Raw genomic sequence first — 57,671 nt, forward strand, 5'->3', positions numbered from 1 at the left:
CCGTCCATATCAATCCCGCTCTCCCCAACAAACCCCGTTCGTCAGTGCTGGTCATTTATACCGGGGGCACGCTGGGAATGGTCTATGACCGGCTGAACGACCAGCTGGTTCCCTTCGATTTTGAGCAGATTCTGGACCGGGTTCCGGAAATCCGGCGGCTGGATTTCGAGCTTACCGTGGTGACGCTCAATGAACTGATCGATTCCTCCAACATGAAACCTGACCACTGGATCGATCTGGGGCGGATTATTCGGAAAAATTATGTGGATTTCGACAGCTTCGTCATCCTCCACGGAACGGACACCATGGCCTACACGGCCTCCGCGCTGAGTTTCCTGCTGGAAGGGCTGAATAAACCTGTCATTCTGACGGGAGCCCAGTTGCCGATCGGGGTAGCCCGGACCGACGCCCGGGAAAACTTCATCACCGCCCTGGAAATTGCGGCCGCGCAGGAAAACGGCCGGCCGATGGTGCCGGAGGTCTGCATCTACTTTAATTCCCTGCTGTTAAGAGGAAACCGGGCCAAGAAGAAGGAAAGTGTTCATTTCAACGCGTTCCATTCGGAAAATTACCCCCACCTGGCGATGGCGGGCGTCAGCATCGAATACAATACGCCCTTCATCCGCTCTTACGATCCGGAGGCCCATCTGGTGCTGCATGAGGAGATGGAAACGCAGGTAATGGTGCTTCCGCTGTTTCCGGGCATCAACCGGCAGGTCATCGGAGCCATTCTGGGCATTCCGGGACTTCGGGGGTTGATTCTGGAAACGTACGGCGCCGGCAACGCTCCTACGGACACCTGGTTTTTGAATGCCCTGAAAAGCGCCGTCGATCGGGGGCTGATCATCGCCAACGTCTCCCAATGCGACGGGGGACGCGTCACCCAGGGCCGCTACCAGACCAGCAAGCTTTTACAGCAGATTGGGGTAGTCAGTGGCGGGGACCTGACCGTAGAGGCCGCCGTTACCAAGCTCATGTTTTTACTCGCCGGGGAACCGGACCCCGATCGGCTGAAAAAGCGACTGGCCGAACCGATCTGCGGAGAAATGAGCGTTTGAAAAAGCCAAAGGGTTGGAATATTTACAAACAAACCTCATATTTGCACTCCGTTAAACAGAGAGGTGTCCGAGTGGTTGAAGGAGCACGCCTGGAAAGTGTGTATACGTCTCAAGCGTATCGAGGGTTCGAATCCCTTCCTCTCTGCAAAAAGCCGTTCCTGGCACTAGGAACGGCTTTTTTTATGGCCGGGACAATCTCCGGGACAAAGCGCTCCATCATGATAAAAGGTTGATTCAGCAAGGGCCGCCGGTCTCAATTTCCAGACAAAAAATCGGGGCCATTGGCTCATAAAATGATTTTTTAGCCGACAGGATGTTGGCTCCTTCAAGTTTTTAAAAAATCGTCTGAGACGGAATCAGGATCGATTTTAACCAAACCTGCCCTTCTTTTTCCTCCGGAAGTGAAACTTTAACTGCAAAAGGACATTACCTACAATTTGGTTAGTTGCCGAGAATTGACAATTTTTGTGAATCCACGACAGTCGATGGAATAGCTATTTTAACTGGACTGAGTTAACTTTTTCCCGTTAACATTTTGTCATTCAACGCTATAAAGAAAAACAGTCCTCTTCCATAGGAAAAGGACTGTAACAATTACTAGTCATTTGTTTAAAAATTCATTAAATGTACAATTATTTCTTCCCATTGTCAACTATTGACGGTGAGTGATCCAAAAACCAGCCGCTGCGGCTGGTTTTTCTTTTTCGGGGAGAAGCTTACAATCAGCCGCAAAGTCCAAATGGGACAAACACAAAACCCGACGCCAGGGGGTCGGGCCTGTTATATCTTATCTATCGTACAAGTTAGGTGGGAGGTCATGACTCGATCGGTTCGAGAGCTAACCCGCCCGAAGATAAAGTTAGAAAGGCAGACGGAAAGTTTTTAACAGACAGGGGCGCCTGTCTGAAAAGTGAAAGGAATTGTCCCGAAATGAACAGGTCTTAAAAAGAGCCGAACCACCGAACGGCGGGTTACCGGCCGGATCAGGGCCAGTGATCGGCGGTTTTCGTTCGGGTTTCGGCCGAGAGCACCGATAAGTTATTTTCGATGACCTGCCCACGGAAATTACTTTTTTGGAAGTTCATCTGCAGGTCGTCTTCCTGTGCGATCTGCAGCTGCTCGACGATCTGTCGTTCCATTTCGCGGATGCGGACCGCCAGTTGATTGAGTTTTTTATCCTTCATCGATTTACTTTAAGGCTCTGACGAGTTTTTTCATCTTCTTTCTGCGCTCCGTTTCCACGATGCGTAATCCGTTCATAATGGCCTCCAGCGTCTTCACCCGGATGTTTCCGCCGGCTTTGGCCTTCTGAATGACCCGAACCGTAAGGCCTGCCGCTTCGGCCACCCGCTTTTCTCCGCCAAAATCTGCCACCGCGACCAGGCGTTGATGTAATTTTTCACGCTGTTCTTGCGATAGTACCATTATTTTAGTAGAGTTGCGTTCGTTCTGCATTCATCTTACGTTCGCAGATTTGTATATGCAAATGTATATATTTTTGACTATCAATGTCAACCATTTCCAACCGAATTTTTTGAAAAAAGATTGTAAATACCATGCAGGAATCTGAGTCAGAGCGTGTTGAAAAGAAGAGTTCAATAGGACAAAGAATCAAAGCCATCCGGGAAGATAAAGGACTCAGTCAGGTTGAATTTGCCAGAGCCATCGGAACGCAGCAACCGAACGTCTCCGATTATGAAACCAAGGGGGTCGTCCCCCGCCGGGGAACCATCCGGAATATCGTCGAACGGTATTCGGTCAATGAAAAGTGGCTGCTGACCGGCGAAGGGGACCGGTATCTCCCGACCGCTGAAAACGGACCCGAATACCGGAATCCGGCGACCGAAGCCGGTGCTACCGCCAGCGAACCGACCGCGCCCTACTCCTTCCATACGCTCATTACCCGGCTGCCTGAAGACCAGAAGCGGTTTTACATCCCCTATTATGACATCGACGTGGCAGGCCGCATCGAAGCCATCACCGCCGGAGACGCCAGCGCCAAAGGCTACATCTATGCTCCGGGCTTTGCCAACTGCTTCGCCTGCCGGGTCGACGGCGACAGTATGTATGATATGATCTATCCCGGCGCCACCGTGTTCATTCAGGAGATCAGCCCCGTCACGAGTTTCGACCCCGACCGGATCTACCTCATTATCCTCGACTATCACAAAGTTCTGAAAAGCGTCCACGTCGTCCCCGAAGATCAAACCAGGGTGGTTTTGAGATCCGTAAACCGGAAATACGAGGACTGGACCATACCGCTGGGAGAAATCCGCAAACTCTTTCTGGTGAAAGGCTACTGGAATCAGATCGTCAACTGAGGGTCTCAACCGTTCAATAAAGGTTTTAGCCGGCCTTCCTGCAATTTTCACCCGGATGCCTTATCTTTCCCGGCCGTTTCAAAGGCTTTTGAATTACCTCATTCAACTTTATCTCATTCAACCTGTTAGCACGCATGAAAATCAAACGCTCCGCCGATGCCCGCTGGACCGGCTCCGGCAAGGAAGGCAAAGGCACCCTGACCACCCAGAGTACGGTGCTTAACCAGACCCAATATTCCTTCAATACCCGCTTCGAGGACGGCATCGGGACCAACCCGGAAGAACTGGTTGCCGCCGCCCACGCAGGCTGTTTTTCCATGAAACTGGCCTTTAACCTGCAGGGCGCCGGCTTCACCGCCGACTCGATCGAAACCCGCAGCGTGGTCACCCTCGACCCGGAACAGGGCGTCACGGGTTCCCACCTGATCGTCAAAGCCAGCATTCCCAATATTTCAAAGGAGAAATTCGACGAACTTGTGGCCGACGCGGAGAAAAACTGCCCGATTTCCAAATTGCTGAATGCAGAAATTACCGTAGAGGCCACCCTGGCCTGATTCCGGCTCCGGCCGGTATTGAAGCGGTTTTCAACGGGATCGTAACCCGTTGGAAACCGCTTCTTTTTTTGGAAAAAGAGGATTGCTTTGGCCCCGGATTTGCTTCTGAAATACGATAGACCGGGTGCTGTTCGTTTGAAAGAAAACTGAACCCGGTGAATCCTGACCAATCCCATAACCCCATTTCCCGATGAGACGAATCGTCCCGTTTTTCCTCCTGTTGCTGCTGATCGTCACTTCCTGCAAGAAAGGCGGCAGCGACATCGAGAATGTTGACCCGCGAGACCAGTACCTCGGTGTGTACGACGTCGATTACTCTTCCAGAACCGTCGTCGGTACCATCAATACCAACGGCGACAGTGGAAAAGGTACCATCACCATCAGCAAGGGCAACGCTGCCGACGAACTCCAGCTGGCCGTCGTTTTTCCCGATTACAACGGAACTGAACTGGCCAAACTGAACGGTTCGAAATTTACGATGGGACGGACCCGTCAGCAGATCAAAATTTACAACGCCACCTACGACGGCGAGTACAACGGCACCGGTTCCTTCGACGGAAAGAACCTGACCATCACGGCCGTGGTAAAATCCAACCAGAACGGCACGCCCATCGAGTGGATCCAGAACTGGAAAGGGTTAAGACGATAACCGAAGACCAATACACGGATAAAGCCCGCCCGGATCCGACCGACTCCGGGCGGGCGCTTTGTTTACGGACGTTTTCGAGGTAATTTTACTACCAAACCACCGGCGACACCACCCGGTTTCTTAACCATCCCTTGTAGTGGCAGTACATTCCGACCATATTAGGCTGCTATTCGGCCTGAAACTCAAGCAGCTTCGATTAGATAAAGGACTTTCCCTCAGTGAACTCGGACAGCGTTCCGGGCTGTCGCTGTCTTACCTTACCGAAATCGAAAAAGGCCGGAAATACCCCAAAACGGATAAGATCGCGGCCCTGGCCCAGGCCATGGACGTGGACTATGATACGCTGGTTTCCCTGAAACTGAGCAAAAAACTCGAGCCGATCTCCGACCTGCTCCGGTCCAAGTTCCTGACCGAAATTCCCCTGGAGCTCTTCGGCATCGACCCCTCCGACCTCCTTGAACTGCTCGCCGAAGCCCCTGCCAAGGTAAGCGCCATGATTTCGACCGTCATGGACATCGGGCGGAGTTATCATGTCAGTGTGGAGCGCCTGTACATGGCCGTCCTGCGTTCCTATCAGGAGATGCACGACAACTACTTCGGGGAAATCGAGGAGGAAGCCGATCGGTTTCTGACCGAATATGCCTCCGGAAGCATGCCCGTCGATGAAAATCTGCTCACGAGCCTTCTGAGAACCCGGTTTAGTTATCAGATTCAGCCCTTCGACCGCCAGTCCCATCCCGAACTGGCGGCTCTCCGTTCGGTGTTCCGGCCCGAATCCGGGACGCTGTACGTCAATCGCCACCTTTCCGTTGAACAGAAAACCTTCCTGCTGGCCCGGGAAGTCGGTTTTCAGTACCTGAACCTGAAAAACCGGCCCTTTACCTACTCCTATGTAGAAGCCGATTCGTTCGAACAGATTCTGAATAACTACAAGGCTTCCTATTTTGCCGGGGCCATTCTGATCCGCCGAAAGGAGCTGATCGAAAAACTCCAGCCCCTCCTCGACCGGGAGACCTGGAGCAATGAGGATTTTCTGGGTTTGATCCAGTCGTTTCATGCTACGCCCGAACGGTTTTTTTACCGGCTCAGTAACCTCCTCCCCCGGTATTTCGGCATCGACCAGCTGTTCTTTTACCGGTTTAACAATACCGCCGGCCAGAACATCTTCCATCTTACGAAGGAGATGCACCTGACCCGCCAGCAGGGACCCCGCGGCATGGCCGACGAGCATTACTGCCGGCGGTGGATTGCCATGACGAGCCTGCTCGAACTGTCGTTTCTCCAGCAGCACAAAAATTTCGACGGCGCGCTATGCCGGGCGCAGCTGTCCACCTACGCCGATTCGGGCGATACCTTCTTCATCGTAACGGTCGCCCAGCCCTACCAGCCCCACCAGCAGCAGAACGTCAGCGTTTCGATGTGCTTCAAAATGAACGATGCACTGAAAAGCAAAATGCGGTTTCTGGACCCGCCCTCTCCCGAAATCTCGCAGCGGATCGTCAACGAAGCCTGTGAACGCTGCGGCATTTTCGACTGCCGGGAGCGGGTGGCGGCTCCGACCATTCTTCAGCGCAAACGGCAGGTGGAGGCAATGAAAAAAGCCCTCGAAGGGCTTCGCTGATTACCGCCGGTTTTCCGTCAGTTGTTCACCCGACGGGGCCTGCCGTCGATTCGGACTCGCTCCCGAATCCCGGAAGTTTCATATTTGTGTCGCCGATACGGTAACCTCAAACAACACAAATACGGATGAAACCTTTCCTGAAAACCCCGGCAGTCCTGCTGGCGCTGGGCATGGCCCTGGCCCTGGCTTCCTGCGAAGACCCGGCGGGTCTGGCACCGGCCGACCCGAATACGCTGACGGCGCAAAGCGGCAGCCGGCCGACGGCCCAGAGCACCAGTGCTCTTTCCACCTACGGCAATTTCACCCTCGACTATTACCCGTCCGGGAAGTTACGCAGGGTCACCAACAACGCTTCGGAATATACGGAATACACCTATCCGACCGGCCGGGAGGTGGTGGCCTCCACGTTTGAAAACAAACACCTGAAAACGAAAACCACCTATACGCTCGACCCCAATGGCCGTTGCTCTCTGGCCCATGTCCGGCATTTCGAAAACGGCGTATTGAAAACCGAACGTGACCACGAACTGGTCTACAACAGTGACGGGCAACTGGTCAAAATTTATGACCGGGAATTTCCGAATGACCGTGACGATCTGACGTATAACGGCGACGGTGACCTTGTCCGAATCGTTTCCTACTGGACCAACGGGGCGCCCTGGCGAACCGTGGAGTTCGGATATCCTGCCGGGCCTTCGCTGATCGAGGATAAGCATCCCCTGAATTTTGAATTTTTGAAGGCCGTCGACCCGTATCTGACTATTTTCGGGAAACCTTCGAAGCACCTGTACGAAACGCTGCTCTGGAAAACCATGCCCGGCAACACGACGGCTTTCGACCTGCGGTTCGGCTACAAACTCAATGCCGGTGGCTATGTAACCGAACGTCAGACTACCGGCACCTACACCCAGACCACCCAGTACGGCTATTAACGATTTTACAGACTGACGATAACCGAAAAGCCGCCCCGGGTCCGGAGCGGCTTTTTTCTGTAACTGATTTGAAGCTTATTTAAAGGCCGGTATTCCGGTAATGTCGCTCCCCAGGATCAGCAGGTGAATGTCGTGCGTTCCTTCATAGGTGATGACCGACTCCAGGTTCATCAGGTGGCGCATGATCGGATAATCGCCCGTGATGCCCATGGCCCCGTGAATCTGCCGGGCTTCCCGGGCGATGTTCAGCGCCATCTCGACGTTGTTGCGCTTCGCCAGTGAAATCTGGGCCGTGGTGGCACGTCCTTCGTTTTTCAGGACGCCCAGCCGCCAGCAAAGCAGCTGCGCTTTGGTGATTTCCGTGGCCATTTCGGCCAGTTTCTTCTGAACCAGCTGAAAAGAGGCAATCGGCCTCCCGAATTGACGGCGTTCCAGCGCATACCGCAGGGCCGAGGCATAGCAGTCCATTGCGGCCCCGACCGCCCCCCAGGCGATCCCATACCGGGCCTGGTCCAGGCAGGCCAGCGGGCTTCTCAGCCCATCGGAGCCGGGCAGGAGATTTTCTTTCGGAACCCGGACCTCCTGAAACACCAGTTCACCGGTGGAACTGGCCCTCAGCGACCATTTATGGTGAATTTCAGGCGTAGAGAAGCCTTCCATGCCCCGTTCCACCAGCAACCCGCGGATACGGCCCTGCTCGTTTTTGGCCCAAACCACCGCCAGATCGGCGATGGGACCGTTGGTGATCCATAATTTTGAACCGTTCAGAACAAAATGATCACGTTTCTCCACAAACCGCGTCTGCATCCCGGCCGGATCGGACCCCTGATTCGGTTCCGTCAGTCCAAAACAACCCATCATTTCTCCTTTGGCCAGCTTTGGGAGGTAGTGCCGCTTCTGTTCCTCGGACCCATACGTAAAAATGGGCCACATGACCAGCGAGCTCTGGACCGAAACGCAGGACCGCATGCCCGAATCGCCCCGCTCGATTTCCTGCATCATCAGGCCGTATGAAATGGCATCCAGCTCACCCCCGCCATAGTCGGCCGGCAGGGTCGGGCCGAAGGCACCGATCTCCCCGAACTTCCGGGGCATGAAGGTGGGAAATTCAGCCCGCTGGGCATAATCCTCGATGACGGGAATAATTTCCCGGTTGACGAAGTCCCGCATCGATGCCCGAACCACCTTGTGTTCCGGGCTGAGCAGGTCGTCGATTCCGTAGAGGTCCGGGGATTCGAAGGAAGTGTTATTTGCCATAGACTGCGGTGGGTCAAAGCCCGAAACGTTTCTCGGCCGGATTTCCGTATTTTTTTATGAATAGCCGTTCCGCCGGTTAACCCGGCATCCCGAAGCGAACCCAAGCCGGAACCAAGTTGTTCACCTTGCAGGACTTTTCATATATATTTGATAAAATTCCTCACTCTGTTTAAGGATAACCACCTTACCAGCGGCTACGGCCGGAAACGAATGATTCAATCACTTTCATTAACTCTTGAGCCGGAAGTCGCTTTCGATGAAGCGGCTTTCGAACGGGCCGTTCTGCAACGGCTTCAATACGCTTGCGACGACCCGAATGACCCGGATCGGCCGGTGGTCCGGAAAATCCGGCAATCCATCGACGCCCGCCGGGCCAACGGCCGATCCGGTCAGGTCAAAGTACACGTCGATGCGGAGGTCTACATCGGAGAGCAGCCGGGCTCCCGGATCACCTACCGACGCGAATATCCGGACGTCGGGCCGGCTCCGCAGGCCGTGGTGGTCGGGGCCGGCCCGGCCGGCCTGTTCGCGGCCCTTCGGTTGATTGAACTCAACATAAAACCGGTTGTTCTGGAGCGCGGCAGCGACGTCCGGACCCGTCGACGCGATCTGGCAGCCATCAACAAGGACCACATCGTCAATCCGGAGTCGAACTACTGCTTCGGGGAAGGCGGAGCCGGCACCTATTCCGACGGTAAGCTCTACACCCGCTCCAAAAAGCGGGGGGACGTCCGGCGGATTCTGGAAATTCTGGTTGCCCACGGCTCTACCGAACAGATTCTGGTGGACGCGCACCCGCACATCGGGACCAATAAACTGCCCGGCGTGGTGGCCGAACTCCGCAAAAGCATTCTGGATGCCGGCGGGGAAATCCGGTTCGATACGCGTGTGGATGACCTGATCCTGGAAGGAAGCGAAGTGAAAGGCGTCATTACGGCCGGAGGAGATGAAATCTCAGGGATCGGCGTCATTCTGGCAACCGGTCATTCGGCCCGCGACATCTTCGAACTGCTCCATCGCAAGGGTATAACCATCGAGAGCAAGCCTTTTGCCATGGGCGTCCGGATCGAACACCAGCAGGCGCTGATCGACCGGCTTCAATACCACCTGCCGGGGAACCGGAATTCCGGCCGGGGTGACTATCTGCCGGCGGCCTCCTACAGTCTGGTGACCCAGACCCGGCATCAGGGCATCGAACGCGGGGTGTTTTCCTTCTGTATGTGTCCGGGCGGTTTTATCGTTCCGGCCGCAACGGCCCCCGGCGAGCTGGTGGTCAACGGCATGTCGCCGTCCCGGCGGGATTCGCGGTTTGCCAACTCGGGGCTGGTGGTAGCCGTTCACGACAACGACCTTAAACCTTACGGTAAGTCGGGTCCACTGGCGGGGCTGCACTTCCAGAAGGAGCTTGAACAGCGGGCCTGCCGGCTGGCTTCCCGGGCCTCCGGAAGCCCGACGCAGTTGGCCCCGGCCCAGCGGGTGGCGGATTTTGTCGGCGGTCGGGTTTCTCCCGAACTGCTGCCGACTTCCTATCAGCCGGGCCTGCATTCGGTAGACATGATGGAAGTGCTGCCGGAAACCATCGCCATCCCATTGAAGTTAGGGTTACAGCAATTTGGCCGGATGATGCGCGGCTACGTGACCAATGAGGCCCAGATCGTGGGCGTGGAAAGCCGTACGTCCTCGCCGGTCCGGATACCGCGTCGGCCAGACACGCTGGAACACATCGGGACCGGGCGGCTGTTTCCGTGCGGAGAAGGTGCCGGCTACGCAGGCGGGATCGTGTCGGCGGCCATGGACGGGGAGAAATGCGCCGAACAACTTGTTAAGTTATATCGCTGAGCCTTCTGGAAAGCTCGGGTTATTGCCTTTACCCAATGACGGATACTTCGTTTCATACCTTCACGAACGCGCTGCGAAACCGGCTGAGCGAACCGCTGCCCGGGCCGGAAGCCCATCTGAAAATGGCTTCCCGTTCCCGGCTCCGGATGTCGATGCTTCCGAACGAGCGAACCCGGCGCAGTGCCGTACTCATCGTATTTTATCCGTACCAGGATTCGATTTTCCTGCCCCTGATCCTGAGACCCCAATATGACGGGGTTCATGCCGGACAGATGGCGTTCCCGGGCGGGCGGATGGAACGGACCGATGAGAACCTGGTCCGGACGGCCCTTCGGGAAGCCCAGGAAGAAATCGGCATCCGGGTGTCGGACGTGAAGGTACTCGGCAAACTGACGGAAATCTACATCCCGCCCAGCAATTTCCATGTGCTGCCGGTGGTCGGCTTTCTTCCTTACAAACCGGATTTTTATCCCGACCCGAGAGAGGTGGATCGGGTGGTGGAAGTGCCGCTGGATGAACTCATGGACGAAACCATTATCGGGGAAAGTTCGGTAGAGGTGCGCGGGGCCGTGATCGATGCCCCTTTTTACCGGATTCAGGAATTTAAGGTTTGGGGGGCCACCGCTATGATGATCAGCGAACTGCTGACGGTCATCGGCTCGGCCACCCGGTAGGGCCGGTAGTGCGTACCGGCGGATGGTGGAGGCAGGAAAGGTGTTTCCAAAATAGATGATAAAATACCGTTTCCTGTGCGAATATTATTATATTTGTGATACAAGTATAACACATACTATCATAAAATATGCATACTTTTCCAAGGTAAATCCGGCATAATTTCTGCACTTACCTGGCCGGAGCGTATTAAAGCCGGGTGGGCCGTGCGAAAAAACTGGCAAATAAAGATGCTCATCGAACCGTCAAAATCCCGCTATTTGCTGTGATTTGGCGGATTTTTATGAAAACTTATCGTATCTTTATGAAGCTATCGACGGGTATTTCCCTCCCGCCGACCCATTCAACCCGATAGCAATTTTTCCAAGCGTTTATCCATTTACGCATCCAATGAGCGAAATACTGGATCCCACTGAATTACCTGAAGATAAGCATGAAGAAATCCTTCACGACCAGACCGTCGTGTCGGGTTTATACGAAAACTGGTTTTTAGATTACGCGTCCTACGTTATCCTGGAGCGGGCGGTGCCTGCGGTTGAAGATGGCCTGAAACCGGTACAGCGCCGGATTCTGCATGCTCTCAAAGAGATGGATGACGGTCGTTTCAATAAGGTGGCCAACGTGATCGGGCAGACCATGCAGTACCACCCGCACGGCGATGCCTCCATCGGGGAAGCCATGACCACCATCGGCCAGAAGAACCTGCTGTTCGACACCCAGGGCAACTGGGGGGATATTCGAACGGGCGACGGCGCTGCGGCTCCCCGCTACATCGAGGTCCGGTTGTCGAAGTTCGGCAACGAGGTCGTTTTTAACCCCCAGACCACCGAATGGCAGCTTTCGTACGACGGCCGGAAAAAAGAACCCGTCACGCTGCCGGTGAAATTTCCGCTGCTGCTGGCACTTGGGGTCGAGGGTATTGCCGTCGGGCTCTCCACCAAAATCCTTCCCCATAATTTCATCGAACTCGTCGATGCCTCGATCAGTATCCTGAAAGACAAGCCGGTGACGCTGTATCCCGACTTCCCGACCGGCGGTCTGATCGACGTCAGCAACTACAACGACGGCCACCGGGGCGGCAAGGTCCGGATCCGGGCCAAAATTGAAGAGTTCGACAAGAAAACCCTGATTATCCGGGAAATTCCGTTCGGAACCACTACGACCTCCGTCAAGGATTCGATTATCAAGGCCAACGACGACGGGAAAATCAAGATCAAGAAGGTAGAAGACCTGACCTCAAGGGAGGTGGAAATCCACGTGCATCTGGCCCCGGGCGTTTCGCCCGATATCACCATCGATGCCCTGTACGCCTTCACCGAATGCGAGGTATCGGTGTCTCCGAACGCCTGCGTGATCATCAAGGACAAACCGCATTTCGTTTCGGTAACGGATATCCTGAAGGTCAACACCCATCAGACGGTCCGGCTGCTCGAACGGGAACTGGAGATCCGGCGGAATGAGCTGATGGAAAAGCTGCTGTACAGTTCGCTGGAGAAGATCTTCATCGAGAACCGGATCTACCGAAAAATCGAGGAATGCGAAACCTTCGAAGCGGTTCTGGAAACCATCGATAAGGGCCTGAAACCTTTCAAAAAGCAGTTTTACCGCGAAATCACGCAGGACGACCTGATCCGGCTGACCGAAATCCGGATCAAACGAATTTCCAAATACGACGGCTTCAAGGCGGAGGAACTCATGAAGCGGCTCCAGGAAGAGCTGGCGGAAACGGAAGACAACCTCGCCAACCTGACCCGGTACGCCATCAACTACTACAGGGACCTGCAGAAGAAATATGGCAAAGGCCGGGAACGCCGGACCGAGATCCGGGCCTTCAACACCATTGCAGCCAGCGTGGTGGCGGCCGCCAACGCCAAACTGTATGTCGACCGGGAAGGCGGTTTTATCGGTTCCGGGCTGAAAAAAGACGAGTTCGTTTCCGACTGCTCCGACATCGACGACATCATCGTGTTCCGCAGCGACGGGAAATGTCTGGTGACCAAAATCCAGGAAAAGGTCTTCGTCGGCAAGGATATTATCTACTGTTCCGTCTTTAAGAAAAATGACGAGCGGAAGGTCTACAACATGATCTATCTCGACGGCAAGTCGGGAATTTCGATGGTCAAGCGGTTCAACGTGACGGCCGTCACCCGCGACCGGGAATATGATCTGACCATGGGAAACCCGAAATCGAAGGTACTCTGGTTCACGGCCAACGACAACGGCGAAGCCGAAGTGGTCACCATCAACCTGACCGCCCAGAGTACGGCCAAAGTGAAACAGCAGGATTTCAGTTTTGTCACCGTGGCGATCAAAAACCGGGGAGCGCAGGGGAACATTCTGACCCGGTATCCGATCCGGAAGATCACACTGAAGTCCGGCGGGGTCTCGACCCTGGGCGGCATGGACATCTGGTACGACGAGCATCTCGGCCGGCTGAACCGCGACGAACGGGGCAAATTTTTAGGCAACTTCGACAACGGTGCCAGCATTCTGGTCGTCTATAAGGATGGCCAGTATGAACTGACCAACTACAGCCTGACCAACCGGTACGAACCGGCGGAAATCGCGGTGCTGGAAAAATTCGACCCGGAGCGTGTGCTTTCGGCAATTTATTTCGAAGCCAATCAGAAATTTCATTACATTAAACGCTTCCGGATCGAGACCACCACGCAGGATAAGAAATTCAGCTTTATCGGCGACGCCAAAGGCTCGAAACTGCTGGCCGTCAGTTCCGATCGGTATCCCCGGTTTGAGATCAACCATCAGATGAAAGACCGGGGGCCGCTGGAAAAGATGGTTCTTGAACCGGAAGGCTTCATCGATGTGAGAGGCTGGAAGGCGCTGGGCGCCAAACTGCCGTTTGCGAAAGTGAAGGACGTAAAACTTCTGCCGCCCCGCGAAAAACCGGGGCCTGACAAAATTGCCCCTCCGGTGCTGGTAATGGAGCAGGAACCGGACCCGGAGGAGCCGCTGGAAGAAGTATCCGAAACGGAACAGCCGGATTCGGCCGCTTCTTCGACGACGAAACAATTAGGATTGTTCTCGTGATATGAATCCGATGCCGTACACGACTGGCGATTATAATGCAGCCAAAACCCGCAATCCGGTGTCGCTCCTGAAACAGACCATAAAGGGCAGTATCGCCCTGGGGTTTCTGGGCGTCACGGTGGTTCTGCTTTGTAATTTCTGGATCGTGTACAGCACCCGGAGCCAGGTGTATTTCGAACTCGAGAAACTGCCCTCCAATGACGTCGGCCTGGTGCTCGGTACCAGTAAGTTCGTAAAAAGCGGGAAGGAGAACCTGTTCTTCCGCTACCGAATGGAAGCCACCGCCCGGCTCTGGAAATCCGGTAAGATCAAATACATCATCCTGAGCGGAAACAACGATTCCGAGTACTACAACGAACCGTCGGATATGCAGAAGGCCCTACGGAGGCTGGGCGTCCCGGAATCGGTGATGACGCTGGATTACGCCGGTTACCGAACCTTCGATTCCGTCGTTCGGTGTAAGGAGGTGTTCAATCAGGAAAAGATTACGATCATCTCCCAGAATTTTCACAACGCCCGCGCGCTCTACATCGGCAACCACGAAGGCATCGCAGCCGTCGCCTTTGCGGCCCAGGACGTCCCGGACGGCTACTCCCTGCGAACGCTGATCCGGGAATACCTGGCCCGGCCGCTGGCCGTTCTGGACGTATACATCGTCCATCCGAAGCCGGATATGGATAACCGCGAGATCAAGTAGCCGGTCGGACGTTCACGCCGGTTCTTCGCCGGTTCGCCCCCGTCTGGCGCCGATTCATAAGGATTCTCTTCAGGGCTTCATCCGAAGGAATTAATTTCGTGTAGGTATTGTCAATGTGAGTAAAACCATCCTCCGCACTATGACATTCGTCTACCATCGAAGGGAAAAAGAGGAGATCAGCCCCTATTTCAATGCCACGTTTGCTCAGGAGAACCTGAAAAGGGAAAAGCAGCGGGCGGGCCTCCTGGCCGCGATTTTTGCCGTGGGTATCCTCTTTTCCCTCCTGTTTTATTCGTTCTTCCCCATGCCGGCCATCCAGACGGAGGAGAAAAATGAAGTGATCCGGGTGGTGTTCATATTTCTGGCGTTCATGACGCTCTATGAATGGAACATCTGGAACTTCATCCGCATCTGGATCAAAAAGGGGGTCAATATGCCCCAGGCGGCCAAATTCATGAACGCCACCTTTGAAATTACGGCCCTGACGGTGCTTCTTTACCTGATTTCGGATAAGTTTCAGACGCCGATTCTTGTAATGCTGTCGCCGTTTTCGTCGGTATATTTCTTTTTCATCACCCTTTCCACCCTCCGGCTGAATTTCCGGCTTCCGGCCTACACCGGAATCATCGCCGGCCTGGAATACCTCTGGCTCAGCCTTTTCCTGCTGGGAGAACCGTCTACCGATGCCACCTCCCTGGACGCCTACCAGATGCTGCCGTTTACGTATGCCGTCAAAGCCTCCGTGCTGGCCCTGTGCGGGCTGTGTGCCGGATACGTCTCCCGCCAGATTCAGCGGAGCATCCGGAGTTCCATCGAACGGAGCGAAACCCAGAACCAGCTTATCACCTTCTTCGGCCAGCAGGTTTCTCCGGCCATCGCCGACCTGATCATCAAGGAAAAGGGGATGCTGAAAAGCCAGCACATGAAGGTCAGCGTGCTGTTTCTGGACATCCGGAATTTTACGAAGTACGCCGATAAACACACCGCCGACGAGGTTGTAACTTACCAGAACGCCTTTTTCAGTATCATCGTCGATGTGGTGAACCGGTACGGCGGCATCGTCAACCAGTTTCTGGGCGACGGCTGCATGATCTCCTTCGGTGCGCCGATTCCTCTCGAAAACCCGGCCGAAAATGCCGTGCAGGCCGGCCTGGCCATTCTCTCCGAAATTGAAAATGCTGTGGCCTCGGGTCAGATCATTCCCACCAGCGTCGGCATCGGAATTCATGTGGGGGATGCAGTCATCGGAAATATCGGCACCGAAACCCGCCAGCAGTTTTCCATCACCGGCACGGTGGTGATCCTGGCCCACCGGATCGAACAGTTGAATAAGGAATTCGGGACTAAAATGCTGGTGTCGCAGGATGTGCTGAATGAACTGTCCGATGCGCCGGCCCTGTCGGAATCGCTGGGCGTGGTGGACGTAAAAGGTATGGAATTTGGCGTAGAACTTTACAAAATTTCCTGACCGGGCTCAGAACAGAAAGCCGACCCGAAGCATCGGAATACGGTCTTCCTCCGAAACCGCATACAGCAGCGAAACCACCGCCTGGCTGTACGGGGCCAGCCAGATACCGCCCCCGAAGCCCTGATGCCAGCGCCGGGAGCCGTCCCCGTCGACCCAGACCCTCCCGACATCGTTGAAGCCAAGTAAACCGAGGTAGGCAGGAAACAGGTAGGTTCGGATGGTTGCTACCTTCAGGCGGAGTTCGGTATTGTTATACAAGGCGCTTTTACCGGCAAACCGCGTCCGGCGGAAACCCCGCAGATTGGATAACCCGCCCAGCGTGTTGGCCTGGAAAAACTCAAAATTCGTAAAATTAGCTCCACCGCCAAACCGGGTAGCGAAGGTGAGCAAGGCGGGAAGCCGGAAACTGACGTAAAAGGAGAGGTCCGATTGCAGGCGGGTCAGGTTTCTCGAAAGGGCCGTGATCCCGTCGTAGGCCACCAGTTCGGTATCCCAGTGAAGGCCCTTCGTCGGCAGAACCTGGCTGTCGCGGGAATCCACCTCGAACCCTGCCCGTAGCCCGGCATACCACCGACGCCGGAACAGGTCCGGGCCCTCCGGCAAACCGGTGACATATTCCCCGATAAAACGGCGCGGGTTTTCCTCCACCTCGATGCTTTCCAGGGCGGGTCCGGCAAAAAATCGGGCGGGTCCGAGCTGATGCTGAAGCAGGGCACTCAGGGCGAAATTCTCAAACCGGGTGCGGTAATAATTGATTCCCCTGCGTTTATCAAAGACCGTTTCGTTCCCCAGCCCGAAAAAGTTGTAGACGAAGTTCGGCGCCTTCAGGTCGGCATTCAGCCGAAGGTCGGTTTTGCCGAGAACATCCGTAAAAATCCCGTCATACCGGAAATTATAAGCGCTGGTAGCGAAAGCGTGGTTGACGATGAACCGGTGCTGCTGGGCGTACGGCTCCTTCCGGAATCCCTGCTTCCGGTAGAGAACCCCTCCGCCGAGGAACAGCCCATCGTCCGGGTTATACTGAACCGATACCTGAGGGAACACGACATCATACCGGAATGCCTTTCTGTTGTAGGAATTTACGTCGGGCCGGTCGGAAAGGCGCAGCCGGGTTTCAGGGCCGGGCGTTACCCGGGTATTCCGCGTATCGTAAATGATCGTTCTCCGGCCTCCGTCCACCCGGGAACTGTCCGTAATCCGGTCTTCTCCTATCCCTCCGATGATCCGGATCAGACTGCCCCGCTCCGAACGCCCGCCGATCAGAAACTCGTCGTTTCCGCTCAGTCCGTACAGCCGCACCTCCCGGGTTTCTGCCGGATCGAAAACCCGGCGGTACATCCGTTTCCCCGGATCACCATCCTTTTTTAGTTTAAAAACCGAGACTTCCGTCAAACCACCGGGTTTACGGTCCACTAAAAACCGCTCTGCCTTGTCGCTTCCGGTTACATCGACGTTTCGCGCCAGAAAGCGGTACAGTTCATCCGCATACCGGCCCAGATCGGTACGACGCCGTTGCAGCCGGGATTTGATGGTGGCTGCCGTTTGCTCATAGGCCGGTGAGGGCAACTGGCGCAGGGCCTCGTCGATGCTGGCGTCGGTCAGTGAAGCCTTGAGCGAATCGGCGGTTTTCAACCAGTCGTTGCGGTCGGGTTCGGTCAGGAAGGAGCGGTCGAAATACCGGGCGTTGAAGCTTAATCCGGGCACATCCCGGATGGTGTAGTCGAAGCCCTGAATTTTCGGCATAGCCCATTTTCGGCTGGCAATCCGGGGGATCAGGCCCTCGTTAACGAAAAAGGCCTGGTCGCGGTCGCGCGGAACCGGGCGAAACACCTGGCCGCTGCCGGCTTTATAACCGGCCCAGCGCCACTGGTCGTCATGTCGGTCCCAGTCTCCCAGAAAAAGATCGAACAGACGGGCTTTCAGAACGGCCTGCTGATCGACCCGGTTATCGTTGTCATCCGCCAGTTTCTCCAGTAATTTGGAGGTGCTGTAAATTTTTCGGGTGCCGCCGAAGGAGGTGCTGGTCCGGTAATCCCCGTCGACTCTTTCCTCAAAAAGGGCGAGCGTGTTGGCAAACACCCGCCGGTACGGCCCCAGCAGCGAATCGTCGGGAACAATGACGAGCATCGGGTTGGTGTGGTAGATGCCGGCGGCTTCGGCCAGCTTCGGCACCGCCAACGCGGCAAACGGGTGAGAGGCCGAAATCTGGTCCTGAACGATGTCGCCGACAAACCGGCTTCTCAGGACCATCGGGATAGCATTTTCCGCGTATTTCTCGACCGACCGAAGCACGTATTCGTGTCCGTCCTTTCCTTCCAGCCGGAGAGAGAGCGTCTGCATCCCTCCTCCCCGCTGCAGGGGTTTCAGACCGCCGGCCTGCTGTCTCAGGTTCAGCACCGGCACCTCGACCGGGCTTTCCCACACCTCCCGGTAATTGTCGCCGAGGAGAAACCGATGAAACGATCCGGCCGTATATTTCCGGCTCGGGACAACAGTCCGGGTCGGGCCCGTGCCGCCAACCCGACCGTCGGTAGGGGGATTGGCCGGCAGCCGGATCGTTAAACTGTCCAGAATCCTGCCTTCCTCCCTGCTTTCATCCGCCGTTATAAATGAAATCTTTACCGTGCCGTTCTCACAAACATCCAGCCGGGCAAATCCTTTCTCCCGGGAGGCAAACAGGCTGTTCCGGCCTTTCTTCACCGGGGTGGATTTCGATCCGCTTCCACTGGTCAGGTAATAGGTAGAGTCCTGTAAAATCAGTTGTTCATTATGATCATGCCCATTCACATACAGCACGTTGCGGTTTTTTTTCAACAGGGCGACGATGCCGTTCCGCAGGAGTTTATACTTCGGATTGGGAATGTCCTGAATGCTTCCGATCCAGGAGCGATACAGCGGGTAAATGGACCCGACGACGGGGAGAGGAAAGTAGAGCCAGTCTATTTTGTTGATTAGCGGAAACAGGTGATCCCTGAAAACGAAATGCCCGCCGTGTGACCCGTGGCTGAACATCGGGTGATGCCCGGCCAGAATGACCCGCCTGCCCCGGTTCCGTTCCAGGGCGTCATCCAGCAGGAGTAAAAAGGAAGAAAGGTCTTTGGCCTCGCAATCGGATTCCTCGCCCGGTTTGTCCCAGGGGTGGAGCCACCACTGGGTATCGATCAGGATCAGGGTCAGACCGGGATTCAGGGAAACTTCCACCGGTCCCGGACACCCGCCTTTTGGAAAAAACACGTCGTCCCGGCGCAGCACGGTGCTGACGAAACGTTCCTGATTTTTGATTCGCTGCCAGCCCAGACGGCCCCCTTTGTGCCAGTCATGGTTTCCGGGTATCATAAACGCCCGACCGGGAAATCTTTCCAGCAGCGAAAGCTGTTCCCGAAGCCGTCCCTCAGCTTCATCCCGACCGATTTCGGCGGAATCGGGCAATCCACTTTCATAGACGTTATCGCCGAGGAAAATCAGGCTGCTGTTCCGGCCGGCACGGCTTAGCTGGGTCTGAAGTGTTTTGAGAATCGGGTCATCCTTCGGACGAGGTTCACCGGCATCGCCCAGCAGGAAGACGGTATAGCCGCCGGTCTGGGCAACCCCCCAGGCAGGGAGGAGGATCAGCAGGAATAGAAAGCTGTAGAGGTGTTTCATCGCAGGAAGAAAGCCAACAGCCGTTTGAGAAAAAAGCGTCAGGGTTGTTTCGCGAACGAGAGGATGTAGCCCGCCTGACCATCTCCTTCGCTGGCGATATACAGTGTACCGTCCGGGGCGAAACAGATGCCTTCCGGTTGCCGGAATAGCTTCGAATCGAGCGTCGCCTTCGCGGTGATGGCGCCTTTCCTGTTCATCACAAGCAGCAAACGTTCATTGGCACTGAGAAAGTAAAAGTCGCCGGTTTTCGGGTGAACCGCAATCCCGGAGGGCCGGAACTTTGCTGCGTCCACGCCGGCCTGCTTCAACACATCCCCCTTGATGGTCAAGCCGTTCCAGAACACCTTCGTAGCCAGGTCATACATATAGACCACTTTCTGGTCTTTGCGGATGCCTTCCTTGACGGCCAGCAGCAGGCGTTTCGTCTGCGGGTCATAGCCAAGTCCTTCCACCTCGATTTTGCCGGGCACGCCCGTGGGAATCCGGGCGATTTCCTTGGAAAAAGGCTTGAAACGAAACAGGTCGCCGTTGCTTTTCAGGGCAAAAATATCCTCCCCGACCAGTTCGACCCCCTCATAATCGCCGTAACCTCCGAACACCGAGGAGTCGGTCACCTGCTCCTTCTGGAGGTCGAAAACGTAGGCGACGGCCTTTTCGTCCTGCACACACAGCAACTGGTTCTCTTTAAAGTAACTGAGCCCGGAAATCTCTTCGAGGTCGGGGGGCAGGGCATACCGCTTAACGGGCTGGCTCAGATTGTAGCCGAGCGTCAGGCTCTCCTCCTTTTTTTCACTTCCGCCACCACAGGCCGTCAGCAGCCCGGCCAGCACCGGAAACACCAATAAGTTCTTCTTCATTTGACGGGAAAGAAATAGGCCGCAATGCCGAAAGCCAGCACCGAAGCCGCAAATCCGAACATGAAGGTAGTATATGCGATTCGAAGTAACTTGTATTTTTTACCGAGAACTTTCCCAAGGTAATAAATATCCCGGGTCATGCTGCTGTACAGAAAATCGGCATCTTTCATCATTTCGTTCATTCCCCACTCATAATCAGCCAGTTTCATTTTGTGAAAATTGCCGAAAAACAAGAGGTTGGCCCGTTTCTGATAAATATCCTCCTTGGCAAACATCCCGCTGGTCACGTTCGGGCGGGTCGCCAGAATGGCAAAGATGGTGGCCAGCAGGCAGCTGAGGGTAAGCATGACGGTCGGGATGACCAGCTGAGGCCATTCTTCCAGTTTCCGGATGAGGATACTGACGATCACGGAAATGATGATGGTGTTGACCGAGATCATGATGTTGGCCTTGTTATCGGCCATAGCCGAGAGCTGAAAATGATTCTGGGAGGTTACCCGAAACATGGTCTCGATTCCCCGGTCGGGGCGTTTCAGCTTTTTGCCTTCCGCCTTCGGAGCGGCCTCCACCTGGGCCGCTTCGGCCGTTTCCCGGGCCTCCTCCGTTTCAAGTTCGGTCATCCTTTTCCGGACTTTTTCAAGATTCTTTTCTTTAAGGGGAGTCAGCACGGTTTTCCCGTAATCGGTGAAATAGTGGTGGTTTTCCATCATCCGCAGCGTCGAGGCCGTCCACTTTTTCTTATTGAGTTTACCAATGAGGCTTTTGATTTCCTGCCGCATCAGTTCCGAGCGTTCGAAAAACTGGGGAGTACTCAGGTGGAACAGGTCCGCGTCACAAACCACCTCCGCCGTTTTCGATTCGGGAGCCTGGGGAAGGCGGGTCGCCAGAATGCAGGCCATGATCTCCTGAATGCGGGCGTCTCCCAATGGTAATTTTTCGAGAAAAGGCCGGGCCAGCCTGACGCTCGACTCCTCGTGTTTCTCACAACCGCTGGCGTAGCCAATGTCGTGCAGCCATGCCGCCATCACGGCATTCTCGAGTTCTTCTTCCGTCAGGCCGGTCCGTTCTCCAATCAGTCGGGCGGCCTCCACGACGCTTCGCGTGTGGGTCAGATCGTGATAGACGAAGATGTCCGGGAGGTTCCGAAGCAACGATTCGGCAAACTCCTGCGTACGGTCTACTAAGTTTATGTCGGTGAGCATTTTGTATCCTTCTGAAAGTCTTCTTTCTGTTTTCCAAACCGCCTGGGGAAAGATAGTGTATATCCCTCAGAATCACCAAAAATCATTGGGGGTCAACGACGGTTTATAGGACTATTTCGATGATTCACGTAGGTAATCCGATGATTCACGGACAAATGAAATAATTTCAATTATCTGGTAAACCCTGTTGACTATATTTGTGTTAAAAGGGAGCCTCCTTTTTCCACCGCACAATGGCATGAATTGTAATTTACGTAGGTTAACAACTATTTTTTGGCTCGGGTTCTTTGCTCTGCTTCACCCGGTGCTGGCCCAGACGAAATTCGTCATTTCGGGCCGGATTACCGACGCAGCCACCGGCGAAGGCATCCCGTTTGCCAATGTGGCGGTGAAGGGAACAACTACGGGAACTACGTCCGATGCGGACGGCAGATATAAGCTGGAAGCCGCCCGAATCGGCGACTCCCTGCTGGTTTCCAGCCTGGGTTACCAAAATCGGGCTTTCCGGCTCATCGCCATTACGGTTCAGACCGTCGATGCGGCCCTGACTCCGGCCGCTACCCGACTTCAGGAAGTGAAAATCTACGCCAAAGGGGGTGACCCTGCCTACCGCATCATCCGGGAAGTGATCCGCCGACGCGACCGCTTCGACCCCGACCAGTTGACTGCCTTTCAATACGAAAGTTACTCGAAAGTAGAAGCGTACGTCAACAATTTTGCTGAAAAACGCAAAAACGGCCGCAAACCGGGGCCGGTCGGACGGCTGCTTTCCCGCCTTCCGGCCATGACCGACGACTCCGGGAAACCGGCCGTGCCGGTTTGGGTGTCGGAAACCTTCTCGGAATACTACCAGCGTTCGAATCCCGACAAAACGAAGGAGCGAATCCTGAAAAGCCGGGCCTCCGGTGTCGGGATATCAGACGGCGGGGTGGCGGCCCAGTTTACCGGGGCCTCATTTCAGCAATATAATTTTTACCGCAATTACGTCAACCTGGTCCGGAAAGACCTTCCCTCTCCCATCGGCCAATCCTGGCAGACGATGTACAATTTTCACCTGGCGGATACGGTGACGGTCGGTGAGTTTGTCTGCTACCAGATTGATTATGAACCTAAACGGCAGGCGGATCTGGCTTTTAACGGTACCGTCTGGATCGACACTACCAGCTACGGGCTGGCCCAGATCGACGCCCGGATCGACCGGAGGGCCAACATCAATTTCGTAGACGAAATCCGGATCGAGCAGGAATGGGAATCCGTGGAAGGAACCGCCGGCGGCAATACCGCCCGCCTGCCGGTCCTGACCCAGATTCTGATCGATACCGACGAGCCGACCCCCAATGCGCCGGGGGCCCTGATCCGGTTTTACGTAGCCGCCCGCAACCTGAAGGTCAACCATCCGATGGACGCCAAATTTTACGAACCGGGCATCGAGTTGTCGGAGAATTATAAAGAACGGTCTTCCTCCTACTGGGAAACCGTTCGGCCGGAGAGCCTTTCGGCCGATGAACTCCGGGCCTTCGAAGTGGTCGATTCGGTCCGGAACGTGCCGTTCATGAAGGTGCTTGGACGGGTCGTGGACCTGACGGTCAACGGTTATCTGCCCATCGGGAAAATTCACATCGACGAGGGACCGCTGCTGAACAGCTACGCCTTCAACAACATCGAAGGCCACCGGCTGCGGTTCGGGTTGCGTACCAATGCCGGTTTCAGCCGGCGCTGGATCCTGGGCGGGTATGCCGCCTACGGCACCCGCGATCAGCAGATGAAATACGGTCTCAATCTGGATTACGTCATCAGCAAAAAGCCCTGGACGGTCTTCGGCCTCCAGCACAGCTACGATCTGGAACGCCTTGGCGTATCTTCGGAAAACATCGGCGGAAATACGCTTTTTGCGGCCTATACCCGCTTCGGAGTGTATCGCAGGGCCTTCATGCAGGAGAACAATTACGCCTATTTCCGGCGGGAAATGGGAAAAGGATTCACCCAGACCATCGCCCTCCGGAACAGGACCTTCGAGCCTCTGTTTCCGTTTGCCTACCGGGTTCAGGAAGCCAACGACCAGACCACCAGCAGCCATTACCGAACGACCGAACTGGTGTTCGAAACCCGGTTTGCCCCCGGCGAACTCATGATCCAGAATGATAACGAACGTTTCAGTGTCGAGGGCAGCAACAACCCGGTCATTACGTTTCGGTATAACCTGGGTCTGCGGAACGTTCTTCATAGTGACTTTTCCTACCACCGGTTTTCGCTCAACCTTCGGCACACGTTCCGGGTGGGCGTTCTGGGACGGACCCGCTACAATCTGAACCTCGGTTATGTCCCTTCCACGATCCCCTATCCCCTGCTGAATATTCCGCTGGGGAACGAGACGTTGTTCCGGGTGGAGAATGCCTATAACCTGATGAATTTCTTCGAGTTCGTCTCCGATAAATACGCCGGGGTGATGGCCGAACACAATTTCGAGGGCCTGCTTTTCAACCGGATTCCGGCCATCCGTCGTCTCAAATGGCGCTTTTTTGTTACCGGAAGCGTGCTGGTCGGGGATGTCAGTGTGGCCAATACGGCCCTGATTCCTTCCGTCGATGAGCAGGGAAGGCCGGTTCTCGGGTTTCAGTCGCTGAACCGGGTGCCGTATGTGGAGGTCGGCTATGGGATCGAGAACATCTTCAAAGTGCTGCGGATCGACGCCATCCACCGGCTAACTTACCGCAACAACCCGAACATCGCTACGTTCGGAATTAAATTTTCCGCCTGGGTCAATCTGTAAAAAAGCCACGGGCCGAAACCCGTGGCCCGATTCCTATACGATCAGTTGGGACGGGTTGATCCCCACCAGTTCAATTTCAAAAATCAACTCCTCCCCCGCCAGCGGATGATTGGCGTCGAGGGTGACCGAGGTATCGGTGACATTCCGGACAATGACCGGCACCACGCGCGGATTTCCGTCCTGGTGCATATTCAGCGTCGTTCCGATTTCCAGATCGATGTCGTCCGGAATCAGGGAACGATCGAATTCAAAGACCATATCGTCGCTGGCCGGGCCGTAAGCGTCTTCAACGGGAATCTGGACCGTTTTCGTTTCACCGACAGCCATACCCTTCACTCCTTCGTCGAAGCCTTTGATGACCATTCCGCTTCCAACCTGGAACTGCAACGGGTCGCGTCCGGACGAAGAATCGAAAACCGTCCCATTCGTTAATCTGCCGGTATAGTGCACCTGCACCGTATCCCCAGCTTTTGCCTGTGCCATAATAATTCAATTGTTTTCCAACAAAACTATCGAAACCGGTGGGAAGTCACTGATCAACCCTCTTTTTTTTACCTATAAGTCCCCAATTTTCGCCTTCCCTTCCGATTTTTTACTTACCGGTTGCCCATTCGGTTTCCTTTTGTAGCTTTAATGGAGGTTATAAACCCCAATTACGACCCTCCCATGCCCTCCCGTTATCAGGTTCTGTCCTTCCTGTTTTTTCTCTCCATCATCACCTATCTCGACCGGGTCTGCATTTCGGTAGTCGGCGTCCGGATGAAAAGCGATCTGGGCCTCTCCAACGAGCAGTTCGGCTGGGTCCTTGGGGCGTTTGCCCTGGCCTATTCCCTTTTCGAAATCCCGACCGGAGCGCTGGGCGACCGGCTGGGCCCGCGCCGGGTTCTGACCCGGATCGTCCTCTGGTGGTCGGCGTTCACGGCCCTGACCGGGACGGCCTCCAGCTACGTCTATCTCCTGGTGGTGCGGTTTCTTTTCGGCGTGGGGGAAGCCGGGGCCTATCCGAATAGTTCGATCGTGATTTCCCGCTGGTTCCCGGCGGTGGAAACCGGGCGGGCCCAGGCCTTTATCTGGGCCGCCGGACGGTTAGGTGGCGCCCTTTCTCCGCTGATCGTAGTGCCGGTTTCGGTAGCTTTCGGCTGGCGGGCTTCCTTCCTGGTTATGGGCGCCATCGGAGTGGTTTGGGCCATCGCGTGGTATCTCTGGTTCCGGGATTTCCCCCATGAGCGGAAAGGAATACCGGCCGAAGAACTCCGGCTCATCGAAGCGGGACGGCGGTTCAAGGCCCACGAACACCACCTCCCGTGGCGGGCTATCCTGCACAACCGGAACCTGTGGGCGGTCATGCTGATGTTCCACTTTTTCATGTATGGCTCCTTCTTCTTTTCTTCCTGGCTCCCGACCTATTTGCAGGAGGGCCGGCAGTTTTCGGAACAGCAAATGAAGCTGTTTGCCACCCTGCCGTTTTTTCTGGGTGCCATCGGCTGTTTTACGGGGGGATTTGCCAGTGATTATCTCGCGAAAAAGCGGGGCCTTCGGTTCGGCCGCCGGATGGTCGGACTGGTCGGGATGGGGCTGTCGAGCGGGATTATGCTGACGGCCGCCCTCACCGCCGACAATCAGACGGCGGCCTACCTGCTCGCCGTCGGCATGGCTTTCAAGGACCTCACCCTGCCGGTGGCATTCGCCGTCTGCGTCGACATCGGGAAAAGCCGCGCCGGCACGGTGGCCGGCTCAATGAACATGGCCGGTCAGCTGGGAGCTTTTTTCCTGGCGGTTCTGTTCGGCAAAATTGTCGACGCAACGGGGGATTACAATATGCCTCTATATTTCATCTCCTTTCTTCTTCTGTGCAGCAGCCTGTTATGGCTCGCCATCGATCCCGAAAAAAGCATCGAGCAGGAGGTGGCGGAAAAGGTTGCCGTATAAAAAAGCCGGGACGAAGCGAACCTTCGAACCCGGCGGAAATCCATGTATGAAAATCTTTAGTATGCCCGGGCAAAAACGACCCGCTTTTTCGACGGTTTCCCGGAATAGATACACGTCCCTTCTTCCTCCTCGCCCTGAAGCGGAATACAGCGGATGGTGGCTTTGGTTTCTTCCTTGATGGCTTCCTCGGTTTCGGAGGTTCCGTCCCAATGCGCCAGCAGGAAACCGCCTTTTTCGATCTGTTCCTTAAATTCCCTGTAGGTGTCCACTTTAAACGTGTTCTGCGAACGGAATTCCAGCGCTCTGGCGTAAATACTTTTTTGAATGTCGTCGAGCAGGTTTTTGATGTGATCGACCAGGCCGTCGAAGGAGACGGTTTCCTTGGTTTTCAGATCCCTCCGGGCAATTTCGACGGTGTTGTTTTCCAGATCCCGCAGGCCCATCGCCAGCCGGACCGGCACCCCCCGGAGTTCGTATTCGGCAAACTTCCAGCCGGGTTTGTTGGCGTCGCTGTTGTCGTATTTGACCGAAATACCGGCTTTCCGAAGGTCCTGCATCAGCGGTTTGATCTTATCCGTCAATTGGGCCAGCTGTTCATCATTCCGGAAAATCGGAACGATAACCACCTGAATGGGAGCCAGTTTCGGCGGCAGCACGAGGCCGTCGTCGTCCGAATGCGCCATGATGAGCGCCCCCATCAGCCGGGTGCTGACGCCCCAGGACGTCCCCCAGACATAATCCAGCTGGTTATCTTTCGTCAGGAACCGGACATCGAAGGCTTTGGCGAAGTTCTGCCCCAGGAAATGCGATGTGCCGGCCTGGAGGGCTTTCCCATCCTGCATCATGGCCTCGATACAAAGCGTTTCGTCGGCACCGGCAAACCGCTCATTCGGGGTTTTAGCTCCCCGGATCACCGGCATGGCCATCCATTCCTCGGCAAACCGGGCGTAGACCTCCAGCATCTGCTTCGTTTCGTCCATGGCTTCTTCAGCCGTGGCGTGGGCGGTGTGTCCTTCCTGCCAGAGAAACTCGGCGGTCCGGAGAAAAATACGGGTGCGCATCTCCCAGCGGACTACATTACACCACTGGTTGATGAGCAGCGGGAGGTCGCGGTACGACTGTATCCAGTTTTTGTAGGTACTCCAGATGACCGTCTCGGAGGTAGGCCGCACGATCAGTTCCTCCTCCAGTCTGGCCTCCGGGTCGACGACGACTCCGGAGCCGTCTTCGGCATTTTTCAGACGGTAGTGCGTTACTACGGCGCACTCCTTGGCAAACCCTTCCACGTGCGACGCTTCCTTGCTCAGGTAGGACTTCGGAATGAACAGCGGAAAGTAGGCGTTGGAATGCCCCGTTTCCTTGAACATATCGTCCAGGGCCCGCTGCATTTTTTCCCAGATGGAGAACCCGTACGGCTTGATGACCATGCACCCCCGAACGGCCGAATTCTCGGCCAGATCGGCTTTTTTTATCAATTCATTATACCACTCGGAATAATTTTCGCTGCGTGAGGGAATTGCTTTTGCCATAATTGACTGAAAAAATTTTCATTACAAATAAACCGTAATGAAGCATCGTGGGTCTAATACTTTGAGAAGGTTGCAAAGATAGGTTTTTCTGCTATATTTGTAATCAATCGGTCTTTTTTAGCGTTATATATAAGAGAAAGACCTATTCCCGTTGGACTCCTATCAGACAAGACCATGAAAGCAATTCGTACGTGGAAATACCTGACTCTGCTGGCCGTGGCCGGCTTCTGGGGCTGTAGTTCCAGTCGCCAGACGGCGCAGAATACGGGTGAGATAGATGACCTGTACGGCTCCTCGTCGGACGCTGTCGTTTATCAGAATACAAAATCGGACAGAAACAGCGGTAACGACCAGACCACCGAGCGGTTCGGCCGCCGGTCGACGGATCGGGACCTGCGAAACGCCAACCCTGATTACTACAATGAGGAGGAGGCCCGGCTGTTCAGCAATGACGAATATTACAGCGACGTAACCGCCCGGAAAGCGCAGCGCGGTCTCTCTCCCGATCCGGGATGGGACAGCCGTGCCAGCTACAACGACGGTTTCGCCAACGGCTACAATGCGGGTATGATGAACAACTCCTGGAACCGCTGGGGCTGGAACACTCCCTTCTACAGCGGCCTGAGCTTCGGCCTCGGTTTAGGTGCCTCTCCCTGGGGATGGAACAGCTGGCGGTCCGGATTCTACGATCCGTTCTGGGGTAGCTACGCCTACAATCCCTTCTATAGCCCGTTCAACAGTCCGTTTAATTATTACGGCGGATTTTATGACTACGGGTACGGCGGATTCTATAATCCCTACTATGGTGGTGGATGGGGCCGGCCGGTTCTTGTCGTCAATAACCCGAATATCGGAGCAGCCCGGGCCGTCAATTACGGCGCCCGCACCGGCGGCAGCCGCGATCGGTACAACGGCGATTTCGTCAATACGCCCCGCAGTTACAGTAACAATAACGGCGGCCGTCGTTCCGGCGAACTGAACAGCACTAATAATTCCGCCCGCACCGGTTCGGATACTTATTACAGCCGTCCGAACAACACGAACAGCGGCTCCTATGGCGCTGGACGTCAGAATAGCCGGGGTAGTGATTATTATTACGATGGATCGGCCAGCGGTGGGCGGGTCAGCAGCGGTGGCAGCACCTATACTCCGCCCAGCTATAACGCCCCGAGCCGTTCCAGTGCTGATTATTATTCGGCACCCCGGCAGAACAGCCGCGGCAGCTATACTCCGCCTTCGGACAACAGCGGTTCCCGGTATAGCGCTCCGCAGCAATCCCGGACGTATGAAGCTCCGAGCTACAGCCGTCCGAGCTACGAGGCTCCCCGGAGCAACACCTACTCGCAGCCTTCACAACCCAGCTACAGCGCACCTTCCAGTGGTGGCAGCCGTGGGGGTGGCGGAAGTTCAGGGGGTGGCGGCTACTCCGGTGGCGGTGGTGGCGGTTCGCGCGGACCCCGTTAACAGCAAAATCCCCGCCGGCGGGACGATTCCTCCGGCCAATATGATAAAAAAACCCCGTCAGTTGTTACAATTGGCGGGGTTTTTCGTTGTATAATCGTCCCGGTTGCTCAGTTTTACGATGAACGGTTTCACTGTTTTTTCCCGCTTCTTAAACCAACAGGCAGGATTCTGCATCTAAACCGCAAATCCGGACAATTCGAGAACCGGTATCCACGAATCCTTTTTAGCTCTACATCCTCTATGAGAAATAGTCTCTGCATTGTGGGGTTGCTTCTGACGGCAGGAGCAGCTTACGGCCAGGCGGACATTTACGCCGGCGACGCATTTCGCTATTCTGAAGTAACCCAAACCGGAACGGCTCGCTTCCGGGGCATTGGCGGGAACCATGCGGCCCTCGGGGGTGATGCCAGTGCCGTGTTCGGGAACCCGGCCGGTCTGGGCTTTTACAATCGTTCCGAGATCAGTTTCAGCCCCTCGTTGAACCTGATCAATACCCAGACCAACTACATCGGCAATTCGCTCTCCAACACCAAAGGCGTTCCGAACATAAGTCAATTCGGTCTGATCCTGGCCGGGAGCCGTCAGAACGAAAGCCGGCGCTGGAGACGCACCGCCCTCGGTATCACGTATAGCCGCCAGATCAGCTTCAGCAACAATTTCGTATTTCAGGGCCGCAACAACCGCAGTTCCATCGTCGATTCCTATATCGCCGACGCCAACGGCCGAAACCTGACCGGGGGCCAGATCGATGCCCAGTATAACAGCAATACGAATGAGGCAAACTTTCCGGCCGCAGCCGCCTACCAGCTGTTCCTGATCAACGGCACGCCCTCGGCCGGTAACCCGAACGAAACCGGGCCGCCGTATTTCCGGTATGACCCGACCGCCCCGACCGAGCAGCGGAATACCTTCTCCTCTACCGGGGGGCATTCGCTCTGGACACTGGCCTATGCCGGTAACCTCGACGACAAGCTGTATGTCGGGGCCTCGTTCAGCCTGGCTCATCTGCGCTACGACTTCGAGAACGTCTACAATGAAACCGTCATCGGCGGGCAGGTTTTCAACAGCCTTCGCCAGACCGATACCTTCACGGCCACCGGCAATGGGGTCAATGTAGCTTTAGGAGTTATTTACAAAGCGACCCCGGACGTTCAGATCGGGGCCTCGCTGACGACACCGACTTTCAGCCGGGTTCGCGAGTCATTCGAGCAGCGGCTTTCCGCCGACCCCCGGGATCCCAATCTGCCGATTACCCAAACCGAGGTGAATATCGTCCCGAATGATTTCGACTACAACCTGACCACGCCTTTGAGAGCGTCCGGCGGTCTGACGTATTTCCTGAATAAAGGCAAAATCGGCTTCATCACGGCCTCCGCCGACTATGTGGGCTATTCCGGGATGCGGGTAACAACCAAAACGTATGATGCCCAGGGAAACACGGATTTTAAAAACGATGTGAAGCAGGAAGTTCAGAACACCTATAAAAACGTGGTCAATTTCCGCGCCGGGGCTGAAATCCGGGCCGGCCTGCTTCGCGTTCGTGGGGGTGTTGCCTACCTGCCCGACCCGTACAAGCAGCAACTGAACAATATCGACCGCCAGAAACTTCTGATTTCGGGAGGGCTCGGGGTCCGGAGCGATCGGTTCTTTGCCGACGTCAGCGGGACCTACAACACGTTTAAATCCGCTTACACTCCGTATACGCTGCCGAATCCGTCGGATTTTGCTTCCGCCCAGATCGACACCCGGCTGACTAACATCACCCTGTCGATCGGTACATTTTTCTAATTAGCTCTTCTGATTCTTCAAAAAGCAAAAGCTCCGGCCTGTCGACCGGAGCTTTTGCTTTTTGAAGAATCAGGGTTCAACGCCCGACGCCGTTGCTTTCTTCTTCCTGCCATTGGAGCTGCTCCTCTTCCCTCCTGGTAGCCTGGGCCTTCAATTCCGCCAGCTTTTTCTTTCCGTAGGCAAACCGGGTGATGACGACGAACAGCACCGGCACGACGAAGATGGCCAGGGAGGTTGCGGCCAGCATTCCGCCGAACACGGTCCAGCCGATGGTTTTTCGAGCTACGGCTCCGGCACCGCTGGCAAAGACCAGCGGCAGCACGCCGAGGATAAAAGCCAGAGAGGTCATGATGATCGGCCGGAGACGGAGCCGCACGGCTTCCAGCGTAGCCGCCAGCACATCGACGCCCTTATCGACCCGCTCCTTGGCAAACTCCACGATCAGAATGGCGTTTTTGGCGGCCAGACCGATCAGGGTCACCAACCCGATCTGCGCATACACGTTATTACTCAGGCTGGGCAGCAGGGTAAGCGTCAGGATGGCCCCGAAGGCTCCGATCGGTACGGAAAGCAATACGGCAAACGGAACCGACCAGCTTTCATACAAGGCCGCCAGAAAAAGAAATACGAACAGAATGGATAACCCGAAGATATAGAAGGTACTGGAACCCGAACTGATTTCTTCCCGGCTCAGGCCCGAAAAGTCGTACCCATAGCCGGCCGGCAGGACCTTATCAGCCACCTCACGCAGAGCCTGAATAGCCTGTCCTGAACTGTAACCCGGTTTCGGGCTGCCGTTAACTTCTACCGAGCGGAACAAGTTGTAGTGTGAAATCAGCGGTGCGTTTTCAATGATTCTGGTAGTGATCAGCGTACTGAGCGGCACCATCGTCCCGGCGCGGTTGCGGACGTAATACCGGGAAAGCTGGTTGATATCCGACCGATAGGCCGTGTCGGCCTGCGCCACTACCCGGAACTTCCGGCCATATACGATGAAGTCGTTCACATACACACTGCCCAGGTACGTCTGAATGGTTGTGTAGACATCGCTTACGTTGACGCCCAGCTTTTTGCACTTTTCACGATCCACATCGACTTTAAAGGCCGGCGCCCGGGCGGTAAAGTAGGTGAACGCCCGCCCGATCTCCGGCCGTTTGTTGGCTTCGGCGATAAAATTCTGCACCACCCGGTCGAACGCCTTGACGTCGTCCGTACTCTCGCGCTGTTCGATCTCGAACGTAAAGCCGGCGGTTTGTCCGAGGCCCGGAATGGCCGGTGGCGGGATCACCACGACGCTGGCTTCCTTGATACTCGACAATTCCCGCTGCAATTTGACTACCACCGAGTCGATCTGAACGGATTTATCTTTCCGCTCGCTCCAGGGTTTCAGCTGCGTGAATACCGTCCCGCTGTTCGATTTGCTGGAAAAGGTCACCGCGTTCAGTCCGCCGAGAGCCGAAAAGTGAGCCACGTAAGGCTGTGCCTTCAGGATATTCATGACCCGGTTCAAAACCGCCAGGCTTCGGGTGGTGGAAGCGGCTTCCGGAATTTCATAGGTAATGATCACCCGGCCTTCGTCTTCCGTCGGAATAAAGCCGGTCGGTTTGGACTTGAACATCAGCCCGGTTCCGACAAACAGGCAGGCCAGCAGCACCAGCACCAACGGTGCCATCCGGATCAGCCGATTCACCCCGCCCGCATAGGAATTGGAGGTCCGGTCGAACCACCGGTTGAATTTGAAAAAGAACCGGTTCAGCCCCCGGGACTTTTCGTTCGTCTCCGCCGGCCGGAGCATCAGCGAGCAGAGCGCCGGGGTCAGGGAAAGGGCTACGAAGGCCGAAATCAGAACCGAGATGGCAATGGTAATGGCGAACTGCTGATAAAGCCGCCCCACGATACCGGGTATGAACCCGACCGGCACGAAAACCGCAGCCAGGATCAGAGCGATGGCGATTACCGGCCCTGCAATATCCTTCATGGCCTTTCGGGTCGCTTCCCGGGCCGAAAGCTTTTCGTGGTCGATGTAGTGCTGCACGGCTTCCACCACGACGATCGCGTCGTCCACGACGATCCCGATTGCCAGCACGAACCCGAACATCGTCAGGGTATTGATCGTAAACCCGAGCGGAATGAACAGGGCAAAGGTGCCGAGGATCGAAACCGGAATGGCCAGTACGGGAATCAGCGTGGCCCGCCAGTTCTGAAGGAACAGGAATACCACGATCACGACCAGCCCCAGAGCCTCCAGCAGCGTTTTCACCACCTCATCGACCGACACCTGCACCACTGAAACCGATTCGAACGGTACGACATAATCGACGTCTTTCGGAAAGGATTTTTTCAGTTCGTCCATCGCGGCATACACGCCTTTTGCGGTGGAGAGGGCGTTACTACCGGGAAGCTGATAAAGCAACAGGTAGGCCGCCCGGTTGCCGTCGACAAACGAGTTGCTGACGTAACTGAACTTGCCTAACTGGACTCGTGCCACGTCTTTCAGGTAAACGATGGAACCGTCTTCGGGCTTACTGCGCACGATGATGTCCCGGAATTCGTCCTCCTTACTCAGGCGGCTATTCGTGAACACCGTATATTCAAATGCCTGCGAATTCGGCTGCGGGGGGGCGCCGACCGAACCGGCCGCCACCTGGAGGTTCTGCTCCTGAAGGGCCGCCACCACATCGCCGGGCGTCATGCCCAGTTGGGCCAGCTTGTCGGGTTGGAGCCAGATTCGCATACTGAAGTCGTCGGCCCGGGAAAAAATGTCGCCGACGCCGGGGACCCGCAACAGAGCGTCCCGGATGAAGATGTTGGCGTAGTTGTCCAGAAAGGACACGTTGTGGGTGCCTTTCGGAGAATAAATCGCCACCAGCATGAAAAGGCTCGGGTTCCGCTTCCTGACCGTCAGACCCAGGCGAGAAACCTCCTGCGGCAGCTGGGGTTGAGCGATTCCGACCCGGTTCTGAACATCGAGAGCCGCAATGTTGACGTCGGTTCCGACATTGAACGTCACGTTCATGGTCATCCGGCCGTCGCTCGTACTGTTACTTTGCAGGTACAGCATATTCGGCGTCCCGTTGACCTGCGTTTCAATGGGGGTAGCCACGGTTTGCTCCACGGTCTGGGCATCCGCTCCGGTATATACCCCGCTCACCTGCACCACGGGGGGCGTAATGTCCGGGTACTGACTAACGGGAAGGTTTAGAATCGCCAGGACGCCCACCAGGACGATGACGAGCGAAATGACGATAGCCGTTACCGGCCGGTTTATGAACGTATCGGCAAACATAGTTAATGGAATTTATCGGGTTGGAGCAGCCGGGTTCTGCGGTCCCGCCGTGCCGGCCTGCGCCACGGCTGCCGAGTCGGGCACGACCCGCACCACAGCGCCTTCCCTAAGTTTTTGAATCCCTTCGGTTACGATTTTTTCTCCCTCACGAAGCCCATCCTTCACAATCACGTTAGCGCCGATTCGATTTCCGAGCGACACCTTTTTCTGGGTCACCTTACTGCTGTCGCCCACGACGTAGACAAAAAACTCACTCATTTGCTCGGTTACCGCCTTGTACGGAATCAGCAGCCGACGGCCCGATTCGTTGTTCAGCACCCGGACATTCCCGTTCATCCCCGCTTTCAGGACTTTCTGGGGGTTCGGAAAAAACAATCGAACCTTCAGCGTACCGGTTTGCGGGTCCACCGCCCGGTCGATAATACCGACTTTTCCGGAAGCCTTGAAGGGCGTCCCTCCCGGTGTTACGAAAATAAACGTCGAATCACGCGGTCCGCCGGATCGGTTCTGCAACAGGACGAAACGCGAAATATCGGTTTCATCCACGGATATATCGATCGCAATCGGATCGTCGGAGGAAAGGGTGTTGAGCAAAGTCTGGCCCGGCGACACGGCCGCCCCCAGTTTCACCTGCGAAATTCCAATCGTTCCGGTGAAGGGAGCGATAATGGTCGAATATTTCAGATTTGTGGATACCCGGGTAGCGTTGGCCCGCGCAGCCGCCACCTGCATTTTGGCAGACTGTAAAGCGGCCTCGGCGTTGTCGACGGTCTGTCGGGCAATGGCGTCTTCCTTAGCCAGCGTCCGGTACCGTTCGGCGTCCTTCTCGGCCCGGTTCAGGTTGGCCAGCGCCACGTTCACGTTGGCGACGGCCTCGTCATAATTCGCCTGATATTGCTGACGGTCAATCTCATACAGCTTCTGGCCCTTACTCACGGTTTGCCCCTCCCGGAAAAAAATGCCGGTGATATAGCCCGAAACCTGCGGATAAATCTCCACCTGATTTAAGGCCGTGACGGTGGCCGGATATTCATCATAATAAACCGCCGTCCCTTCCTGAGCTACCGAGATGGCGACCGGAGTCGGCGGTGGCGGTCCCTGCTGAGCCTGCTGGTTCTTACCCCCGCAGGCCGACAGGAAAACGATCAACCCGAGCGAATAAAAAAGCGTACTCCTTTCGATTTTCATCGGTGATATGGATTCGTGTTTCACGGTTAAAATTGGATGGCGCCCAACGTTCGCTGGACGTCCAGCTTGCTTTCCAGCACCTGGTAAAGCGCGTTAAAATAAGTTAGCTGGGTGGTTCTAAGGTCGGTTTCGGCCACGATGACGTCCAGATAAGCCCGCACTCCCGTCCGGTATTGAAGCTGAATGACGTGGTAAACGTCCCGGGCCAGTTCCAGGTTCTCCTCCAGCGCCCGGTAATTTGCTAGGCTGGCTTTGTAATTAGCCAGCGCCTGGGCATATTCCGCACTGACGGCGTTGGTCAGATTGGTCAGGTCCCACTGAAGCCGCTGCAAACGCAGCTCGGCCAGCCGGGATTCCTGAATCCGCCGACCGCCCTGATAAATGGGCAGCGTCAGCGAAAGCCCGACCAGCGAGTTAGGAAAACTGCGGCTGTAAAGACGGGCAAATTCATTATTCTGGAAAACAAAGTTATAATTGGCGGAAGCCGAAACCGAGGGCAAATACGCCCACCGGTTATATAAAACGTTGGCATTGAGAAGGCTCTGCTGGGTTTTCAGCAATTGAAACTCAATCCGGTTTTCCGGATTGACGACCTGGCTGGTATCGATCGCGATCTCCCGTACCAACTGGAGCGTATCGTAGGTTAAAGTCAGACTTCCGTTGGTCGGGTAGCCCATCAACTGCTTCAGATACTGTGATTTAGCGCCAACCTGTTCCGAATACAGCTTCTGCTGCGCTCTGGAATTGTTCAGGGCAATGGAGGCCCGCTTGTAGTCGGTTCGGTCCACAATCCCGCTTTTATATTGGTTGAAGGCATCTTTCAGGCTTCTTTCCAGCCGGATAATGTCTTCCTTCAGGATATCGACCTGTTTCTGGGTAAGAATGACATCATAAAAAGCCTTACTGACATCGACGGTCACATTGATCTGGTTATTGACCCGGTTCTGCCGGGCCTGCTGCCGGTAGGTATCGGCGGTCCGGGTGGCGATCAGCACATCCCGGTTGAAGAGATTCTGGCTTAGTCCGAACGAAACGGTAGAGAGATTAGAAACGCTCGTCGCCACCGGAATCCGCTCGCCGGAACCCGGATTGCTCAGATTGGGAAACAGCGCAATCGGTTGTCTTAGATAATGCTGGATGGAATAAGAACTGCTGATTTGCGGATACCAGTTTGATAAGGCACTCCGGATGGACCGTTCCGCAATCGCTTCGTCGATTTCCGACTGCCGAATAAGTGGCTGGTGCTGAAGGGCATACTGAATGCAGGCCTGCAGAGTAGCCTGCGCAAGGGTTGAATCGGAACGCGGTTGTGCAAAAGAAAAGACAGGCCAGCAACTAACGAAGCAAGCAAGCAGGTACTTAATGGCTGTTCTCATAAAAAAGTCGGGCACCTGACCGTTCCGGGTCGTATTTTTCTAAGCCGGAATTGACAAGGCAAACTGTTTTTTATACACAATGAATCTTTTAAATGGTTCCTTGTCAGCCGAAAAGATTCTGCTTTCGTTATCGAAAGGCACGTTTCGGCGGTTGAAATCCGGGATTCGGGGTATAAAAACTTCAGCTTAAAGAAGCGGCTTTACCTGTTGCAGCAACGCATCGACGTCGGTATCTCCCCGGATGATCAGATCGGCCTGGGAATAAAACGGCTGCCGGTCGCGGCACCGGGTACGCAGGTTTTCCAGAAGAGCCGGGTCCAGCTGACTAAACAGGGGCCGGTCGTCGGCCGCATGGCGCAGCATGCGCTCCACCAGCCGTTCGGGCGGTACGTCGAGAAAGATGCTCAGGCCGGCGGCCCGGATGTAGGCCATATTGTCGTGAAAGCAGGGCATACCGCCCCCGGTGGCCACCACCAGCCCACAGCCGGGGCGGATGGTTCTCAGAATGCGGCTTTCCACCTCCCGGAAATAGGACTCTCCCCGGTCGCGGAAAATGTCGCTGATGGGGCGGCCGCCTTCTTCCCGGATGATAAGCTTATCGGTATCCACAAAGCGGTAACCCAACCGACGGGCCAGGCGTTTCCCCAGCGTACTTTTGCCGGAGGACGGCATTCCGACGAGAAAGATATTTTTCAAGAGGCAGGATTAGTTGATCCGTTGCAGAACGTCTTCCGGGTCCGGCGTGTCGTTATGGTGCCATTTCCCTTTCACGACCCCGTCGCTGATCAGCCAGAGGCCCGGATTCGAACGAACGATGGTTTTCAGAACGGTAGCGTCGGCCTTGTACACCGGCACGGCCAGCTGGTATTCGTGCCGGAACCGGTTGATTTCATCATCACTCAGGGAGGTTAGGATCAGTGGAATGACGTTTTGTTTCTCCACCCCCTTCAGCAGTTTCCGGATGGAGGGCATATCGCCGAAACTGAGGTCATCCACCTCCCGGACGATCAGCATCAGCTTGTTCCCTTTAAATGATTCCTGTGTGAAGTCCCCCTCATCGTTCCAGATACGGTAGTCGGTAATTTTCGGTTTGGCCGACTCGTTCAGCAAAATCATTTCCTTAAAATGGTAGGCCGTGTCGGTAGGGTATTTGTCCAGCTCCTGGGTCACCCCGCCTTTTTCCATGATGTACGAATACCGCAAAGGCTCCGACGGCTGCATCTGGGTCGGTATGCTCTTCCCGACGGCATAGGGAAGCAGATCGAGCGGGGGCAGGTGCCGGATCGCATAGACACCGATACCGATGGAAAGCACGGCCGACAGCCCCACCCAGAAGCTTGTCCGGGCGTTGCGGAAGGCGTTGCGTTTCCACAGGATCACCAGAATCAGCACCAGCAGGACCACGTCCTTGGAAAAGGAAGTCCAGGGTTTCAGTTTGATGGCATCCCCGAAACATCCACAGTCGGTCACCTTATTGAAATAGGCCGAATAAAAGGTCAGGAAGGTAAAGAAAAGGATAAGGCCGAGAAGGATCCACGACGTCTGCTTCAGCCGATAGGAAACCAGTAAGGCCACCCCGAGAACCACTTCGGCGGCACAGAAAAATACCGACAGGATCAGCGTATAGGGAATGAGTCCGTGGAAAAATCCCGCCATGGAGGGCAGATCCAGGGCAAATACCTCGAAGTACTCGGTCAGTTTGATCTGGGTCCCGACCGGATCATTGATCTTGATCAGGCCCGAAAAGATGAAGATCACCCCAACGATGATGCGGGCGATCTGGGCGATCAGGCCCGGACCGGATGCGCGGGCACGGATTCTTGTTTCACCTGCCGTACTTGTATTCATGCGTTTATGGATTCGGCTACGCCTAATTTTATCAGACAGAAAACTGCGTAATTGATCATGTCCATGTAATTGGCGTCGACGCCTTCGGAAATCAGGGTCCGCCCCAGGTTGTCCTCGATCTGCTTCGTCCGCAGCAATTTCATTAAGATTATGTCCGTCATCGAATTGACCCGCATCTCGCGCCAGGCTTCCCCGTAATCGTGATTCTTGGCAAACAGCAGGTCCATCACCCGATTGACCTGAAGGTCGTACAATTCGCTCAGTTCCTCCCCCGAGAACTCCATCTGGTCGCTGTCGGCCAGTTCCAGTTGAATCAGAGCCATCACGCAGTAGTTGATGATCCCCATGAATTCCGATACGACGCCTTCCTGGACCCGCTGTGTTCCACGCTCCTGGATGGTTCGGATTCGCTGGGCCTTAATGTAAATCTGGTCGGTGATGGAAGGCAGCCGAAGCACGCGCCAGGCCGTGCCGTAATCTTTATTCTTTTTCTGAAAAACCTCTTTGCAGAGTTGGATGACTTGCCGATATTGAGCTTCGGTTTGGGTCATAAACGGTTGGATCGAGTCAAATTAATGCCGAAAGTTACGAAAAAAACGCTCAATCTCCGGGGAAAAATTCTCGACCTGACGGTCCCGAAGGTCATGGGCATTTTGAACATTACGCCTGATTCCTTCTACGCCGGAAGCCGTACGTTTTCGGTGGAAAGCGCCGTGGAACAGGCCGGCCGGATGCTTTCGGAGGGGGCCACGTTCCTGGACCTCGGCGGGTATTCGACCCGGCCGGGTGCGGGGCCGGTCAGCCCGGAAGAGGAGGCCGACCGGGTGCTGCCGGTGATCGAAGCGATCCGGCGCGGTTTTCCGGAGGCCTGGATTTCGGTCGATACGTTTCGGGCACCGGTGGCCCGCCAGGCCGTGGAAGCCGGGGCAGTGATGATCAACGACGTTTCCGGCGGTAGCCTCGATCCCGGTATGTTTGCCACGGTGGCGGCTCTGGATGTCCCCTATGTTCTGATGCATATGCGGGGAACCCCTCAAACCATGACCGCTCTGACCGATTACCACGATCTGATTCCGGATATCTTGCTGGAGCTTCAGAACCGGGTATCCGCTCTGGAGCAGCTGGGTTTGAAAGACATCGTTGTCGATCCCGGGTTCGGATTTGCCAAAACCGCCCGCCAGAATTTCGAGCTGCTGAACGGGCTGGAGGCCTTCCGGATGTTTGGGTCTCCCCTGCTGGTCGGACTGTCGCGGAAATCGAGCATCTGGCGGACGCTCGGTATCACGGCCGAAGAAGCCCTGAACGGCACGACCGTCCTGAATACCCTTGCCCTGACCAAAGGAGCCGACCTTCTTCGCGTCCATGACGTACGGGAAGCCGTCGAAGCCATTACCTTGCTGACCGCCTGCCAGGCCCTGCCCACCGGCTAAACCACCTGACCGGCAAATTGATGATGAATCCAACGCTTGTATGAAAATCGGTTTTCTCGATATTGAATGGGTCGATGTTCTGGACGTTCTGCTTCTGGCCTTCCTCCTGTACCAGATTTATTACCTTGTCAAAGGCACCATTGCCAGCCGCATCTTCCTGGGTTACCTACTCGTTTACCTGCTGTTTCTGGTCGCCAAAGCGGTTGGTCTTGAGCTGCTTACCACCATTCTCGGGTATTTCATCAGCGTGGGTGCCCTGGCTCTGATCATCATTTTCCAGCAGGAAATCCGGCGGTTTCTCCTGATCATCGGGAAATCGACCAACGTGGCCAATAGCCGCCTTTTCCGCCGTTGGATCGGCCAGCCCGAGGTGGCTGAACCGGCAACACCCCTGCGGCCGATTGTGGATGCCTGCAAAGCCATGGCGGCCGAGTTTACGGGCGGGCTGGTCGTGGTGGGGAAGAACGACGAACTGGAAAAGTTTATCCAGTCGGGCGACGCCCTCGACGCGATCATTTCCAAACGGCTCCTGCTCTCGATAGCGGGTCAGTACAGTCCCCTGCGGGATGGGGCCGTCATCATCACCGACGGCCGGGTCCGGGCGGCTCGCTGCATACTCCCGGTTTCCGATAATGATGAACTGTCTACAACCACCGGTTTTCGCCACCGGGCGGCCCTGGGCATCAGTGAGGTCACCGACGCGGCCGCCGTAGCCATTTCGGAAGAGACCGGCCGGATTTCGCTTGCCATCGACGGTGAACTGTTCCCAAATCTTTCTTCCTCCGAACTGGAAGAAAGACTTCGTGTATACCTGTTTGAACCGGCCCGGGCCCGCAAACGGGAAGGGGGAAAAGACACGCCCGTTACGTAGAATTCACACACTGGTAATAGGATGGTCATTGTCTGTTAATGGCTATTCGTTTCTTTAGCTCTCGAATTGGGCCGTAGGATAATTAAAAGAACCGGTACCTAAGCAAATGATACCGATTTTATTTAATTTGTCTAAACAATCAGCGACCCGACTGATTATCATACTACAATACAAGCGATTTCACGGTACAACAAACGCCATGCTAACCCAGTATGAATACAGTTTACTGCCTCTGACGATGAAAGCCGACCTTCTCTGGCGGCACGGCAGGCATTTATTGAATCGTCAGTTGACTCCGTTCGTTGTTAGCCTGTATTCGGTAGGCGACTTTTTTGTCGAAGCCTATTTTGTTGAAAGCGAGTATTATAACAACAGTCACGAACTTCAGGATCTTCACTCCTTCTGCAGCGACGATCTGCAAAAACTGCGTCGGCCGCATCCTTTTGAACCGTATCTCGACCAAATCGACCTTCGTTTACTGATTGGTGCCTGATTACCGTCGAACGGTCCATTCGAGGTCTTTCCGGAGTCTGATTTGAATTGCGGTGGTGCTCCGGTAAAGTTTACCCCGGTCGGCGGACAGAGAAATGTCTGCCTGTGTCGTGCCAAACAGCTTCACCGGACCTCCGGCCGAACACCAGAGCGAAACCTGCCGAACCGGTTTTTGAAAGGGAGCCGGATACGTCCCCCAATTTTCGCTGACTGAAACCTTTAACCGAATGCCGTAGCGGTTTTTGTAAAAGCCTTCCAGTCCGAGGTGAAATACTTTCACCCGGTTATTGTTGAAAAATCCGGTCTTTCCACGGGTCTGGTAGCGGGGCAGTTCCGCCCGGCTGTCGGCGGCCGGGGTCATAAATGGCGTCCCAATCGCCTGCCCGCCGTATGACCAGCCGTCAATATATTGGGAATGGTTGAAATAGTTGTCTGCTCCTCGTTCCCAATCCTTGTCCCCGAACTTTGGTCCGCCCTGGCTTTTCGTATGGAGAAAATCCAGCACGATACTTTTGATCTGCCAAAGCTTAGATGCAGACCGGAGGTTCCTTAGCCGGATGCCGTTCAGACCGTCGGCAATGTTGATGAGATAATACAGCGATCCATCTTCGTATATACTCTGACGGTACAGGAAAAGGGAAAAGGAACCCAGGTCGGCCTCGATGCCGAGATCGATCGTGCCCAGATGATTTCCGATGCGGTTGTACCGGTCCACGAAGCTGTAGCGGGCGGTATCGACGGTTTTATCGTACCCGAGTGATGCACCGGTTACGACGTTTACATAATCCGGAAATCGGTCCGGAAACCGTCCTCGTTTAATGATGGTGGTGTCTTGTAAAACGTCACTGCGGCCGCCCCATTGCACCTGGTGGTTGAAACCGGCATAAAACCGGACCGGCCAGCCGGGAGGACTGAGCCGTCCATACAACGTTTTTCGATGCAGGTAGGAATGGGTTACTGGACCGAGGTTATTGAACCAACCGTGGCTGAAACTCCCCTGAATCGATAGGATGCCGGCCGTGAAGGGAACGGGAGTAAAGGCGGGAATCGACACCTGAAGCTGCGGAATGGGAAGGGCGTTTCCGGACCAGATGAAAGCCCCTGTACCGAGGGAGGTGTCGGCCAGTCCGATGGTCTCCTTCCGGCGACCGAGAACTATTTCCAGTCGACCATACCCGGCTTTCACATAAGCCTCCGGAATGACGGCTCTTCCCCCATTTGCGGCCGAAGCAGCCACCTCAAAACCGTACCCCCAGCCGGCCCACCGGGTTTTTCCCCGGATGAACCGGGCCGGTTTGGTAATGTCGAACCGGTTATCTACCTGAAATCCGGCCCGAACCAGTCCGAAAGGAATACGTTAAGGAATGATACCGTATTGTCGGGCTTTCATCCAGAAAGGGGTTCGGTGGCCGGTTCCGCCGGATGCGGTCGTTTCCGCAAAGACTCCAACGGCCCGGATCTGCCGGGGCTGTACCGAATCCGGTAAACCCTGCCCGGCTGTTCCAACACCCGAAAATACCGAAGCGACCAAAACTACCCCGAAGATGTTCACGAACCGGACCGAATTTAAAGGTTTGAAGAGCCGACCCTGTTTAGACGAAAATGGTCACGGTAAGTAATGCGGTCCGGTTAAATTTTTAAGCATAAAAAAGTCTGTCATTCCGCAACCCTCCCTTTCAGAGCGGATTGCGAAACGACAGACGATCAACGGCTTTTGAACGATCAGGCCTGTTTTGCCGACAGGTTGCCTGTAGCGACTTCCGCCAGGGAATCCGCACCGATCAGCTTCTTGTACAGCGTCAGGGCCTGGGCCACCACCTGGTCCATGTTGTAGTAGCGGTAGGTCCCGAGCCGGCCTACGAAGTGGACGTTATCCTGCTGATCGGCCAGTTGTTTGTATTTCCGGTACAGCTCGGCGTTTTCCGGCTGCGGCACCGGATAGTAGGGATCGCCTTCCGACTGGGGATACTCGAAGGTAATGCTGGTTTTGGTCGGATGTTCCTGGCCGGTCAGATGCTTATATTCCGTAACCCGGGTGTAATCATGGTCGTTCGGGTAGTTGACCACGGCCACCGACTGATGCCACTCCTCGTTAAGGGTCTGGTGTTCAAACCGGAGAGACCGATACGGGAGTTTTCCGAAGCAGTGGTCGAAATATTCGTCCACCGGACCGGTATAAATTAGTTTGGAAAAGGAAATCTGGTCCTTCACTTCCCTGAAATCGGTACCCAGCTTCAGCTCGATGTTCGGATGGTTGAGCATATTCTCGAACATCTTCGTAAACCCGTGCAGCGGCATGAACTGAAACTCATCCCCAAAATACCGGTCGTCGCGGTTGGTGCGGGTGGGGATGCGGGAGGTAACCGATTTGTCCAGTTCGGAAGGATATACGCCCCACTGTTTCTTGGTGTAATTCTTGAAAAATTTCTCGTAAAGGTCACGACCCACCTGACTGACCACGACGTCTTCGGAAGTCTTGATATCGTCGATCGGTTCTCCGACCGTCTTGAAATATTCAGCCAGTTCCTCGGACGTAAAATTGTGTCCGTACAGCTTGTTCACCGTATCCAGGTTAATCGGAATGGGCAATAGCTGACCCTCCACGGATGCCAGTACCCGGTGTTCATAAGGCCGCCATTCGGTAAACTGAGAAAGGTAGGCAAACACCTCCGGCGAATTGGTGTGGAAGATATGCGGGCCGTAGAGGTGAATCAGGATACCGTCTTCATTGTAATAATCGTAGGCGTTTCCGCCGATGTGGGGGCGTTTGTCAATAACCAGAACCTTCTTTCCGGACTGGCTGGCCAAACGTTCGGCCAGCACACTTCCGGCGTATCCGGCTCCGACAATGGCAAAGTCGTAATGCTGCATAGAAAGGCTAAATATGTTTTAGGTGTTAAAAGTACGATTTTTATGTTTTCCCTCACTTGAGCGATTTTACCAGAAGGGGTGCCTTCACCAACTGATGAATCGAACTCCAGGTCTGATCCCAGGAGGTCGTCGCCAGGAAAGCGTCCACCTCGGCCAGCCACAGTTCGCGGGCCGGTCGGGTCGTGTTGAGGGCCGTTTCAATCGCCTTCTCAAACGCTTCGGCCGTATCGGCGATCGCCACCAGACCATTTTCCTCGTAGGGACGGATAACGTCTCGGATCGGAGTCGACACCACGGGTTTGCCGGCGGCCAGGTATTCGGGCGTTTTGGTCGGACTGATGAAGCGCGTCGATTCGTTGATGGCGAAAGGAAGCATCGCTACGTCCCAATGGCAAACGTAAGATGGCAGTTCCTGATAAGATTTCATACCCAGGTAGTGGATATTTTTAGCTTTCGGTAAGCAGTCCGGGCAGATTTTCACCACGGGACCAATCAGGACTAGCTGCCAGTCGGGCCGACGCCCGGCCAGTTCCGCCACCAGGTCAATATCGAAACGTTCGTCGATGACGCCGAAGAAACCCAGACGGGGACCCTCAATGGGGCGCTGGTCGGTCGGGTCGGGCAACGGCTGACGCGCCTTGCCGAAGTGGGCCCGGTCGATGCTGCTCGGGAAAGGGTGAATATTCTTGTGGCGGTGTTTGCGGGCTTCGTACAGACTCTGGCCCCCGGTCAGCACCACGTCGGCCATTTCCAGCAGACGTTCTTCCTGCTCGACCAGCTGGGGAGGGGCCCCCCGGAATGCCGACAGCTCGTCCATGCAGTCATACACGGTCACGGCCGGGCTCAGATGGTCGGAGAAAGGCATCGCCATCGGGGTATAATACCAGGAGATATGCTCTGAAATACCGGCCTGATCTATCATCTGGTCGACCAGTTTCCGCAGGTGTTCGTGCCGATCCTGATCCGAAAGGTCACAGGGAAGGTGCGGAATGACTTGCCATACGTTCTCCCCTACCCTCCGGTTTTCGATCCGGAAGGTATTATCCATAATCGGCTCCTCGAAGAAGAAGATACGCCAATGCCGCGAGGCCCGCGTCATCAGGTGCTGAGGCCGTTGAAATACGAAATCCCAGCGGAGGTGTGAAAAACAGATCAGGTCACACACATTCCGTTTCGCCTTGCCGAACCCTTCCACCGGTGTCCGATCCGCTACGGGATTTTCTTTTGGAATTTTTTCCTTTGCCGCGGGAGTTTCCGTCACTTTGGCAATCACTCCAACAGGTTCATTGTTGACGCGCTCATCCATACACTTTAATATAAAGATGTTAATAAATAAATATATTATAGCCGACTGTACTACCTGTCGTATCGATTACACAGGAATTTGACGATCAACGAGTGACCTAATCCGGATAGAGTGCGGTTTCTGAAAAAGAATCCGACTTATCCATGCGCCTGAAGTAAGAAGGTGTGCCGGTGTATACCGTATATAACTAATGAAAAGGGCAGACTGTTAGGCAAAAACGGCAGTAAATGATCGAATGGTCTTGCTAAGGGAGAAGATACTTTCGCCGTACTTCATTGATGAGAAATTTCTTCCTCGTAGTAAAACTCTCAGGATGAAGTTGTTCAAATTCAATTTTCCATTCTCTGAACCGCCCCGGTTCTTGCTGCCGAAACTTGTGTTCGTCAATTTTTTTCGTGATCAGATAGTCCTCGAAACTCATGGAATTACCGCCTTTGACTGACAAAATGTCGCAACTTTCGGTCCGAGCGACATTGGTACGGGGTTTGGCAAAGTTGCATTTACAACTAAAACGTTCCGAAAATGGATTTACATTGGATTACTGATACCGGCTCGGAACCGATTCCGGCCGGACTCTCCGCTCAGGACGCCCCTTTGCTGGACGCCTATTCCAATACGGTGGTAAATGTAGCGAAAAAAGTCAGCCAGTCGGTGGTGCAGATCAAAGTCAGCGGCCGACGTCCGGAAGGCCGGCCGAACGACCGTCGGCGGAGTCCCGGGGACGGCGGCACCGGTTCCGGGTTCGTCATCTCGTCGGACGGTTACGTGATTACCAACAATCACGTCGTGGCCGGGGCCTCCCGGATCGAGGTGGCTCTGCCTGACGGCCGGGAATTTGAAGCGACTCTGATCGGCCGTGACCCTGCAACGGATATCGCCGTCATTAAAATTTATGGTGACGGGCTGAAAGGCATCCACTTTGCCGACTCCAAACTGGTGCAGGTGGGCCAGATCGCCATCGCGGTCGGGAATCCTTACGGCTTTCAGTATTCGGTTACGGCGGGGGTAGTCAGCGCCCTCGGCCGGACGCTCCGCTCCGAATCCGGCCGCCTGATCGACGACGTCATTCAAACCGATGCCTCGCTGAATCCGGGTAATTCCGGCGGGCCGCTGGTCAACTCACAGGGCGACGTGATCGGGGTCAATACGGCCGTTATTCTTCCGGCGCAGGGCATCTGCTTCGCGGTTTCCTCCAACCTGACGGCGCTGGTCGCCGGCAAACTGATCATGCACGGACGGGTTCGCCGGGGGTACCTGGGCATCTCCGGCCAGCTCATCAATCTGACGGAGCGAATCCGGCAATATAACCAGCTGACGGCCCGAACCGGCGTTCTGGTGGCCGGAATCGAACCGGACGGCGTCGCCTACAACACCGAATTCCTCCAGGGAGATATTATCGTGGAATTCGACGGGCAGCCGGTGGCTTCGGTGGACGACCTTCATCGCCTGCTAACGGAGGAGACTATAGGTCGCCCGGTAACCGTCACCCTCCTTCGCGAAAACTTCCGCCGGCCGATTCGGGTAGTGCCGGGGGAATTGAAGTGAGGTTGGGGAGTTTGGGGGTTGGGAAGTGGAGGAGTTTTTGAGTTTAGGTGTTTGGGGCGTTAAGAGTTCGATTGTCTGGAGGTAGTTTAGTGAAAAGTTCCGCTCCTTCCGACCGGTTTTTGTCCTCCCGACGAAGGAGGGATCTCGGGCTTCGGCGCTCGGTCAGATGGGTCATTCAGCCACAAGGTCCCTCCTTCGTCGGGAGGACAAAGGCCGCTCGGTTTCCTATTCTTCCATGAATCTCTCCTCCCCAACTCTTAAACTCCTATACTCCCAAACACCTAAACCCTAACCCCTCAACTTCCTTCATTGAAAAAAACCTCCAGCCCGTCTTTTCCGGCGACGATGATGTCCAGGCGGCCGGTGCCGCGCAGGTCGACCAGCTGAAAAAAGATACCGGTGCCTTTTCCTTCGCCGGCCGGACCGTAGGAAATCGTGTGCTGGACGAACTTTTTGCCATCCCAGGTAAAGTAATACAGGCCCACGTCGTCGTTGGCGCCGGGGTCATTGTCATTGTGGGCCCGGAACCGCTTCCCGGTGATGAGTTCCGGTTTTTTATCGCCGTCGATGTCCGCCCATTCCATGACGTGGTACTGAGATGCCTTTTCGTCGATGATGTGCTTTTTCCATCCCCGCTTTCCGCCTTCCGTCGTCTGTTCGTACCAGTGGAGGCCGTAGCCGTGTCCCTGGCCCACGATCAGGTCATTCCGCCGGTCGCCGTTGACGTCTACCACCAGAATCGGAACACTGGCCGTTCCTAATTCAAATTCATTGTGGAGCGGCCAGGGGCCTTTTTCCCGGTCGGCGGGGGCTTCGAGCCAGCCTTTGCTGACGATAAAATCACCCCGGCCGTCGCCGTTCACGTCCCCAAAGCCCAGCCCGTGGTCCTGGGTCGGGGCCACGTTGACCTGCCGGAAAGTTCCCCCTTTCTCGTGCTTGAAATACTTGAGCGGGTGGCCAGGGTTATTCGGGACGATCTCGATGACGCCGTCACCGTCGACGTCCCAGGACCGCGTGGTTTCCACGTTTCCCACTTTGGCAATGTCATGGTTTTTCCACTCTCCGTCCTTGCCCGGGTTTTCGAGCCAGCGAAGCATCTGTCCGAACCAGCCACCCGTGACGACGTCCATATGGCCGTCGCCGTTCACATCCATCGGAATAGTTGAAAAATCGTCGTAATACTGGTCGAAACGCTTCTGGTTGCCGATCAGGTGGCGCTTCCGGAACCGGGTTTTCGGGTCCGGTCCGTTTTCATACCAGAAATCACCGGAGAGCAGATCCGGGCGGCCGTCCTTGTTGGCATCCAGCACCCCAACGGATTCGTAACTTTCGGCGGCCACGAAATACCGGGAGAACCGCACGGCTTTCGGTTCGCTTCCGGCGACGGTCAAGCCGAAAAGTCCGGTGAGTAAGAGAGTTGTCTTCATGGAAAAAGTTGTTTTGGACTTCAATACCAGGTTTATTCTACCCATAGGACTAATCCTTTCAGGTAGCCGCCTTCCGGATGAAACAGGTTGACCGGGTGATCGGCCGGCTGACTGAGGTGGTGCAGGACCCTTACCTGCCGCCCGGCTTCGATGGCGGCCGCCACCACCGTATTATAAAACAACTCGCGGTCGACGACCTGGGAACAGGAAAACGTGAACAAAATTCCCCCGCGGGCTACCCGGCGCAGCCCTTCGGCGTTGAGCCGCTTATAACCCTGAACGGCCCGGTGCCGTGCGGACATGCTTTTTGCAAAGGCGGGCGGATCCAGCACCACCACGTCATACTGGTGGTCATGCGCTTTGAGATATTTCATAACATCCTCTGCATAAGCTTCATGCCGACCGGAAATATCGCCGGCCGGATCCCCAAAGTTTGCTTCCACGTTCCGGATCGTCAGGTCGACGGCTTTCCCGGAAACATCCACCGAATGTACCAGGGAAGCGCCCGCCTTCAGGGCGTAGATCGAAAAGCCGCCCGAATAGGCAAATGCATTCAGCACCTTTTTCCCGGCCGTATAGCGACTGAGCAGCTGGCGGTTGTCGCGCTGGTCCAGGAAAAAACCGGTTTTCTGGCCGGTAATCCAGTCGACCAGAAAAGTATGCCCGTTTTCCTGGACCGCATGCGGCACCTCCGCCCGGCCAAACCGGTATGCATTCTGCACACCGGCGGCATACTCATCCGGCAGGGTTTCGGCGCTTTTATCGTAAACGGCGGTCAGTTCTTCACCGAACACATGTTTCAGGGCTTCCGTGATGGTTTGCCGTTCCCGGTGCATCCCGATGGAGTGTGCCTGCAGCACCGCTACCCCGTTGTAAATGTCGATAATCAGGCCGGTGCAGCCGTCCCCTTCCCCGTGAACCAGCCGGTAACAGTTGGTCCGCGGAGGCAAGATAACGGTCCTTACCTGCCGAATGTCCTGTAGTTTCCGGGTCCAGTAGGCAAGGTTGGGCCTCCCGTCTTCCGTCTTCTCCCCTTCGGCAAGCGGCACAAACGAAAAGATGCGCACCATGATGCTGCCGTCGTGAAAATGGCCGGTGGCCAGGAAGTTGCCTCTTTTGTCGAGGACTTCCACCACATCCCCGTCCTGCGGCACGCCTTCGACGCGGGCCACCGCCCCGGAAAACACCCAGGGATGAAACCGCCGAACCGCTTCTTCGCGTCCGGATTGCAGGTATAACTTAGCGATACTCATCAGAAATAAAGTCTTTGATTCAGAAATTTTCCCCAAATTTCCGCCCTGAAATTAACCATAGCTATGCATTTGAATCGTCGTAATTTTCTAAAAAAGGCTGGCGTCCTCACAACCAGCGCTTTTGCCCTTAGCCAAACCGACCTGACCGCTCTCGGCGCTCCGTCCGGAACCTTCAAAGATTTCGGTTTACAGCTTTACAGTGTGCGGGACGTCCTGCCCGGCGATCCGAAAGGCATCATGACTCAACTGGCAAAGATGGGTTACACCATTTTCGAAAGTTACGGCGGACCGAAGGGATTTCTATGGGGCATGGAGCCGAAAGAAATCAAATCGTTTCTGGGCGACCAGGGAGTGAAAATGGTCAGCACCCACTTCGATATGAACAAAGACCTGGAGAAAAGCATCGACATGGCCCGGGAAGCCGGTCTTTCCTATATGCTCTGCCCCTACATCGGCCCCCAGAAAACCATGGACGACTGGAAACGGATCGCCGATCAATTCAACCAGGTGGGCGAGCAGGTGAACAAGGGCGGGCTGAAGTTCGGTTACCATAACCACGATTATTCGTTCAAACCGCTGAACGGCCAGATCCCGCAGGAATACCTGCTGGCTAATACCGACCCCAGGAACGTAATGTTCGAACTGGACCTGTGCTGGATCGAAGCCGCCGGTCAGTCGGCAGTCGGACACCTGAAAAAGTACGGAAAACGGTACGAGTTGTGCCACATCAAAGATTATAACAAAACCGGGGAGAAAGTGATCCAGAGCGATCTTGGAAAGGGCGTCGTGAACTATAAGGAGATCCTGCGGACGGCGAAGGATAACGGCATGAAGTATTTCCTGGTCGAGCAAGAGGAGTATCCGGGTCCGCCGATGGTAAGCATGAAAGCCGATGCGGAATACATGAAAAAACTGGTTGTGTGAACCCCTTGAAAAAGGGACCCGGCCGGGTCCCTTTTTCTTTTTAACCTTCAGCCATTGGATATCCTGCCATACAACCGAAATGATTTTGGCCCCGGTTTTACCTGGGGAGCCGCCACGGCGGCCTATCAGGTGGAAGGGGCTGCGGCCATCGACGGAAAAGGCCCTTCCATCTGGGATACGTTCACGCACCGGAGACGGATCCGGGGCGGGGAGAACGGCGACATTGCCTGTGAATTTTACCACCGGTTCGAATCCGACCTGGTGCTGCTGAAACAGATGGGTTTCAAGGCGTTTCGCTTTTCCCTTTCCTGGCCCCGCATCATGCCTGAAGGGGCTTCCCACGTCAATGAAAAAGGCCTTCAGTTTTACGACCGGCTGATCGACCAGTGTCTGGCCCTCGGCATTGAACCCTGGGTTACGCTCTACCATTGGGATCTTCCCCAGGCCCTGGAAAAAAAGGGAGGCTGGACCAACCGGACCATGATCAGCTGGTTTTCCCGCTACGTCGATCTCTGCACGAAAGCCTTCGGCGACAAGGTAAAACACTGGATGGTTTTGAACGAACCTCTGGTTTTTACCGCCGGTGGGTATTTTGCCGGCATCCACGCACCCGGGCGTCGGGGCTTCAGCAATTTTCTGCCGGCGGTACACCATGCCGTTTTGTGTCAGAGCGAGGGCGGACGAATCATTCGCCGGAACGTGAAGGACGCCAGGATCGGGACCACCCTGTTCTGCGCCCCTTTCGACCCGGCTTCCTCCTCGCTTCGGGATGCCCGCGCGGCCGCCCGCATCGACGCCCTCGGAAACCGGCTTTTCATCGAGCCCGCCCTGGGAATGGGCTATCCGGTCCGGGAGGTACCGTTTCTGGACCAGATCATGAAGCGTTACGGACGCCTGGGCGACCTCGAGCGCGCCCGCTTCGATTTTGACTTCATCGGTCTTCAGAACTATTTCCGGATGGTGATCCGGCATGATTGGTTCACGCCCTATTTCTGGGCCCGGGAGGTTTCACCCCGGAGACGAAAGGTGGAAACCATTACGGAGATGGGCTGGGAAGTTTTTCCGGAAAGCCTATACCGGATGCTGAAGCAATTTTCGGAATATCCGTCCATTCGGGAACTGATCGTGACCGAAAACGGGGCCGCCTTCCCGGATCAGTTGCGGAACGGCGAGGTAGCCGACCCGGAACGAACCGCCTATTACCGAAACTTCATCGCCCAGGTACTGCGTGCCAAACGGGAAGGCATCAACGTTACGGGTTACTTTGCCTGGTCGCTGATGGACAATTTTGAATGGTCGGAAGGTTTTAAGCCACGGTTCGGTCTGGTTCATGTGGACTATCCCACCCAAAAACGGACCATCAAACAATCCGGGCACTGGTTCCGGGAATTTCTGACCCGCTAAGCCCGGTTCAGTTCGACTCTTCCCGGACCTGAAAAAGTCTCCTGAGCCAGCCGGACGGTTCGCTCTCCTCCTTTTTCCGATCCTCTCCGGAACTCCGAAAATCGGTTAGCCGGTTCAGGTCCGGCTGGCCGGCATCGACCCAGGCCGTATACCAGAAGTCGCCCACCATCTTCACCGCGGCCCGCATCCGCCGTTCGACCTGCCCGGCCAGCTGCTGATGATACCGGCGGGAAAACGCTTCCGAATACACCTTGATGGTTTGCCCGTTTCGCTCCTCAAAGCTGTATTTTTCGGTTTCCCGGTACTGCAACGTCAATTCCTTCTCTATCCTCAGAACGGAATCCAGTGCCGCATGGGCGTTAAAAACCGCTTTCCAGGCCGTTTTTTGCGGGGATGCCAGGTAGTCGGCCGGACCGGTAAAGAAGTCATATTCCTCATCCAGCAACTCAGGCAGCCGCGACTCCCAGAGTCCGTGAATTCCCTGTTGTCCCGTCAGCTGGCCGTTGTAGTTCCGGGTAGTATGGAGCGGCACGTTGGCGTCGGCGATGTAGTGGCCCAGATCCGCCGATAGTTTCAGGATACGATCCGGGTCCTGAACCCGAAAGGCCTCCGTCAGTTGAAATTTCACCAGCTGGATATGCCAGGGAACGATGCCGTGCAACGCCAGCGAATCCTCTCCAAAACGGGCAACCGCGTCGGGCCAGTGCCGGGGAAGCCCGGCACAGGTCGTATCGGGATAGGCATCCAGGTCGATGAAATGCCGGGGTGCCTCTCCCTCGACCGCATATCGTCTTTTATCGGGGGTCACCGCATTCCGGCTGAGGAACTCGATGTGCGCCTTATAAAAGCCGATCATCTCCGGAGGTAAGGTGAACACGGCCAGGCGGTTAATCTTCCGGTGGGCGTGAAATCCCCAGACGGTACCGTCCGGCCTCGCATGGGGCGCGGGCAGGAAAGCTGACGTTTGAAAAAAATCCGGCGTCAAAATTTGCATCAAAATAAAAAGCGGGTACATTTGTTGAAACATGGTACTTTTATTAGATAAAATTAAACTTTAATTATAAAGCACCATGTCATTTAGAATAAAATTTCGCATCATTCCAATAAAACCAAAGTCATGCAACGTAAATCAATGGGCTACGGCCTGATTATTCTTCTCCTGAGCATTTTTGGGCTGATTATCTACGGCGCCTATTCACCCGCCAGAAAAGCGCAAAAACAGCAAATCGTATGTTTTAAATTTAAAAACGGCACTAAAACTGAAGCAGTTGAGCGCCATATGCACGATTTTGCAGCACTAAAGCATGAAATTTCACAGATCATCTCCTACACGTCCGGAAAGACCATTCCCGGTGTCGGAAAGGAATCTCCGGAATACGACGTCATGCATTACATTACTTTTCAGTCGAAAGAAGATATTGAGACGTTCCTGAAGCACGAAAAGTATCGGGCGTTCGTGAAGAATAATGGAGGAAACTGGGAAAAGGTCTTCGTGATCAACTCGGAAATTCGTCAGTAAAGGCAATCCCGATCGAGGGGATCATTTTCGAAACCGGGGCCGACGGCAAGTCCGCAGGCTCCGGTTTTTATTTTTCATCCTGTAGAAATAAAGCGGAAATTTGGTTTGTTTCCCATAAAAGGCTAATTTTGCGAACATTTTGTGAGAAACTGTATACTGTTCAATAAGCAATGGCAAACCACAAGTCGGCTTTGAAGCGGGTCCGGGCAAACGAGAAAAAACGTTTGTTGAACCGCTTCCAACACAAAACGACCCGTACGATGATCAAAAAACTGCGCCTGACCACTGACCAGGCCGTAGCGGTCGATCTTTACAAGACGGTGTCTTCGATGCTGGATAAACTGGCAAAACGCAACATCATTCACAAAAACAAGGCAGCCAACAATAAATCCAAACTGGCTAAATTCGTCAACGGCCTTTCGGTTGCTGCAGCCTGATCGAACTTATAGCCGAAAACCCCGGTAATGGCGGTTTTCGGCCCTGCCTTTTACGTTATGATGAACCTTATCTGTCTTTTCAGGTAAGGTTTTTTTATGTCTTTTGCACCCACCATGACTTACGAAACACCCGGAAAGATCTCCACCTGGGCGGAGGAAGACCGCCCCCGCGAAAAACTGATGCTCAAGGGCAAGGCGGCTTTGTCCGACGCCGAGCTGATAGCTATCCTGATCAACTCCGGCAGCCCGGAGGTTTCCGCCGTCGATCTGGCAAAAATCATTCTTCAGAGCGTCGGAAACGACCTGAACCGGCTGGCTAAACAATCCGTGAAAGACCTTTCGAAATTCCGGGGCATCGGGGAAGCCAAGGCCGTCACCATCGTTGCTGCCCTGGAAATCGGGCGCCGGCGGAAAAGTGAGGAACGGCCCGCCCGGAACCGCATTACCAGTTCCCGGGACGCCTACGATGAAGTGAAAGCCCACCTGCTCGACAAACCGCACGAAGAGTTCTGGGTGATCCTGCTGAACAAAGCCAATGAGGTGGTTAAACTGGTTCAGATCAGCTCCGGGGGTGTTTCAAGCACCGTGGCCGATCCGAAACTGATCTTCAAACAGGCTATCGAACATCTGGCCAGCGCAGTCATTCTGGCCCACAATCACCCTTCCGGAAATCTGAAACCGTCGCAGGCCGACCTGGACCTGACCCGAAAACTGAAAGAAGCCGGCCGGCTGCTCGAAATCCCGGTCCTGGACCACCTTATCGTCAGCGACCACGGCTACCTGAGCTTTGCGGATGAAGGACTATTTTGAGGAGAAGAAAGAAAAACGGCAGGCTTTTCAAATGCCTGCCGTGTCAACTGTTATTTCTTTTCGGTTACACTAAGCACCGCTTCCTGGGGAGTTCCATCCGGTTTCGTGCCCGGGTAGGGCCGAATTTCCGAGAGCGTCACCTCATAACTCCGGTCATCGAGCCGAATCACCGCCACGTCCGAGGTTTTCTGCTGCTGTCCGCACATACCGAGGCAAAGATCACTCGTCTGCGACGCTGTGCCGCTTTTCAGGGTAAAAGTTACCTTGGCAAAACCCATCCAGACACAAACGGCGTTGGCCGGACAGCGACTGTCTTCGATCTTCTCGACCGTTACATTCACATTCTGACTGATCCGGGCCGACTGGTCGATCCGGATGGCCACCGGATTCTGTTCCAGCTGAGGTTGGATTGCCTTGTCCCTGTTTTCACAACCGACGGCCAGGAGCCCTGCCAGGGCGAACCCGTACCATTTTGTAAACCGCTTCATCTTTCGTATTTGTTACCGTGTTGAAGCCATGACCCGGTTCCAGGAAAAAACGTTGGAAGGAAGCCGGAAATTCATAAAAAAGCCGCTGCGAAACGCACAGCGGCTTAAGATCCGACATTTTTATTCGGTACCGGAAACTTTACGGTTCCCGGCCCGGACTATTAATATTTCCGCTCCTTGCCTTCCAGCCATCGACCGGTGATAAATGCCGCGATCAGCAGAGAAGCAAAAAATACGAGGGCAACGATGGTCATGAACATAATCGTACGGAATTGATCTGATGCTGGTGACAAAAATAGTCCATTTCTTTCATAGAACCACCCGGCCGGCTAATTTTTGAAGGCCGCCGGTTAAAATTCCACGGAACCGACCGAAAACCGATCCTTACAATACCCCCTTGGTGCTGGGCAGGCTATCAAGCTCTTTCAGGTCCCGTTTCACGGCCATTTTAATGGCTTTGGCGAAGGCTTTGAAGATGGCTTCGATTTTATGATGCTCATTCTGACCCTCCACTTTGATGTTCAGATTACATAAAGCCGTATCCGAGAACGACTTGAAGAAATGAAAGAACATTTCCGTCGGCATCTCTCCGATTTTTTCGCGCCGGAATTCGGCTTCCCAAACCAGCCAGGGCCGGCCGGAGAAATCGATCGCTACCTGAGCCAGCGCTTCATCCATCGGGAGCAGAAAGCCGTACCGGCTGATGCCGCGTTTGTCGCCCAGGGCCCGGCGGTAGGCTTCCCCCAGGGCCAGGGCCGTGTCCTCCACGGTATGATGCTCGTCGATATGCAGATCGCCGTCCACCCGGATCGTCAGGTCGGCCCCGGAATGCTTGGCCACCTGATCGAGCATATGGTCGAAAAAGCCGATACCGGTTTGAATGTCGGACCGGCCGCGGCCGTCCAGGTTCAGTTCGATCCGGATCCGGGTTTCTTTCGTATTCCGTTCCACGGCTGCGGTTCGGGCCGGAAGTTTCAGAAATTCATAAATCGTGTCCCAGTCGTCGGTGCGGAGGGCCAGCGCCCGGCCCATTTCGGGAGTCAGGCCATCGACCGGGTCCGTGGCGGCAATCAGAATGGCTTTGGCTCCGAGGTTTACCGCCAGTTGAATATCCGTCAGCCGGTCTCCGATGACGTAGCTTTCCCTCAAATTATAGGATCCCGTCAGATAATCGGTCAGTAGTCCCGTACCCGGTTTGCGGGTCGGAGCCCCCTCGTGTACAAAGGTGCGGTCGATGTGGACGGCGCTGAAGTGAATGTTTTCCCCTTCCAGTATCTTCATCATCTTCTGATGGGCGGGCCAGAACGTATCCTCCGGAAAAGAGGCCGTACCCAAACCATCCTGGTTCGTGACCATTACCAGTTCATAGTCGGTTTCCTCAGCGATTTTCCGAAGACAGGAAAGGGATTTGGGGAGAAATTCCAGCTTTTCCAGCGAATCTACCTGCTGGTCCGGCTGCGGTTCTACAATAATCGTACCGTCCCGGTCGATAAACAAAACGTTGCGCATGGAGTTAATAGGTGACACGCAAAGGTAGAGGATTCTGCTTTTTCTGGCGCAATTCTATTACTTTTGCATTCCCGTTTAAAGACTATTCTCTGAAAATCCTCGTTTTGTATAGAACTTATTGTGATTCGCCCGAATCAGCAGCAGGCTGAAGGAAGTGGTTGTCGATTCAGGCAGGTAGGGAACCTCCACGCTCGTTTATGATATTGTCTCCGGCACCAATGGAAGTTTTAAAGTTTATACTCCGTAAATTAAAATGCAAACCGAAAAAGCTAGTAAACTTACCCGAATAGCGGTATTTTATGATGGAAACTACTTTCTGCATGTAAGTAATTATTACAATTATTCTCACGAACGTCGCAGCCGCATCAGCATTTCGGGTTTACATGAATT

Annotated in this window: 47 protein-coding genes and 1 tRNA gene (2 of these 48 cut by a window edge); 26 read left to right on the forward strand and 22 right to left on the reverse strand. The window is 55.1% G+C overall.

All coding sequences use genetic code 11. The features are described from left to right. Nucleotides 1–1,058 carry the 3' portion of an asparaginase gene (locus tag DX909_RS03340; RefSeq protein WP_128543629.1) on the forward strand. The gene continues 10 nt to the left of window position 1, outside the view, so 1,058 of the gene's 1,068 nt are visible here — the last part of the coding sequence; its start codon lies beyond the left edge, outside the window; its stop codon occupies nt 1,056–1,058. Nucleotides 1,059–1,115: 57 nt separating this feature from the next. Next, nucleotides 1,116–1,203: transfer RNA gene (locus tag DX909_RS03345), tRNA-Ser, on the forward strand. A gap of 838 nt (nt 1,204–2,041) precedes the next feature. Here DX909_RS03345 and DX909_RS03350 read toward each other — a convergent pair. Both DX909_RS03350 and DX909_RS03355 read right to left on the reverse strand, forming a co-directional pair. Further along, nucleotides 2,042–2,242, reverse strand: a complete 201-nt coding sequence (locus DX909_RS03350; protein ID WP_128543630.1) for a hypothetical protein — start codon at nt 2,240–2,242, stop codon at nt 2,042–2,044. 4 nt (nt 2,243–2,246) lie between these two features. Continuing rightward, a complete protein-coding gene (locus tag DX909_RS03355; RefSeq protein WP_128543631.1) occupies nt 2,247–2,513 on the reverse strand; it encodes a hypothetical protein in 267 nt (88 codons plus the stop codon). Between the two features lie 101 nt (nt 2,514–2,614). On the opposite strand from DX909_RS03355, the gene DX909_RS03360 reads away from it, so the two are divergent. The 5 genes from DX909_RS03360 (at nt 2,615) to DX909_RS03380 (ending at nt 7,135) form a co-directional block, all read left to right on the forward strand. Next, nucleotides 2,615–3,379, forward strand: coding sequence for an XRE family transcriptional regulator (locus DX909_RS03360; RefSeq protein WP_128543632.1), 765 nt, complete (start codon nt 2,615–2,617; stop codon nt 3,377–3,379). 134 nt (nt 3,380–3,513) lie between these two features. After that, on the forward strand, nt 3,514–3,933 hold the full coding sequence (locus DX909_RS03365; protein ID WP_128543633.1) for an OsmC family protein: 420 nt from the start codon (nt 3,514–3,516) through the stop codon (nt 3,931–3,933). Nucleotides 3,934–4,123: 190 nt separating this feature from the next. Beyond that, a complete protein-coding gene (locus DX909_RS03370; RefSeq protein WP_128543634.1) occupies nt 4,124–4,582 on the forward strand; it encodes a hypothetical protein in 459 nt (152 codons plus the stop codon). Nucleotides 4,583–4,718: 136 nt separating this feature from the next. Further along, a complete protein-coding gene (locus DX909_RS03375) occupies nt 4,719–6,203 on the forward strand; it encodes a helix-turn-helix domain-containing protein (protein ID WP_128543635.1) in 1,485 nt (494 codons plus the stop codon). A gap of 125 nt (nt 6,204–6,328) precedes the next feature. Next, complete coding sequence (locus DX909_RS03380) at nt 6,329–7,135, forward strand: DUF4595 domain-containing protein (RefSeq protein ID WP_128543636.1); 807 nt, start codon at nt 6,329–6,331, stop codon at nt 7,133–7,135. Between the two features lie 75 nt (nt 7,136–7,210). Here DX909_RS03380 and DX909_RS03385 read toward each other — a convergent pair whose 3' ends face one another. After that, nucleotides 7,211–8,392 carry an acyl-CoA dehydrogenase family protein gene (locus DX909_RS03385; protein ID WP_128543637.1) on the reverse strand — a complete coding sequence of 394 codons (1,182 nt, stop codon included), beginning with the start codon at nt 8,390–8,392 and terminating at the stop codon, nt 7,211–7,213. 210 nt (nt 8,393–8,602) lie between these two features. Between DX909_RS03385 and DX909_RS03390 the strand changes: the two genes are divergently transcribed. From DX909_RS03390 to DX909_RS03410, 5 genes are all read left to right on the forward strand, one after another. Then, nucleotides 8,603–10,231: an NAD(P)/FAD-dependent oxidoreductase gene (locus DX909_RS03390; protein WP_128543638.1), complete on the forward strand. Its 1,629-nt coding sequence runs from the start codon at nt 8,603–8,605 to the stop codon at nt 10,229–10,231. A gap of 35 nt (nt 10,232–10,266) precedes the next feature. Beyond that, nucleotides 10,267–10,905, forward strand: coding sequence for an NUDIX hydrolase (locus DX909_RS03395; protein ID WP_128543639.1), 639 nt, complete (start codon nt 10,267–10,269; stop codon nt 10,903–10,905). 388 nt (nt 10,906–11,293) lie between these two features. Then, on the forward strand, nt 11,294–13,951 hold the full coding sequence (locus DX909_RS03400) for a DNA gyrase/topoisomerase IV subunit A (protein ID WP_128543640.1): 2,658 nt from the start codon (nt 11,294–11,296) through the stop codon (nt 13,949–13,951). Nucleotide 13,952: 1 nt separating this feature from the next. Next, complete coding sequence (locus tag DX909_RS03405) at nt 13,953–14,648, forward strand: SanA/YdcF family protein (RefSeq protein ID WP_128543641.1); 696 nt, start codon at nt 13,953–13,955, stop codon at nt 14,646–14,648. Nucleotides 14,649–14,787: 139 nt separating this feature from the next. Then, on the forward strand, nt 14,788–16,116 hold the full coding sequence (locus tag DX909_RS03410) for an adenylate/guanylate cyclase domain-containing protein (RefSeq protein WP_128543642.1): 1,329 nt from the start codon (nt 14,788–14,790) through the stop codon (nt 16,114–16,116). 6 nt (nt 16,117–16,122) lie between these two features. Here the strand turns inward: DX909_RS03410 and DX909_RS03415 are convergent, their stop codons facing one another. Genes DX909_RS03415 through DX909_RS03425 form a run of 3 tightly spaced genes read right to left on the reverse strand, consistent with a single transcriptional unit; the run spans nt 16,123 to nt 21,817 of the window. Further along, nucleotides 16,123–19,758: a metallophosphoesterase gene (locus tag DX909_RS03415; RefSeq protein ID WP_128543643.1), complete on the reverse strand. Its 3,636-nt coding sequence runs from the start codon at nt 19,756–19,758 to the stop codon at nt 16,123–16,125. A gap of 38 nt (nt 19,759–19,796) precedes the next feature. Next, on the reverse strand, nt 19,797–20,615 hold the full coding sequence (locus DX909_RS03420) for an SdiA-regulated domain-containing protein (RefSeq protein ID WP_128543644.1): 819 nt from the start codon (nt 20,613–20,615) through the stop codon (nt 19,797–19,799). Beyond that, on the reverse strand, nt 20,612–21,817 hold the full coding sequence (locus tag DX909_RS03425; RefSeq protein WP_128543645.1) for a Pycsar system effector family protein: 1,206 nt from the start codon (nt 21,815–21,817) through the stop codon (nt 20,612–20,614). Before DX909_RS03425 ends, DX909_RS03420 begins: the two co-directional genes overlap by 4 nt. A 304-nt stretch (nt 21,818–22,121) precedes the next feature. Here DX909_RS03425 and DX909_RS03430 point away from each other — a divergent pair, with 304 nt between their 5' ends. Next, a complete protein-coding gene (locus DX909_RS03430; protein ID WP_229310930.1) occupies nt 22,122–24,587 on the forward strand; it encodes a DUF5686 and carboxypeptidase-like regulatory domain-containing protein in 2,466 nt (821 codons plus the stop codon). A gap of 33 nt (nt 24,588–24,620) precedes the next feature. Here the strand turns inward: DX909_RS03430 and DX909_RS03435 are convergent, their stop codons facing one another. Beyond that, on the reverse strand, nt 24,621–25,070 hold the full coding sequence (locus tag DX909_RS03435) for an FKBP-type peptidyl-prolyl cis-trans isomerase (protein WP_128543647.1): 450 nt from the start codon (nt 25,068–25,070) through the stop codon (nt 24,621–24,623). Nucleotides 25,071–25,253: 183 nt separating this feature from the next. Here DX909_RS03435 and DX909_RS03440 point away from each other — a divergent pair, with 183 nt between their 5' ends. Then, complete coding sequence (locus DX909_RS03440) at nt 25,254–26,516, forward strand: MFS transporter (protein WP_128543648.1); 1,263 nt, start codon at nt 25,254–25,256, stop codon at nt 26,514–26,516. Nucleotides 26,517–26,572: 56 nt separating this feature from the next. Here the strand turns inward: DX909_RS03440 and proS are convergent, their stop codons facing one another. After that, nucleotides 26,573–28,045: a proline--tRNA ligase gene (proS, locus tag DX909_RS03445; protein ID WP_128543649.1), complete on the reverse strand. Its 1,473-nt coding sequence runs from the start codon at nt 28,043–28,045 to the stop codon at nt 26,573–26,575. 174 nt (nt 28,046–28,219) lie between these two features. Between proS and DX909_RS03450 the strand changes: the two genes are divergently transcribed. Next, nucleotides 28,220–29,509, forward strand: a complete 1,290-nt coding sequence (locus DX909_RS03450; protein ID WP_128543650.1) for a hypothetical protein — start codon at nt 28,220–28,222, stop codon at nt 29,507–29,509. 240 nt (nt 29,510–29,749) lie between these two features. After that, a complete protein-coding gene (locus tag DX909_RS03455) occupies nt 29,750–31,297 on the forward strand; it encodes an OmpP1/FadL family transporter (RefSeq protein ID WP_128543651.1) in 1,548 nt (515 codons plus the stop codon). Between the two features lie 76 nt (nt 31,298–31,373). On the opposite strand, the gene DX909_RS03460 is transcribed toward DX909_RS03455, so the two are convergent. The 6 genes from DX909_RS03460 to DX909_RS03485 form a co-directional block, all read right to left on the reverse strand. Beyond that, nucleotides 31,374–34,583 (reverse strand): efflux RND transporter permease subunit, encoded by a 3,210-nt coding sequence (locus tag DX909_RS03460; RefSeq protein WP_128543652.1) that lies wholly within the window; start codon nt 34,581–34,583, stop codon nt 31,374–31,376. A 12-nt stretch (nt 34,584–34,595) separates the two neighbouring features. After that, complete coding sequence (locus tag DX909_RS03465) at nt 34,596–35,771, reverse strand: efflux RND transporter periplasmic adaptor subunit (protein WP_128543653.1); 1,176 nt, start codon at nt 35,769–35,771, stop codon at nt 34,596–34,598. Between the two features lie 26 nt (nt 35,772–35,797). Continuing rightward, nucleotides 35,798–37,147: a TolC family protein gene (locus DX909_RS03470; RefSeq protein WP_128543654.1), complete on the reverse strand. Its 1,350-nt coding sequence runs from the start codon at nt 37,145–37,147 to the stop codon at nt 35,798–35,800. Between the two features lie 186 nt (nt 37,148–37,333). After that, on the reverse strand, nt 37,334–37,843 hold the full coding sequence (locus tag DX909_RS03475) for a shikimate kinase (protein ID WP_128543655.1): 510 nt from the start codon (nt 37,841–37,843) through the stop codon (nt 37,334–37,336). 9 nt (nt 37,844–37,852) lie between these two features. Next, nucleotides 37,853–38,995: a BT_3928 family protein gene (locus tag DX909_RS03480; protein WP_128543656.1), complete on the reverse strand. Its 1,143-nt coding sequence runs from the start codon at nt 38,993–38,995 to the stop codon at nt 37,853–37,855. Continuing rightward, nucleotides 38,992–39,546, reverse strand: a complete 555-nt coding sequence (locus DX909_RS03485) for a DUF1599 domain-containing protein (protein WP_128543657.1) — start codon at nt 39,544–39,546, stop codon at nt 38,992–38,994. Before DX909_RS03485 ends, DX909_RS03480 begins: the two co-directional genes overlap by 4 nt. 24 nt (nt 39,547–39,570) lie before the next feature. Here DX909_RS03485 and folP point away from each other — a divergent pair, with 24 nt between their 5' ends. The 3 genes from folP (at nt 39,571) to DX909_RS03500 (ending at nt 41,789) form a co-directional block, all read left to right on the forward strand. Beyond that, complete coding sequence (gene folP, locus DX909_RS03490) at nt 39,571–40,425, forward strand: dihydropteroate synthase (RefSeq protein WP_128543658.1); 855 nt, start codon at nt 39,571–39,573, stop codon at nt 40,423–40,425. 40 nt (nt 40,426–40,465) lie between these two features. Then, nucleotides 40,466–41,296 carry a diadenylate cyclase CdaA gene (gene cdaA / locus DX909_RS03495; RefSeq protein WP_128543659.1) on the forward strand — a complete coding sequence of 277 codons (831 nt, stop codon included), beginning with the start codon at nt 40,466–40,468 and terminating at the stop codon, nt 41,294–41,296. A 199-nt stretch (nt 41,297–41,495) separates the two neighbouring features. Continuing rightward, nucleotides 41,496–41,789 carry a hypothetical protein gene (locus DX909_RS03500; RefSeq protein WP_128543660.1) on the forward strand — a complete coding sequence of 98 codons (294 nt, stop codon included), beginning with the start codon at nt 41,496–41,498 and terminating at the stop codon, nt 41,787–41,789. Here the strand turns inward: DX909_RS03500 and DX909_RS03505 are convergent, their stop codons facing one another. The 3 genes from DX909_RS03505 to DX909_RS03515 all read right to left on the reverse strand — a co-directional run bounded on the left by DX909_RS03505 (nt 41,790) and on the right by DX909_RS03515 (nt 45,965). Then, nucleotides 41,790–43,025 carry a capsule assembly Wzi family protein gene (locus DX909_RS03505; protein WP_164851185.1) on the reverse strand — a complete coding sequence of 412 codons (1,236 nt, stop codon included), beginning with the start codon at nt 43,023–43,025 and terminating at the stop codon, nt 41,790–41,792. 485 nt (nt 43,026–43,510) lie between these two features. Beyond that, on the reverse strand, nt 43,511–44,659 hold the full coding sequence (glf, locus tag DX909_RS03510) for a UDP-galactopyranose mutase (protein ID WP_128543662.1): 1,149 nt from the start codon (nt 44,657–44,659) through the stop codon (nt 43,511–43,513). A gap of 52 nt (nt 44,660–44,711) precedes the next feature. Continuing rightward, nucleotides 44,712–45,965 carry a glycosyltransferase family 1 protein gene (locus tag DX909_RS03515; protein WP_128543663.1) on the reverse strand — a complete coding sequence of 418 codons (1,254 nt, stop codon included), beginning with the start codon at nt 45,963–45,965 and terminating at the stop codon, nt 44,712–44,714. 522 nt (nt 45,966–46,487) lie between these two features. Between DX909_RS03515 and DX909_RS03520 the strand changes: the two genes are divergently transcribed. Next, entirely contained in the window at nt 46,488–47,510 is a 1,023-nt protein-coding gene (locus tag DX909_RS03520) for a S1C family serine protease (RefSeq protein WP_128543664.1), read from the forward strand. Nucleotides 47,511–47,806: 296 nt separating this feature from the next. Here the strand turns inward: DX909_RS03520 and DX909_RS03525 are convergent, their stop codons facing one another. Both DX909_RS03525 and DX909_RS03530 read right to left on the reverse strand, forming a co-directional pair. Further along, entirely contained in the window at nt 47,807–48,937 is a 1,131-nt protein-coding gene (locus DX909_RS03525; RefSeq protein WP_128543665.1) for an FG-GAP repeat domain-containing protein, read from the reverse strand. A 32-nt stretch (nt 48,938–48,969) separates the two neighbouring features. After that, on the reverse strand, nt 48,970–50,190 hold the full coding sequence (locus DX909_RS03530; protein WP_128543666.1) for a class I SAM-dependent rRNA methyltransferase: 1,221 nt from the start codon (nt 50,188–50,190) through the stop codon (nt 48,970–48,972). A 69-nt stretch (nt 50,191–50,259) separates the two neighbouring features. Here DX909_RS03530 and DX909_RS03535 point away from each other — a divergent pair, with 69 nt between their 5' ends. Beyond that, nucleotides 50,260–51,114, forward strand: coding sequence for a sugar phosphate isomerase/epimerase family protein (locus DX909_RS03535; protein WP_128544262.1), 855 nt, complete (start codon nt 50,260–50,262; stop codon nt 51,112–51,114). Between the two features lie 54 nt (nt 51,115–51,168). After that, on the forward strand, nt 51,169–52,518 hold the full coding sequence (locus tag DX909_RS03540; protein ID WP_206512959.1) for a GH1 family beta-glucosidase: 1,350 nt from the start codon (nt 51,169–51,171) through the stop codon (nt 52,516–52,518). Between the two features lie 7 nt (nt 52,519–52,525). Here the strand turns inward: DX909_RS03540 and DX909_RS03545 are convergent, their stop codons facing one another. Continuing rightward, entirely contained in the window at nt 52,526–53,395 is an 870-nt protein-coding gene (locus tag DX909_RS03545; RefSeq protein WP_374755855.1) for a zinc dependent phospholipase C family protein, read from the reverse strand. 240 nt (nt 53,396–53,635) lie between these two features. Here DX909_RS03545 and DX909_RS03550 point away from each other — a divergent pair, with 240 nt between their 5' ends. The 3 genes from DX909_RS03550 to radC all read left to right on the forward strand — a co-directional run bounded on the left by DX909_RS03550 (nt 53,636) and on the right by radC (nt 55,284). Then, on the forward strand, nt 53,636–54,037 hold the full coding sequence (locus DX909_RS03550) for a Dabb family protein (RefSeq protein ID WP_128543667.1): 402 nt from the start codon (nt 53,636–53,638) through the stop codon (nt 54,035–54,037). Nucleotides 54,038–54,207: 170 nt separating this feature from the next. Continuing rightward, complete coding sequence (rpsT, locus tag DX909_RS03555; RefSeq protein ID WP_128543668.1) at nt 54,208–54,474, forward strand: 30S ribosomal protein S20; 267 nt, start codon at nt 54,208–54,210, stop codon at nt 54,472–54,474. A 114-nt stretch (nt 54,475–54,588) separates the two neighbouring features. Further along, nucleotides 54,589–55,284 carry a RadC family protein gene (radC, locus tag DX909_RS03560; RefSeq protein ID WP_128543669.1) on the forward strand — a complete coding sequence of 232 codons (696 nt, stop codon included), beginning with the start codon at nt 54,589–54,591 and terminating at the stop codon, nt 55,282–55,284. A gap of 50 nt (nt 55,285–55,334) precedes the next feature. Here radC and DX909_RS03565 read toward each other — a convergent pair whose 3' ends face one another. Beyond that, complete coding sequence (locus DX909_RS03565; RefSeq protein WP_128543670.1) at nt 55,335–55,772, reverse strand: hypothetical protein; 438 nt, start codon at nt 55,770–55,772, stop codon at nt 55,335–55,337. Between the two features lie 384 nt (nt 55,773–56,156). Beyond that, on the reverse strand, nt 56,157–57,281 hold the full coding sequence (gene hisB / locus DX909_RS03570; RefSeq protein WP_128543671.1) for a bifunctional histidinol-phosphatase/imidazoleglycerol-phosphate dehydratase HisB: 1,125 nt from the start codon (nt 57,279–57,281) through the stop codon (nt 56,157–56,159). A gap of 253 nt (nt 57,282–57,534) precedes the next feature. Between hisB and DX909_RS03575 the strand changes: the two genes are divergently transcribed. Then, on the forward strand, nt 57,535–57,671 hold the 5' end (the start) of the coding sequence (locus DX909_RS03575; protein ID WP_128543672.1) for an NYN domain-containing protein. 826 nt of this gene lie beyond the right edge of the window; 137 of the gene's 963 nt are visible here — the first part of the coding sequence; the start codon lies at nt 57,535–57,537; the stop codon falls past the right edge of the window.

The sequence above is a fragment of the Larkinella soli genome (assembly GCF_003703975.1).
Classification (GTDB): Bacteria; Bacteroidota; Bacteroidia; order Cytophagales; family Spirosomataceae; genus Larkinella; species Larkinella soli.

Bases quoted from the DNA above. Each gene is read 5' to 3' on its own strand.
- DX909_RS03350 (WP_128543630.1), bottom strand. From the start codon at position 2,242: ATGAAGGATAAAAAACTCAATCAACTGGCGGTCCGCATCCGCGAAATG.
- DX909_RS03355 (WP_128543631.1), bottom strand. From the start codon at position 2,513: ATGCAGAACGAACGCAACTCTACTAAAATAATGGTACTATCGCAAGAA.
- DX909_RS03360 (WP_128543632.1), top strand. From the start codon at position 2,615: ATGCAGGAATCTGAGTCAGAGCGTGTTGAAAAGAAGAGTTCAATAGGA.
- DX909_RS03365 (WP_128543633.1), top strand. From the start codon at position 3,514: ATGAAAATCAAACGCTCCGCCGATGCCCGCTGGACCGGCTCCGGCAAG.
- DX909_RS03370 (WP_128543634.1), top strand. From the start codon at position 4,124: ATGAGACGAATCGTCCCGTTTTTCCTCCTGTTGCTGCTGATCGTCACT.
- DX909_RS03380 (WP_128543636.1), top strand. From the start codon at position 6,329: ATGAAACCTTTCCTGAAAACCCCGGCAGTCCTGCTGGCGCTGGGCATG.
- DX909_RS03385 (WP_128543637.1), bottom strand. From the start codon at position 8,392: ATGGCAAATAACACTTCCTTCGAATCCCCGGACCTCTACGGAATCGAC.
- DX909_RS03390 (WP_128543638.1), top strand. From the start codon at position 8,603: ATGATTCAATCACTTTCATTAACTCTTGAGCCGGAAGTCGCTTTCGAT.
- DX909_RS03395 (WP_128543639.1), top strand. From the start codon at position 10,267: ATGACGGATACTTCGTTTCATACCTTCACGAACGCGCTGCGAAACCGG.
- DX909_RS03400 (WP_128543640.1), top strand. From the start codon at position 11,294: ATGAGCGAAATACTGGATCCCACTGAATTACCTGAAGATAAGCATGAA.
- DX909_RS03405 (WP_128543641.1), top strand. From the start codon at position 13,953: ATGAATCCGATGCCGTACACGACTGGCGATTATAATGCAGCCAAAACC.
- DX909_RS03410 (WP_128543642.1), top strand. From the start codon at position 14,788: ATGACATTCGTCTACCATCGAAGGGAAAAAGAGGAGATCAGCCCCTAT.
- DX909_RS03415 (WP_128543643.1), bottom strand. From the start codon at position 19,758: ATGAAACACCTCTACAGCTTTCTATTCCTGCTGATCCTCCTCCCTGCC.
- DX909_RS03420 (WP_128543644.1), bottom strand. From the start codon at position 20,615: ATGAAGAAGAACTTATTGGTGTTTCCGGTGCTGGCCGGGCTGCTGACG.
- DX909_RS03425 (WP_128543645.1), bottom strand. From the start codon at position 21,817: ATGCTCACCGACATAAACTTAGTAGACCGTACGCAGGAGTTTGCCGAA.
- DX909_RS03435 (WP_128543647.1), bottom strand. From the start codon at position 25,070: ATGGCACAGGCAAAAGCTGGGGATACGGTGCAGGTGCACTATACCGGC.
- DX909_RS03440 (WP_128543648.1), top strand. From the start codon at position 25,254: ATGCCCTCCCGTTATCAGGTTCTGTCCTTCCTGTTTTTTCTCTCCATC.
- proS (WP_128543649.1), bottom strand. From the start codon at position 28,045: ATGGCAAAAGCAATTCCCTCACGCAGCGAAAATTATTCCGAGTGGTAT.
- DX909_RS03450 (WP_128543650.1), top strand. From the start codon at position 28,220: ATGAAAGCAATTCGTACGTGGAAATACCTGACTCTGCTGGCCGTGGCC.
- DX909_RS03455 (WP_128543651.1), top strand. From the start codon at position 29,750: ATGAGAAATAGTCTCTGCATTGTGGGGTTGCTTCTGACGGCAGGAGCA.
- DX909_RS03460 (WP_128543652.1), bottom strand. From the start codon at position 34,583: ATGTTTGCCGATACGTTCATAAACCGGCCGGTAACGGCTATCGTCATT.
- DX909_RS03465 (WP_128543653.1), bottom strand. From the start codon at position 35,771: ATGAAAATCGAAAGGAGTACGCTTTTTTATTCGCTCGGGTTGATCGTT.
- DX909_RS03470 (WP_128543654.1), bottom strand. From the start codon at position 37,147: ATGAGAACAGCCATTAAGTACCTGCTTGCTTGCTTCGTTAGTTGCTGG.
- DX909_RS03480 (WP_128543656.1), bottom strand. From the start codon at position 38,995: ATGAATACAAGTACGGCAGGTGAAACAAGAATCCGTGCCCGCGCATCC.
- DX909_RS03485 (WP_128543657.1), bottom strand. From the start codon at position 39,546: ATGACCCAAACCGAAGCTCAATATCGGCAAGTCATCCAACTCTGCAAA.
- folP (WP_128543658.1), top strand. From the start codon at position 39,571: ATGCCGAAAGTTACGAAAAAAACGCTCAATCTCCGGGGAAAAATTCTC.
- cdaA (WP_128543659.1), top strand. From the start codon at position 40,466: ATGAAAATCGGTTTTCTCGATATTGAATGGGTCGATGTTCTGGACGTT.
- DX909_RS03500 (WP_128543660.1), top strand. From the start codon at position 41,496: ATGCTAACCCAGTATGAATACAGTTTACTGCCTCTGACGATGAAAGCC.
- glf (WP_128543662.1), bottom strand. From the start codon at position 44,659: ATGCAGCATTACGACTTTGCCATTGTCGGAGCCGGATACGCCGGAAGT.
- DX909_RS03515 (WP_128543663.1), bottom strand. From the start codon at position 45,965: ATGGATGAGCGCGTCAACAATGAACCTGTTGGAGTGATTGCCAAAGTG.
- DX909_RS03520 (WP_128543664.1), top strand. From the start codon at position 46,488: ATGGATTTACATTGGATTACTGATACCGGCTCGGAACCGATTCCGGCC.
- DX909_RS03525 (WP_128543665.1), bottom strand. From the start codon at position 48,937: ATGAAGACAACTCTCTTACTCACCGGACTTTTCGGCTTGACCGTCGCC.
- DX909_RS03530 (WP_128543666.1), bottom strand. From the start codon at position 50,190: ATGAGTATCGCTAAGTTATACCTGCAATCCGGACGCGAAGAAGCGGTT.
- DX909_RS03550 (WP_128543667.1), top strand. From the start codon at position 53,636: ATGCAACGTAAATCAATGGGCTACGGCCTGATTATTCTTCTCCTGAGC.
- rpsT (WP_128543668.1), top strand. From the start codon at position 54,208: ATGGCAAACCACAAGTCGGCTTTGAAGCGGGTCCGGGCAAACGAGAAA.
- radC (WP_128543669.1), top strand. From the start codon at position 54,589: ATGACTTACGAAACACCCGGAAAGATCTCCACCTGGGCGGAGGAAGAC.
- DX909_RS03565 (WP_128543670.1), bottom strand. From the start codon at position 55,772: ATGAAGCGGTTTACAAAATGGTACGGGTTCGCCCTGGCAGGGCTCCTG.
- hisB (WP_128543671.1), bottom strand. From the start codon at position 57,281: ATGCGCAACGTTTTGTTTATCGACCGGGACGGTACGATTATTGTAGAA.